49 protein-coding genes, 4 tRNA genes and 2 pseudogenes (2 of these 55 running past the window's edge) are annotated in these 57671 nt (G+C 34.5%); 21 read left to right on the forward strand and 34 right to left on the reverse strand.

Annotated elements, in window-relative coordinates:
- From J3U18_RS01095 to hinT, 6 genes and pseudogenes are all read right to left on the reverse strand, one after another.
- A protein-coding gene (locus J3U18_RS01095) for a glycosyltransferase family 9 protein (RefSeq protein WP_267352707.1) crosses the window boundary here: on the reverse strand, positions 1 to 1034 show its 5' portion. The gene continues 160 nt to the left of window position 1, outside the view; only the first 1034 of its 1194 coding nucleotides appear in the window; the start codon lies at positions 1032 to 1034; its stop codon lies beyond the left edge, outside the window.
- Between the two features lie 736 nt (positions 1035 to 1770).
- Complete coding sequence (locus J3U18_RS01100; RefSeq protein WP_267352708.1) at positions 1771 to 2739, reverse strand: glycosyltransferase family 9 protein; 969 nt, start codon at positions 2737 to 2739, stop codon at positions 1771 to 1773.
- A gap of 240 nt (positions 2740 to 2979) precedes the next feature.
- A pseudogene (locus J3U18_RS01105) lies at positions 2980 to 3909 on the reverse strand (sigma 54-interacting transcriptional regulator); the annotation flags it as partial.
- A 301-nt stretch (positions 3910 to 4210) separates the two neighbouring features.
- Complete coding sequence (gene nagZ, locus J3U18_RS01110) at positions 4211 to 5257, reverse strand: beta-N-acetylhexosaminidase (protein WP_267352710.1); 1047 nt, start codon at positions 5255 to 5257, stop codon at positions 4211 to 4213.
- Positions 5257 to 5862, reverse strand: a complete 606-nt coding sequence (locus J3U18_RS01115; RefSeq protein ID WP_267352711.1) for a penicillin-binding protein activator LpoB — start codon at positions 5860 to 5862, stop codon at positions 5257 to 5259. Before J3U18_RS01115 ends, nagZ begins: the two co-directional genes overlap by 1 nt.
- Before the next feature lie 5 nt (positions 5863 to 5867).
- A complete protein-coding gene (hinT, locus tag J3U18_RS01120; protein WP_267330180.1) occupies positions 5868 to 6215 on the reverse strand; it encodes a purine nucleoside phosphoramidase in 348 nt (115 codons plus the stop codon).
- Between the two features lie 358 nt (positions 6216 to 6573).
- Between hinT and rpsF the strand changes: the two genes are divergently transcribed.
- Genes rpsF through rplI form a run of 4 tightly spaced genes read left to right on the forward strand, consistent with a single transcriptional unit; the run spans position 6574 to position 7956 of the window.
- Positions 6574 to 6957, forward strand: coding sequence for a 30S ribosomal protein S6 (rpsF, locus tag J3U18_RS01125; RefSeq protein ID WP_034882519.1), 384 nt, complete (start codon positions 6574 to 6576; stop codon positions 6955 to 6957).
- Positions 6941 to 7252, forward strand: a complete 312-nt coding sequence (gene priB, locus J3U18_RS01130) for a primosomal replication protein N (RefSeq protein WP_065563076.1) — start codon at positions 6941 to 6943, stop codon at positions 7250 to 7252. The genes rpsF and priB overlap by 17 nt, the downstream gene beginning before the upstream one ends.
- Before the next feature lie 4 nt (positions 7253 to 7256).
- Positions 7257 to 7484 (forward strand): 30S ribosomal protein S18, encoded by a 228-nt coding sequence (gene rpsR / locus J3U18_RS01135; RefSeq protein WP_025314965.1) that lies wholly within the window; start codon positions 7257 to 7259, stop codon positions 7482 to 7484.
- A 22-nt stretch (positions 7485 to 7506) separates the two neighbouring features.
- A complete protein-coding gene (gene rplI / locus J3U18_RS01140) occupies positions 7507 to 7956 on the forward strand; it encodes a 50S ribosomal protein L9 (RefSeq protein ID WP_065563077.1) in 450 nt (149 codons plus the stop codon).
- A gap of 118 nt (positions 7957 to 8074) precedes the next feature.
- Here the strand turns inward: rplI and celB are convergent, their stop codons facing one another.
- The 11 genes and pseudogenes from celB to J3U18_RS01195 form a co-directional block, all read right to left on the reverse strand.
- The gene (gene celB, locus J3U18_RS01145) at positions 8075 to 9424 is read right to left on the reverse strand and encodes a PTS cellobiose transporter subunit IIC (protein ID WP_267337484.1); all 1350 of its coding nucleotides are present in this window, start codon (positions 9422 to 9424) and stop codon (positions 8075 to 8077) included.
- Between the two features lie 14 nt (positions 9425 to 9438).
- Positions 9439 to 9936, reverse strand: coding sequence for a 5-oxoproline transporter, DUF979 family subunit (locus J3U18_RS01150; RefSeq protein WP_267352712.1), 498 nt, complete (start codon positions 9934 to 9936; stop codon positions 9439 to 9441).
- A gap of 11 nt (positions 9937 to 9947) precedes the next feature.
- A complete protein-coding gene (locus tag J3U18_RS01155) occupies positions 9948 to 10289 on the reverse strand; it encodes a PTS cellobiose transporter subunit IIA (protein ID WP_065563080.1) in 342 nt (113 codons plus the stop codon).
- Between the two features lie 2 nt (positions 10290 to 10291).
- Complete coding sequence (locus J3U18_RS01160; protein ID WP_267352713.1) at positions 10292 to 12295, reverse strand: BglG family transcription antiterminator; 2004 nt, start codon at positions 12293 to 12295, stop codon at positions 10292 to 10294.
- A gap of 133 nt (positions 12296 to 12428) precedes the next feature.
- On the reverse strand, positions 12429 to 12746 hold the full coding sequence (locus tag J3U18_RS01165; protein ID WP_065563107.1) for a PTS cellobiose transporter subunit IIB: 318 nt from the start codon (positions 12744 to 12746) through the stop codon (positions 12429 to 12431).
- A 25-nt stretch (positions 12747 to 12771) separates the two neighbouring features.
- Positions 12772 to 14202: a 6-phospho-beta-glucosidase gene (locus tag J3U18_RS01170; RefSeq protein WP_267352714.1), complete on the reverse strand. Its 1431-nt coding sequence runs from the start codon at positions 14200 to 14202 to the stop codon at positions 12772 to 12774.
- A gap of 164 nt (positions 14203 to 14366) precedes the next feature.
- Positions 14367 to 14651, reverse strand: a pseudogene (locus J3U18_RS11865) (YciI family protein).
- A gap of 122 nt (positions 14652 to 14773) precedes the next feature.
- Complete coding sequence (locus J3U18_RS01180; protein ID WP_220224972.1) at positions 14774 to 15001, reverse strand: ChaB family protein; 228 nt, start codon at positions 14999 to 15001, stop codon at positions 14774 to 14776.
- Positions 15002 to 15421: 420 nt separating this feature from the next.
- Positions 15422 to 16417 (reverse strand): MDR family oxidoreductase, encoded by a 996-nt coding sequence (locus tag J3U18_RS01185; RefSeq protein ID WP_267352715.1) that lies wholly within the window; start codon positions 16415 to 16417, stop codon positions 15422 to 15424.
- A gap of 157 nt (positions 16418 to 16574) precedes the next feature.
- Positions 16575 to 17807: a serine/threonine transporter SstT gene (gene sstT / locus J3U18_RS01190; protein WP_065563085.1), complete on the reverse strand. Its 1233-nt coding sequence runs from the start codon at positions 17805 to 17807 to the stop codon at positions 16575 to 16577.
- Between the two features lie 204 nt (positions 17808 to 18011).
- Positions 18012 to 22418 carry an autotransporter outer membrane beta-barrel domain-containing protein gene (locus tag J3U18_RS01195; RefSeq protein ID WP_267352716.1) on the reverse strand — a complete coding sequence of 1469 codons (4407 nt, stop codon included), beginning with the start codon at positions 22416 to 22418 and terminating at the stop codon, positions 18012 to 18014.
- 593 nt (positions 22419 to 23011) lie between these two features.
- Here J3U18_RS01195 and J3U18_RS01200 point away from each other — a divergent pair.
- The 4 genes from J3U18_RS01200 to J3U18_RS01215 all read left to right on the forward strand — a co-directional run bounded on the left by J3U18_RS01200 (position 23012) and on the right by J3U18_RS01215 (position 30580).
- Positions 23012 to 26356, forward strand: coding sequence for a DUF6138 family protein (locus tag J3U18_RS01200; protein ID WP_267352717.1), 3345 nt, complete (start codon positions 23012 to 23014; stop codon positions 26354 to 26356).
- Positions 26357 to 26607: 251 nt separating this feature from the next.
- A complete protein-coding gene (locus tag J3U18_RS01205; protein WP_267330167.1) occupies positions 26608 to 27759 on the forward strand; it encodes a hypothetical protein in 1152 nt (383 codons plus the stop codon).
- Complete coding sequence (locus J3U18_RS01210; RefSeq protein WP_267352718.1) at positions 27759 to 29129, forward strand: DUF6384 family protein; 1371 nt, start codon at positions 27759 to 27761, stop codon at positions 29127 to 29129. The genes J3U18_RS01205 and J3U18_RS01210 overlap by 1 nt, the downstream gene beginning before the upstream one ends.
- On the forward strand, positions 29123 to 30580 hold the full coding sequence (locus J3U18_RS01215) for a hypothetical protein (RefSeq protein WP_267352719.1): 1458 nt from the start codon (positions 29123 to 29125) through the stop codon (positions 30578 to 30580). The genes J3U18_RS01210 and J3U18_RS01215 overlap by 7 nt, the downstream gene beginning before the upstream one ends.
- 62 nt (positions 30581 to 30642) lie before the next feature.
- Here the strand turns inward: J3U18_RS01215 and J3U18_RS01220 are convergent.
- The 4 genes from J3U18_RS01220 to J3U18_RS01235 form a co-directional block, all read right to left on the reverse strand.
- A tRNA-Gly gene (locus tag J3U18_RS01220) sits at positions 30643 to 30718 on the reverse strand.
- A gap of 71 nt (positions 30719 to 30789) precedes the next feature.
- On the reverse strand, positions 30790 to 31047 hold the full coding sequence (locus J3U18_RS01225; protein ID WP_065563094.1) for a DUF1145 domain-containing protein: 258 nt from the start codon (positions 31045 to 31047) through the stop codon (positions 30790 to 30792).
- Positions 31047 to 31604, reverse strand: a complete 558-nt coding sequence (gene rsmD / locus J3U18_RS01230; RefSeq protein WP_065563095.1) for a 16S rRNA (guanine(966)-N(2))-methyltransferase RsmD — start codon at positions 31602 to 31604, stop codon at positions 31047 to 31049. Before rsmD ends, J3U18_RS01225 begins: the two co-directional genes overlap by 1 nt.
- A gap of 13 nt (positions 31605 to 31617) precedes the next feature.
- On the reverse strand, positions 31618 to 34158 hold the full coding sequence (locus J3U18_RS01235; RefSeq protein WP_218058442.1) for a penicillin-binding protein 1A: 2541 nt from the start codon (positions 34156 to 34158) through the stop codon (positions 31618 to 31620).
- A 449-nt stretch (positions 34159 to 34607) separates the two neighbouring features.
- Here J3U18_RS01235 and J3U18_RS11870 point away from each other — a divergent pair, with 449 nt between their 5' ends.
- Positions 34608 to 35015 carry a protein YgfX gene (locus J3U18_RS11870; protein WP_065563096.1) on the forward strand — a complete coding sequence of 136 codons (408 nt, stop codon included), beginning with the start codon at positions 34608 to 34610 and terminating at the stop codon, positions 35013 to 35015.
- 28 nt (positions 35016 to 35043) lie between these two features.
- Here J3U18_RS11870 and tusA read toward each other — a convergent pair whose 3' ends face one another.
- The 6 genes from tusA to J3U18_RS01265 all read right to left on the reverse strand — a co-directional run bounded on the left by tusA (position 35044) and on the right by J3U18_RS01265 (position 39257).
- A complete protein-coding gene (gene tusA / locus J3U18_RS01240; RefSeq protein WP_065563097.1) occupies positions 35044 to 35274 on the reverse strand; it encodes a sulfurtransferase TusA in 231 nt (76 codons plus the stop codon).
- A gap of 10 nt (positions 35275 to 35284) precedes the next feature.
- Entirely contained in the window at positions 35285 to 36091 is an 807-nt protein-coding gene (locus J3U18_RS01245; RefSeq protein WP_065563098.1) for a Cof-type HAD-IIB family hydrolase, read from the reverse strand.
- Between the two features lie 116 nt (positions 36092 to 36207).
- On the reverse strand, positions 36208 to 37512 hold the full coding sequence (locus tag J3U18_RS01250; protein WP_267352720.1) for a secretin N-terminal domain-containing protein: 1305 nt from the start codon (positions 37510 to 37512) through the stop codon (positions 36208 to 36210).
- A gap of 29 nt (positions 37513 to 37541) precedes the next feature.
- Entirely contained in the window at positions 37542 to 37895 is a 354-nt protein-coding gene (locus tag J3U18_RS01255) for a hypothetical protein (protein ID WP_267352721.1), read from the reverse strand.
- Positions 37892 to 38365 carry a hypothetical protein gene (locus tag J3U18_RS01260; RefSeq protein ID WP_065734360.1) on the reverse strand — a complete coding sequence of 158 codons (474 nt, stop codon included), beginning with the start codon at positions 38363 to 38365 and terminating at the stop codon, positions 37892 to 37894. Before J3U18_RS01260 ends, J3U18_RS01255 begins: the two co-directional genes overlap by 4 nt.
- A complete protein-coding gene (locus J3U18_RS01265) occupies positions 38358 to 39257 on the reverse strand; it encodes a PilN domain-containing protein (protein WP_267352722.1) in 900 nt (299 codons plus the stop codon). The genes J3U18_RS01260 and J3U18_RS01265 overlap by 8 nt, the downstream gene beginning before the upstream one ends.
- A 194-nt stretch (positions 39258 to 39451) precedes the next feature.
- Here J3U18_RS01265 and J3U18_RS01270 point away from each other — a divergent pair.
- From J3U18_RS01270 to J3U18_RS01280, 3 genes are all read left to right on the forward strand, one after another.
- Positions 39452 to 39527: transfer RNA gene (locus tag J3U18_RS01270), tRNA-Val, on the forward strand.
- Between the two features lie 33 nt (positions 39528 to 39560).
- Positions 39561 to 39636: transfer RNA gene (locus tag J3U18_RS01275), tRNA-Val, on the forward strand.
- Positions 39637 to 39653: 17 nt separating this feature from the next.
- Positions 39654 to 39729: transfer RNA gene (locus J3U18_RS01280), tRNA-Lys, on the forward strand.
- Between the two features lie 221 nt (positions 39730 to 39950).
- On the opposite strand, the gene J3U18_RS01285 is transcribed toward J3U18_RS01280, so the two are convergent.
- Together J3U18_RS01285 and J3U18_RS01290 are read right to left on the reverse strand one after the other, a co-directional pair.
- On the reverse strand, positions 39951 to 40103 hold the full coding sequence (locus tag J3U18_RS01285) for a hypothetical protein (RefSeq protein WP_220224988.1): 153 nt from the start codon (positions 40101 to 40103) through the stop codon (positions 39951 to 39953).
- An 83-nt stretch (positions 40104 to 40186) separates the two neighbouring features.
- The gene (locus J3U18_RS01290) at positions 40187 to 40810 is read right to left on the reverse strand and encodes a LysE/ArgO family amino acid transporter (protein ID WP_416379869.1); all 624 of its coding nucleotides are present in this window, start codon (positions 40808 to 40810) and stop codon (positions 40187 to 40189) included.
- A gap of 146 nt (positions 40811 to 40956) precedes the next feature.
- On the opposite strand from J3U18_RS01290, the gene J3U18_RS01295 reads away from it, so the two are divergent.
- Positions 40957 to 41757: a sulfite exporter TauE/SafE family protein gene (locus tag J3U18_RS01295; RefSeq protein ID WP_220224990.1), complete on the forward strand. Its 801-nt coding sequence runs from the start codon at positions 40957 to 40959 to the stop codon at positions 41755 to 41757.
- A gap of 194 nt (positions 41758 to 41951) precedes the next feature.
- Here the strand turns inward: J3U18_RS01295 and J3U18_RS01300 are convergent, their stop codons facing one another.
- From J3U18_RS01300 to J3U18_RS01320, 5 genes are all read right to left on the reverse strand, one after another.
- Entirely contained in the window at positions 41952 to 43454 is a 1503-nt protein-coding gene (locus J3U18_RS01300) for a hypothetical protein (RefSeq protein ID WP_267352723.1), read from the reverse strand.
- Positions 43455 to 43725: 271 nt separating this feature from the next.
- A complete protein-coding gene (locus J3U18_RS01305; protein ID WP_267352724.1) occupies positions 43726 to 45234 on the reverse strand; it encodes a hypothetical protein in 1509 nt (502 codons plus the stop codon).
- A gap of 65 nt (positions 45235 to 45299) precedes the next feature.
- The gene (locus tag J3U18_RS01310) at positions 45300 to 46628 is read right to left on the reverse strand and encodes a hypothetical protein (protein WP_267352725.1); all 1329 of its coding nucleotides are present in this window, start codon (positions 46626 to 46628) and stop codon (positions 45300 to 45302) included.
- 741 nt (positions 46629 to 47369) lie between these two features.
- Positions 47370 to 48443 (reverse strand): lytic murein transglycosylase B, encoded by a 1074-nt coding sequence (gene mltB, locus J3U18_RS01315; protein ID WP_267336805.1) that lies wholly within the window; start codon positions 48441 to 48443, stop codon positions 47370 to 47372.
- 54 nt (positions 48444 to 48497) lie between these two features.
- The gene (locus J3U18_RS01320) at positions 48498 to 49499 is read right to left on the reverse strand and encodes a 2-hydroxyacid dehydrogenase (protein WP_065562123.1); all 1002 of its coding nucleotides are present in this window, start codon (positions 49497 to 49499) and stop codon (positions 48498 to 48500) included.
- 235 nt (positions 49500 to 49734) lie between these two features.
- Here J3U18_RS01320 and J3U18_RS01325 point away from each other — a divergent pair, with 235 nt between their 5' ends.
- From J3U18_RS01325 to ybeY, 8 genes are all read left to right on the forward strand, one after another.
- The gene (locus tag J3U18_RS01325) at positions 49735 to 51000 is read left to right on the forward strand and encodes an AmpG family muropeptide MFS transporter (protein WP_220224995.1); all 1266 of its coding nucleotides are present in this window, start codon (positions 49735 to 49737) and stop codon (positions 50998 to 51000) included.
- Positions 51001 to 51008: 8 nt separating this feature from the next.
- Positions 51009 to 51662: an NAD(P)H-dependent oxidoreductase gene (locus J3U18_RS01330; protein WP_065734349.1), complete on the forward strand. Its 654-nt coding sequence runs from the start codon at positions 51009 to 51011 to the stop codon at positions 51660 to 51662.
- A gap of 521 nt (positions 51663 to 52183) precedes the next feature.
- Positions 52184 to 53137, forward strand: coding sequence for a thioredoxin-disulfide reductase (gene trxB / locus J3U18_RS01335; RefSeq protein ID WP_220224997.1), 954 nt, complete (start codon positions 52184 to 52186; stop codon positions 53135 to 53137).
- Positions 53134 to 54867 (forward strand): heme ABC transporter permease/ATP-binding protein CydD, encoded by a 1734-nt coding sequence (cydD, locus tag J3U18_RS01340; RefSeq protein WP_267352726.1) that lies wholly within the window; start codon positions 53134 to 53136, stop codon positions 54865 to 54867. The genes trxB and cydD overlap by 4 nt, the downstream gene beginning before the upstream one ends.
- Positions 54861 to 56486, forward strand: a complete 1626-nt coding sequence (gene cydC / locus J3U18_RS01345) for a heme ABC transporter ATP-binding protein/permease CydC (RefSeq protein ID WP_267352727.1) — start codon at positions 54861 to 54863, stop codon at positions 56484 to 56486. The genes cydD and cydC overlap by 7 nt, the downstream gene beginning before the upstream one ends.
- Before the next feature lie 157 nt (positions 56487 to 56643).
- Positions 56644 to 56961 carry a ribosome silencing factor gene (rsfS, locus tag J3U18_RS01350; protein ID WP_065734345.1) on the forward strand — a complete coding sequence of 106 codons (318 nt, stop codon included), beginning with the start codon at positions 56644 to 56646 and terminating at the stop codon, positions 56959 to 56961.
- 4 nt (positions 56962 to 56965) lie between these two features.
- Positions 56966 to 57436 (forward strand): 23S rRNA (pseudouridine(1915)-N(3))-methyltransferase RlmH, encoded by a 471-nt coding sequence (rlmH, locus tag J3U18_RS01355; protein ID WP_220225000.1) that lies wholly within the window; start codon positions 56966 to 56968, stop codon positions 57434 to 57436.
- A 13-nt stretch (positions 57437 to 57449) separates the two neighbouring features.
- Positions 57450 to 57671, forward strand: partial view of an rRNA maturation RNase YbeY gene (ybeY, locus tag J3U18_RS01360; protein WP_065562131.1) — the 5' portion only. The gene runs 237 nt beyond the window's last position; only the first 222 of its 459 coding nucleotides appear in the window; the start codon lies at positions 57450 to 57452; its stop codon lies off the right edge, out of view.

The following is a 57671-nucleotide window of genomic DNA, read 5'->3' on the forward strand; positions in this document are numbered from 1 at the left end:
GCAATATTAATATTGTCAGCATATCCATAAAAATCGGCAGAGGTAGGCCCAAAAATCACGACAGATACCCCTCCATTTAAAGCCTTTCTTAAATGTACCATTCCCCCTTCACTATCAATATGTAGTACAGAATGCTTAAGTAATACTTTAAGGGCGTCTAATGATGTTTCGCCAACCAAGTTTATATCAACATTATCAATTAGTTGACATCGATCGGTTGATGCGCCTAATTGAACAATTTTATAATTTGGATAATTGATTTTAATAAGATTTACTAAAGCATTATAATTGTGTAAGCTCCACAGTTTAGTGGACTCAATCACATTACCTTGATTATCAACGCCCCTGTTGATAGTGATATATTTACCTGGCTTGAGCCTTAAATTGTTTAATATTCGGTTTTCGTGAAATATTTTAGGGGTATACTTAAAATTACGACCAATATTTAATAAATTAGCTATATCAGGTTGTTGTATTCTTTTATGTCCATTGATAAGCGAAAACTGATTAGTCATGCCGTCCATAAAAGGTAAATAATCAAAAAAACGGGTATTTTTCTTGTAAAAATCTTTATAAACATCAATAAGTTTAAGCAATTTTTTATTTTTGGAATGCTTTGAATAAATAAGATTATTTTCTAAAACTTGTGGGTATCTAACTAATCCTATTTTCAACAGATATTTATCATTTATTGGTTCTAAAACGGGAAAAATATTAAATTCAGCCCCACCATCTAAAGATTTCACCATACCAGCATTATTAACAAAAATATCGATAATAATATTGTTAGGCTTTAAATATTCTCGTAAATAACAAGCGTAATTAAAACCAATCAAAATATCACCAATACCTCCTGATAAAACCAGGGCTATTTTATTTAGATTTTTCTTAGATATTTTATCGTTACTGGTTTTTAAACTAATTATTTGAACAATGTTCCACCAAATTAATTTAAGCGCAATTTTCTTATTATTGACACTGTATTTTGTTTTATATTTATTAACTTTTTTCTGTAACTCTTTAAGATAACTCATAATTAATATTACCCCATGTATTAATTTGAATTTTTCCATCCATTACAATTCGTAATTTAATAAACGCTATCAATTAAATGGGTTGCTACATTTCATGTTTACATCAAAACACTAATAGCATTAACAATTTTCCGATTTCTATATTACGTACAATTTTGCGATTGAGTTGAAACATTCAATTATTCGTTTGGTAAAATTAGATAATACTTAGTTAACTGTTAGATATCTTTTAATCAAGTGTAAAAATTTATACAGATTGAAATCTAAAATCACTAATCAATACACAACAAAAATTTGAACTTTTCCGATGTTATTTAATCTATAACCAATTATTCAAAACAAAATGCTTATACTGCAAATTACTGTTTTTTATTTCAACATTATGTTTTTTGCTAATTTCAGAATACATACTCTTTTAGATTTAGAGTTTTTTTTGAATCATTACACGACAAAACAATTTTATTGACTCTTAATAGTCAAATTTTATTACAGTGTTATATGTAATTATTGATAACTGGACAACATTATTTTTATAAATAAGTTAACTAATATTTCCAAATTCAATTTGGATGGCGGTAAGTTTATACTATTAGTCACTGAATTGGGAATGAAAGTTGGTAAATATTGATTTTTGAAGTTCGTTTGTATAAACAATTGATTCATTTACTTAACAATTTCAACCAACATGACCTAAATTTAAACGATTATCGATAGCGTAAATTATCCTACGCTTAAATTACACCAAAGGTCTGAAACTTTTTAATGTTTCTTTAATCTGTTCGATAATCAATTGGATATCTAATTCAGCAATCGGATCACCTGCCTTTGTAATCTTGTTTTGTTGTGTAAATAAAAGTTTAGCGTTCGTGCCGATAGGTGCCCAAACTTTATTCAGATTAAAACCAGCATTAAAACGATTATTATAAACGGCTATCATTGGTTTATTAAAAGTTGATGCAACATGCACAACTGATGTATCCACACTGATGACTAAATGACATAGCGAAACAAGCGCTGATGCCACAATAAAAGATGGATTTCTATTGAGATGAATATTCGGTAATTCATCAATAGTACAAATTTGCCTCTGTTCCCCAACAATAATGGTAGTACAACTTTTTTGTTGTGATAGAAAAGCGTTAATTCTTTTTATTTGTTCATGTGAAAAACTTTTCGTTTCAGACGATCCAAACGGATTAAAGACAATAATAAATTTATCCGATCCATTACACACTTCGTCAATAAACTTTTTGGCTGTTAATAATTCATCATGATAAATATTGAGATGATATTGAACACAATTATAACTAATTTTCAGAAGATCTAGAATCTTACAGCTTCGTTGAGTGATATGAGCGTTCACCTCGTTAAAAACAATTGAAGTATCATATTGTAAGAATTTAGATTGATTAAACCCTATGGTATGCGTCGGGTCAAAAGATGAGATAAGTTCAACCCTTCTAAGACTATTATCACCTTCATCATAAAGATCAATGGCAAGATCTATCTTGATATTTTTTTCAGTTTTGCAAAATTTTTTTATCTCTTTTTTATTAAAAAAGTAAGCATTGTCGACTTCAATAAAACCATTAAATAAAAAGCTTAACCGTTCATCCACAACAACATTCACTTGATAATTTTTCTGTCTTAATTCATTAATAAGAAAAGAAGCAACGATTGCATCACCGATACCAAAATCGCACATGACAATTAATATTGAGTGATAATTATCCGCATCAAAAACAGTGTTTTTTAACTTTCGTTTATTAAGTTGATTTGTTTTAAAATTATTCTTAATTTTTTTAATTAAAAAATTTCTATATCGATTAAGTTGTTTGAAGGAATTAATCATTCTTTATTATCTCGTCAATTTTCCATAATAAATGTTTCAGCAATTTCATCTTATAAAACAAATCAATCATTATTCTTTTATTATTTTTATAAATTAATCATCTATTCGATTAATGCCATAATTCCGTAACTTATTGGCTATTGATGTGTGTGAAACGCCTAACCGTTTCGCGAGTTTGCGCGAACTCGGATAGTTATAATACAACTGTAACAAAATATTTTTTTCGAATTGTTTGGTCATTTCATCAAGTGTTTTATTTTCGATATCATTGATCCAAGAAACTTGGGTCGAAGTTATCGTAGGTAGAGCAATATCTTTTACTGTTAATTGTGATGATGTCAATTGAGATAATGCGGAATAAAGTACATTTTTAAGCTGTCTTACATTACCTGGCCAAGAGTATTGCGTTAAGTAAGGGATAACATCCTGACTCACTTTTGGCGGGGTAATACCTTGCTTATTAGCAAATTCATCAATGAAAATATGAGTAAGTGGTTCTATGTCATCCTTGCGCTCTTTTAGTGAAGGTAAATTTAAAGACAATACATTCAAGCGATAATAAAGATCTTTCCTAAACTTTCCTTGTTCCACCAACTCAGCTAAATCAACTTTAGTCGCACAGATGATTCTAACATCAACATAAACTTCGTTATCGTCACCTACTCTTCGAAAATATCCATCATTAATAAAACGTAATAATTTGGTTTGCATTTGGAATGACATCTCATCAATGCCATCAAGTAATACAGAACCACCATTTGCTTGCTCAAAAAAACCTTTTTTACTTTCAACGGCTCCGGGATAAGCGCCTGCTGCATGTCCATAAAGTTCACTTTCAACAACATCATCGGGCATTGCTGCACAATTTAAACCTAAAAAAGCTTTATCACCCCTAGGACTATATTGGTGACATGCGCTAGCTAATAAATCTTTACCAGTCCCAGTTTCACCAGTGATTAGTAATGGTTCTCGTTGCACCGAAAATGCTTTAGCTTGAGCAATCAACTTTTGCATAGCTTGACTTTGAACGGCGAAAATATCAAAAGCATGACTGCCAACAACATTGATTTTTGATAGTCGTCTTTTTAAATATTCAACCGGTTGTAAAACAAAAGTAATTTTGAATGATTCACGGACTTTTTGCAATAAAAAAAACTGCGAATTTAAAACAATAATAGCATCATCATGCTGAGCTAAATTGAACGCTGCATCCAAATTAAATACATTTTGATAATCAAATTTTTGATTTAAATTCAATAAATTAACAGAAAATAGCGCTTTTGCTACATTATTATAAGCCAACAGTTTTGAATTATTATCGATTTCAATGATGGCTGCTTGCATTATAATTTTCCCACTTTTCATTTAACTTCATTAAATTGTTATGACGAACTTGCCAATCATGGCTATTAATTAAGTCAACACAATTGATTTTAGTTGTCGTCAATAACTGTTTTGCTTTATCAGTTAGTAATGATTGTTTTTTATTTAAATTAGTCAACGCATCTAAAATAGCTAATGTGCCATTGCGGTTATTACATGCCAATAATAAATCACAACCAGCATTAAGTGCAGCTTCTGCTCGTTGAGCATGATTACCTAAAATCGCTGCACCTTCCATTGATAAATCATCCGAAAATATAATGCCATTAAAATGTAGTTGTTCACGTAATACAGTTTTAAGCCAAAATGCTGATCCGCTAGCTGGTTTATCATTAAATTCAGGATAAATGACGTGAGCAGGCATAATAGCGTCAAGTTTCTTTTCAGCAATCAATTTTGCAAAGATCTGCATATCATTTTCAATAAGTACTTTAGAGCGATGATCAACTGGCGTTTCTTTATGAGAATCAGCAATCACATGACCATGACCTGGAAAATGTTTACCCGTTGTTTTCATTCCTGCACTATGCATACCATCAATCATAGATGATGCAATTTGATAAGCAATATTGATATCTGAATGAAAGGATCGACTACCAATTGCTAAACACTCATGGCCTAAATCTAATACCGGCGCATAACTAAGATCGATGTCGTAGGCAATCAATTCTATAGCCAGCAACCAGCCAGCATCGAAGGCCAATGATTTAGCCTGTTCGATATCATTAAGCAATGCGAATGATTGAGCAGGAGGAATATGGGTAAAACCTTTTTTAAAGCGTTGAACTCGCCCCCCCTCATGATCGACCGAAATTAATAAACGCTCAGATGTGGTAGCACGAATCTGTTTAATCAGTTCAGTTAATTGTTCTGGATCTTCGTAATTACGACTAAATAAGATGATACCTGCAACCAACGGATTTTGTAGAAGCTTTACATCAGAATTAGTTAACGATGTTCCTTGCACATCAATCAATAAAGGCCCCATTACTCCGCAGCCCCTTGAACATTATTCGATGGCACATCTTTTGATGTTACCCGTTGTAAAATTTCACCAGTTTGCGTTGAAAGTAACTCCATAGAAAGGTTTGCATTATCATTTTCTGATGGAGATTTATAAAGTGTAGTAAAAAGCACATACCCAGCATTCATTGATTTTGCTAAACCTATCATTTTGCTTCGTGATACAAGTCTATCATCAGCCGAAATACCTAATGCTTGTTTGGCCCGGTTGATAGATTGCCTATCAGCGACAGTAAAAAGATTTTGTTTATTCATTAAGCTATGTAACGTTTCATCAACCTGATTTGTTGCTAAATAATCTCCACTGCGATTTTGAATATCACTAATCAACAAAACTTTATTGCCTTCAATTGAGGATGAAGATTGCATTATTTTATTTACAAGTGGTGATAAAATTGTATTCCAATCAATTGTCTTTGCAATCTGTGGAGGCGTATCTACTACACCTGGATCACTCGGTGTTTCAATTGGGGCTTTAACTTCAGTTTTTTGATTAGAACCTAAAAGTTGACAACCAGCCAAGCTTAAAGCCAGCATACTAATTACTGCGGTACGTTTAAACTGTTTCATATAAGTTAACCTATTAATCGCCCTAAATTTTTACCGCCCAATAAATGCATATGAATATGAAAGACTTCTTGTCCCGCATCCTTATTACAATTCATAATTAAACGGTAACCACTTTCATCAATACCTTCCTGCTTGGCAATTTTAGCCGCCACTACCACCATATGACCAAGCAAAGCTTCATCAGACGCTTCTATATGATTTATGGTTGGAATCAATTTATTGGGAATAATTAAGATATGTGTAGGAGCTTGAGGCGAAATATCTCGAAACGCAGTAACTTTATCATCTTGAAAGACAATATCAGAAGGAATTTCACGGCGAATAATCTTACTAAAAATGGTTTCTTCAGCCATATAAACACTCCCTAAAAAAATAGCTATTAATTTTAAATTTTTATTCTGTTAAGAATAGCATACTTTAATGACAAAAATGTATAGATATCGTTGCATTTTTATATTTACGCTTCATATTTTGATAAAAAAAGTTGAGGAGCGGGGTTTTTGAGGGAGCTAGTAGCCGTTTTTTGGATGATTAAGATTATATTTTGCTCGTAAATAGCCAAATCGTATTTTTATAACTTATTCATTTGTTAAAGAGATTAATTTGATATATAATGCGCCGTCGATTTCAACCGCTTAATTTTCATGTTCCTTGCTTTCAATGGGTTGCGGTTGCCCCGACAGAAAGCTGATTAATCCGTAGGGAGCGATAATGCGTCATTACGAAATTGTATTTATGGTTCACCCAGATCAAAGTGAACAAGTACCTGGTATGATTGAACGTTATACTGGTACATTAACCACTGATGGTGGAAAAATCCATCGTTTAGAAGATTGGGGTCGTCGTCAATTAGCCTATCCTATCGAAAAACTGCATAAAGCACACTATGTGTTAATGAATGTAGAAGCTACTCAAGAAGCAGTAAATGAACTTGAAGATAACTTCCGTTTCAATGATGCAGTAATTCGCAGTTTAATTATGCGCACAAAACACGCTGTAACTGAAACATCACCTATGCTAAAAGCTAAAGATGAACGTCGTAGTTCAGAAGAAGATTATAGCGATGTAAACATGGACGATGATTCAGAAGAATAATCGTTTAGTTTTGTCGGGCTTGGTCACCAAAACCCCGATAAAAAAAATGAGTCCCAGTGGGATTTTACACTGCCAGTTTTATTTAGAACACGTTTCTGAACAAATTGAAGCAGGATTCCCAAGACAAGCATGGTGCACAATGCCAGTTATTGTCAGTGGACAACAAGAGTTAAGTTACAGTATTAAAAAAGGCAGCAAAGTATTAGTAAGTGGCTTTATCAGCACACATACTAAACGAGATAAAACCAGTCAATTAGTTTTACATGCTGACCAAATTAAACTATTAGGAGAATAGCCAAATGGCACGTTATTTCCGTCGTCGCAAATTCTGCCGTTTTACAGCAGAAGGCGTTAAAGAAATTGATTATAAAGATGTTTCTTTATTAAAAAGCTATATCACAGAAAGTGGTAAAATTGTACCAAGCCGTATCACTGGTACTAGCGCAAAATATCAACGTCAATTAGCTCGCGCTATCAAACGCGCTCGTTACTTGGCATTATTACCATACACTGACAACCATCAGTAATTAGCAACAGAGGGAACATATAATGCAAATTATTCTACTCGATAAAGTTGCTAATTTAGGCAGCTTAGGTGATCAAGTTAATGTTAAAGCGGGTTATGCTCGTAACTTTTTAATTCCACAAGGTAAAGCAGTACCTGCGACTAAAAAGAATATTGAATTCTTTGAAGCGCGTCGTGCTGAATTAGAAGCAAAACTAGCTGAAACGTTAAAAGCCGCAGAAGAGCGCGTATCTGAAATCAATGCATTAGGTAAAGTAACTATTACTTCTAAAGCGGGTGATGAAGGTCGTCTATTCGGTTCAATTGGTACTCGTGATATCGCTGATGCAGTTAAAGCTCGTGGTATTCAAGTATCAAAAAGCGAAGTTCGCCTGCCAAATGGTGTATTACGTACTACTGGTGAACACGAAGTGTTATTCCAAGTACATAGCGAAGCTTTTGCTAAAATTATTGTTGAGATTATTCCTGAATAATCATCAGATAATAGCAATAAAAAAACCCGTTGACTATAACGGGTTTTTTATTATATCAATTTATTTTTTCTATCTATTACTACCTTAACAAGAATAATTCATTAAACGATTTTGTGACTTATTCTTCAGTTTGAACTTCTGTTTCTGATTTTACTTGTTCTTCTTTATAAAGTTTATTGTCGTACATTTTGACAAACGGCAAATAAATCACCAAAGCTAATATTGCTGAAAGTATCGCAACAAACATAGCACGATAATCACCACCGGTACCAATAAATGCCCCTAATCCCATTGGTGATGGCCACGGCACTAGCGCAATAATAGGATTCATAAAACCACTACTTATAGCAAAATAACCTAAAGTACCACAAGCCATTGGCGCTAATAAAAATGGTATGGCAAGATATGGGTTATAAACTATCGGCATACCAAAAATAATTGGCTCATTGATATTAAAGATTGCAGGAACTGCTGAGGCTCGACCTAAAATTTTCAATTGACTCGACTTAGCACAAAAAGCAATAAAGAATGTCATAAGAAGTGTAGAACCTGAACCACCTAAAATAACCAAAGAATTGTTAAACTCTCCCGCAAATGGAATATGAGCACCACCAACGTTTTCATTCATATTAGCCAGCATTATTGGTGTTATAAAAGCACCAATGATACTTGCACCATGAATACCTACAACCCAAAGCGCATGAATTAAAAATAAAATTACCATAATACCAAGCCAGCTTTTAGTCAAATTGGTTACAAAGGTAAATGGAACACCAATAATATCGAAAATATCAGTACCAAAGAAAATTAAAATACCGTTTAAAATAATAACTGTAAAAGCAATAACAAAGGTTGGAATTAGTGCAGTAAATGAGCGTGATACACCTAATGGAACGGTTTCAGGCATTTTAACCACCCAATTACGACGTACACAGAGGAAATAAAGTTGAGTTGCCACAATAGCCATTACTATTGCAATAAAAATACCCGAAGTACCTAATCGGAAAACAAATGGTTGTAATCGTAATCCATTGAAGACTTCACTTTGGTCACTAAGCAATACCATAGAACCATTTTGTAGAACTAATTCCGGTAAAGTCATAACAAAAGCAAATACTGATAACATAGCACCATTAAGCGCATTCACTTTTAAACCGGTTTCTTCTTCCTCAATTTTGGTTAATTCATAACCAACTACAATGTTAAAATAAAGCGCCAATATTCCCATTGTCGCAGTGTTCGCAATCATATAAAGATCGCTTACTTTGAAAATGGTATTTTGGAAAAGAGTTTCTAATCCAGTAAATGTCATTGGTAATGTATTAAATACTAAAAACATCGACCCAACGATACAAAAAGGAACTGATGCCATCCCCGCTGCCATTACTGCCCTTACAATCTTAAACTGCGATATTTTAGCCATCGGAGTCATTAGATATTTTTGTAGCAACACAAATCCGGTATTCATTTTGTTTTCCTCATTTAATTAATGATTTCTTGATAAGCTTGAATTCTTTTAAAATGTTTATCCTCATTACGTTCGATTTTTTTCAATTTTATTAATATAAGAATTGTAAAAACTAAACTTGTTAACATTATTCCCAATAGTATGTTTATAGCCTCTTGTGAATTTTTTAAGAATGGAAAGAAAAAGTGAAATAATGGAGTGAATATCGAAACAATTAACGCAATGATAAATATCAACATTATTTGATAAAATAAACTGGCATAGCGTAGATGGTTTTTATGATTTCGATAAAGTTTAATTTGCTCAAAACTGGTTAGCGTAGCAAGTATTATGAGCATAATAGGTAGCACGATAGCTATAGATAAACTTCCCATCAAAAAAACTGCCCAATAGAGATTTATAAACAAAAAAAATGCTGTAGCATAACGAACCGCTAAAAAGCGATTAAAATAGAGGTTAGTCAAACTAACTTTTTTATGTAATTTAAGTTGGCTTTCTAGTGGTGTATTCATCTCAAACCTCTTTATTGATTTGATAACTTATATGTTTGTTGATATAGATGGGACATCTCAATAGCAATTTCTCTCAATGTCATTGTCGTCATCAAATGATCTTGAGCATGAACCATAATGATTTCCATCTCAATTTTAGTGCCACTTGCATAAGATTGAAGCAATTCAGTTTGAGATTTATGTGCTTCTAAAATCTCATGATTGGCTTCTTCAAGTAACTGCGTTGCTTGTTCGAAATTAGCCTCTCTCATCGCTTTAAATGCAAGGTGGATTTTGGTTTTGGCATTACCACTATGCAAAATAATATTGAAAGCAGTAATTTGAATATCCTCCGAGCTCATTATGTCAGTCATTGCTACGCTCCTTTTTCAATTAATTGGATAAAGTAAGATTTGAATTGATTAAAATCGGTAATTTCTAACATTGCATCTTGCATAGCTAAATCATCAATTAAATTGACAATCGCCTTGGTCATCATAGCTAAGTTGGAATTTTGGTATATTGATGGAGAAATCATAAAAATAAACTTAACATCTTGATAATTTATATCCCAACTCACACCTTGAGGAATAACAGCAATCGCTATTTTGGCTATCTTACCTACTGGAATAGCTGGATGAGGAACCACTATGGTTGGACTAAAGATTATTTCACCTAACGCAATCCTTTTTTCCATCTGTTTTTTCATCTCTTGCTTAAAGTTCTTTGATTCATTGATAGATAATAAATCAAGCAAATGATCCAACAGGGCTTGTTTAGATGGTTTATTGGGACACAAATAAAAATAATCAGCAGCAATTTCATCAAATACTTGAGCTATATATTTTGAATGATTCTGTTTTTTATCATCAATTGGTAAGAAATTTTTGGGTAATGAATTGGGGGCTTGTCTATGAGAAAGATATCGACGAATTGCTTGAACATCTTCCTCACAAAAAAATACAGAGACATGAAATACTGGTACTTTAAATACTTTGGATGATAAATCGACAGAAGAAATAATAAAATCGATATCATTTAACATCTCTTGTTCTATTTCATAATAACCACGTGTTGCTATAATTTTTACTCGCTCATCAAATTCACTTTCTACTCGATTTTTAAGTAATTGTGCACTACCAAGCCCCGTTGCGCAGATAATTAATACTTTAGCTTTCTGTTCATTTTTTAATTTTTCCAGTGATGCCAGAAAATGAAGTGCTAAATACCCCCACTCATCATCAATAACATTATATTTATTTAAATTGGGTAATTGATTGAAGTAATGCTTAACTAACCCAAAAACTTCACCATATTGGCTTTTAATTTCATCTATTAGAGGATTTTCTAATTTTATATTCTGCGCTAAACGCACAAGCATTGGTTTTAAATGCTGAATTAACCCATTTTTCAACTGTTCATCATGCCAAAAAGGATAGCCTGTTTCTTGTTCAATTTTTAAAAGTAAATTAGTTAATAAAGAACCAAGTTCTTCATCAAGATCGTCTTGGATTAAATTTGATTTACTCATCAAATGTAGCGTAAGGTACATCTGCTCTTCTTTAGGAAAATGAAAACCAATTATTGATTCAATACGAGCGATGATTCGATTAGCAACTTGATATTCAATAGCTGAATCAGCTGAAACAAGTAAATCAAGATTTTGGATTGTAAGACCCGACTGCAAACGTTTAATACTTAACGACAAATGTAAGACTATATTTTGAATCATTACATCAGATAATTTGATATTCGCTTCACGACACTCATCTAAAATAATGATAGTTAAGGTATCAAAGCTAATTGCTTCACATGCTTGATTAAAATAGGATAAATGGTGTAAAAAATTGATTGAATCCTCATGAAAAAAGTAACTCATAATAAAATGACGTTTAGCTTTTTCTTCACCATCAACATAAATTAAAGAATGGCTTTTATTAAGCGTGAGTTCATAAGGTTGTAATTGGGACTTAATTTCCGCAATATCTTTATTCAATTGGGATGAGCTAATAAATAGCTGTTCAGATAATGCTTCAACATCAATTTTTTGGCTTTCAAGTAATAATAAATTAAGGATATAGTGCTTTCGTTCACTTGCCTCCCGGCATTGGGATTTCTCAATATTTTTATCTAATAAATGATATTCAATCAAAAATAAATTAAATACAGTTCGATCTAATATTTCAAGTTGAAAACCATAGCCTTGTTTACTAACTATATTACCGCCATTGCGTTCTATTAATGTTTTTAAATCTTTAAGATAGGTACGTACAGTACGATCTGATAACGATAATTCCTCCGCGAGTTCTTGACTACTTTTAAATCCATTTTTAGAACGAATCAATAAACTAATAAGTTCTCGTTGTTTTTGTTTTATCATTATCTACTATACCTTAACTATTAATGAGAATTATCCTAAAAGATCAAGTCATTAAAATATAAGCTACTTCTATGATGCGATTATTAAACTAAACAATCGCATCAAGAACGGTAGAACTCAGATTTGCCTAAAATTAATTAATATTGTCCTCAACTAATTTAGCTAGTTGTTCAATACCAGATTGAATTGGAATATAAGCCTGAAAAGGAATACTTACAACAGGTTTACCCACTTCATCACCTAATGCTTTTAATTTATCAAACATCATCATTGTTTGCGGACTAATTAAAAACAGTGAAAAATCACTATTTTTAATTTTATTACTACCTTCAGTTGCAGATACCGCATCAAGTTCAATAGGTACATTTTTACTAGCAAAAAATTCAGTTACCTTTTTGGCCATAAGCGATGATGACATACCAGCTGCACAAATAATTAACGCTTTTTTCATAACTTCTCCTAATGAATTTAAATCGTTATAAGGTTTCACCATTTGACTCAATGACTTTTTTATACCAAGTAAATGAATCTTTACGGCTACGTTTTAAGGTTCCATTACCTTTATTGTCTTTATCAACATAAATAAAGCCGTAACGTTTTTCCATTTCACCGGTTCCAGCTGACACTAAATCAATACAACCCCATGGAGTATATCCCATCAAATCTACACCATCTTCTTCAACCGCTAACTTCATTTGTTTAATATGTTCTCGAAGATATTCAATACGATAACTATCATGAATACTTCCATCAGCTTCAACTTTATCATATGCACCAAATCCATTTTCCACAATGAAAAGCGGTAAATGATACATATCAGTTAGCCAATTTAATGTATAGCGCAAACCTTCAGGATCGATCTGCCACCCCCAATCAGATTTTTTAACGTATTGATTACCAATTAAATCGGTTTTTTCATTATATTCATAGTTATCTGATTTTTTTCTAATCGCATTAGACATGTAATAACTAAAACCAATGTAATCGACTGTACCGTTTTCTAATACTTCGAGATCTTGGCTTGTCACGTCTAATTTAAAGCCTTTGCGTTGCCAGTATTTGATAATATGATTAGGATATTGACCATGAACATGAACATCAGTAAAGAAATACTTACGTTCCATGACTTTATGAGCCATTAAGATATCACCTGGTTTACAGGTTTCCGGATAGATTGGCACAACAGCAATCATACAACCAATTTGAAAATCAGGATTGATAGCATGACCTATTTGCACCGCTTTTGCGCTTGCAACTAATTCATAATGTGCAGCTTGATACATGATTTCTTCTCTGTTATCACCTGCTTTGTAATAAATACCTGAGTTAGTGAAAGGCGCAAAATCTTCATTAAAATTAGCTTGGTTATTGATCTCATTAAAGGTCATCCAATATTTCACTTTATTTTTATAACGATCAAAACAGACCTCAGCAAAGCGAACAAAGAAATCAATTAATTTACGATTACGGAAGCCACCATATTCGTTAACTAGATAATAAGGTAATTCAAAGTGCGAAAGGGTAACAACCGGCTCAATATTATATTTTAAACATTCATCGAAAAGATCATCATAAAACTTCAACCCTTCTTCATTTGGTGCAAGCTCATCACCTTTCGGGAAGATTCGAGTCCAAGCAATCGAAGTTCGAAAACATTTAAACCCCATTTCAGCGAAGAGTTTAATATCATCTTTATAATGATGATAAAAGTCGATAGCCTCGTGATTAGGATAATACTCACCAGGAATGATTCCTTCGGTAATTTTTCGATAACTTTTAGGCGATCCAACAGTCATCACATCGGCAACACTAGGCCCCTTACCACCAGCTTGCCAAGCACCCTCTAATTGATGAGCAGCAACCGCACCACCCCATAAAAAATCTTTTGGTAAACCTTTATTATTCATGATCAAATACCTGTATTAAATGAGAGATTAAATACAGTATAAAAGGAAAAAATTTGAATTACTAACCAACTTTTTCCGTATTGATCAGGAAAATATACGCAAAGAAAATAGATGTAAAAGCGTGATGATTAAAAAAATTAAATTGCGCTTACCGTGCTCATTAACTAAATAAATTGTTCAAAACCAGCGGCATATTTGGACGGTACAAATTCGATAATATCGTACTGGGCAATTTGCTGAATATAAAACGGATCTTTTTGCATTATAGTTAATGCTTGTTCTTTATTCTCAGCACGACAAAGTATCACACCGCCAGTACGTGGCACTTTTCGGCCTGAAGCAATAAAATGTCCCTATCGATAATTATCTTCAAGGTAATCGATATGCTGCTGTAAAAATTTTTCAACTTCACTAATGGGTTTAATATAAGTGAGGGTGAATATAAACATAATAATTCTCCATATAAAAAACCAGCTTAATAGCTAGTTTTTATTGACTATACATATTGATAATAAACCCATATCTATAATAACTTAGTTGTGGACTTGATAGCATTTATAGTATTGAGTTTTTACTTGCGTTCCCATTGACCATTTTCATTCTTGCGGTAAACCTTTTCTACAGCTGACCACGCCACTCTAAATGCGATTTGCTCTGGCGAACTTTTATCTCGTCTTTTTTTGGGATCTTGGTACTCTTTTATGGCATTGTTAAAAGATTCTTTAAAAATATCTTGAGCATGTTCGGGTAAAACATGGCGTACAGATTCGGGTAAATCATCTCGTGTTTGATATGGCATATAACATTTCCTCAATAAATTAGTCATACATGAATGAAAATTTAAAAACGGTAAAAGTTAAAGCTGCTACAAAATCAAAATACGTTTAAAATTTAGTCTCTTTTTGGCAAGAATACAAGTTTTAATTTGCTTTGATTAATCACCCTATTTTTTCTTTTATCAGCTAGCTCACCATTGCGGTATTTTGGCTAAAAATAAGATCCAAATAGCTAACCTTTAGTGTAATTAACAAAACTATCCAATTGAATAGTTGAAAACGGCTAACACATGCAAAGCAGCTAAATACTTGACAGTAAATAATTTAGCTACTTGCATAGGTGACGATTTTGCTAATCATAGAAAACAAAAAAATTTAAATAAAAAATAAATTGCGTTCAATAAAACAGCAAAAATCTGCATAAAATTCAATTTAAAATTATTTTATTTGTTCACATCTACCACAAAACGACCTTTTGTTTGGCCTACTATCATGTTCTGCGCAGTATCAACACACTCATCTAAGCGAATAGTATTGCCTATATGAGCCAAAATTTTATCATCTAAATGCCGAGCTAATAAGTTCCATGCGGCAATACGATTATCATAACTTGCCATTACGCTGTCGATACCTGCCAATGTTACCCCGCGCAAAATAAAAGGTGCGACAGTTGCCGGGAAATCCATTCCTTGTGCTAGCCCACAACAAGCTACAATGCCACCATACTGAGTTTGGGCACATACATTAGCTAAGGTATGAGAGCCAACCACATCAACAACGGCTGACCACTGTTCTTTTTGTAAAGGTTTACCAGCCTCTTTCAACTGTTTACTATCAATAATATTGCTTGCACCAAGTTTGTTTAAATATTCTTTGTCAGTTAATTTACCTGTTGATGCAGTAACTTGATAACCCAATTTGCTTAATAAAGCTACCGCAACTGAGCCAACTCCGCCACTCGCCCCTGTCACCAGTACTGTTCCGCTTTGTGGTTTTATCCCAAAATCAACAATACGTTTTACACACAATGCAGCAGTATATCCAGCGGTGCCAATAATCATCGATTGATAGGGTGTGATATTTTGGGGTAATGGAATTAACCAATCTGATTTTAAGTAAGCATATTGCGCCAGACACCCCCAATGGGTTTCACCACATCCCCAACCATTTAAAATAACAGTATCACCAGCTTGATAACGATCACTGCTTGATTCAATAACTGTACCGACACCATCAATACCCGGCACCATAGGCCATTGCCTAACAACAGGACTTTTATTAGTTAACGCTAATGCATCTTTATAATTGATGCTTGAATAGTGAATTTGAACTAGAGTATCACCCTGTTGTTGCAGCAACTGTTGTTTAGTGATGGTTTTTAATGAATGTGAAAACCCATTAATCTCATCTTTTTCTAAAATAATGGCGTTGAATGACATGATAATTCCTTAATACCTACAGCAATAAAATCATAATAAATAGTCAAATAACCAAATGCAATAATTTGATGAGTAAAAGCACTATTCAATTAATTTAAAAGCCTGATAGTTATCAGGCTTAATAATAAATATTGGTTAACTTAAGATTAAGATATCATTATCTAGTTTTTCCACGATTTACTTTTTCTGATACTGCACCAATAAATACAACATCACTTGATGAATTAAGCGCAGTTTCAACCGAATCTTGAATAACACCAATAGCTATACCGATACCAATGACTTTAGCTGAAATTTCGTTAGGTATTCCAAACATACTACAAGCGACAGGAATAAGCAGTAATGAACCACCTGCGATTCCTGATGCACCACAAGCGCATATACTCGTCACAATACAAAGTAATACTGCAGAAAGAATATCAACGTCTATATGCAAAGAATTTACGGTAGCTAACGTTAAAATAGTGATAGTAATTGCCGCTCCTGACATATTAATTGCTGCTCCCAGTGGTACAGCGACAGAATAAGTATCTTCATCCATTTTTAATTTTTTACAAATTTCGATATTAACTGGAATATTTGCTGCTGAGCTACGAGTAAAGAAAGCAGGAATAGCACTATCTTTTAATGAGGTAAAAACTAATGGATACGGATTTTTACGCATTACAATATAAGCTAATAATGGATTAATAATTAATGCCACAATTAACATACAAGACACTAATACAACTAATAGATGAGCATACTTAAGTAATTCACCAAATCCTGTTTCTGCAAGTGTTGAAGCAACCAAACCAAAAACCCCTAATGGAGCAAAACGAATAATGATTTTTACAATGAATGAAATTGCTAAAGAAAGATCGCTCATCATTGTTTTGGTTGTTTCACTTGAGTGTCTTAATGCAATCCCAATTCCGACTCCCCAAACAATGAGCCCAATATAGTTAGCATTAACAAGCGCATTAACTGGATTGTCTATCATTTTATTTAGCAGAGTTTTTAATACTTCAATAATACTACCTGGAGGTGTTAATTTACTCTGATCAGCAGCATCACCTAATGAAATATCAGAAGGGAAGATGAAACTAGCAATAGTTGCTAACAAAGCGGCCAACATCATTCCCGAAAAATATAGGGCAAAAAGTTTACCCATATTAGCGCGTTTACCACGTTGGTGATTAGATATTGACGCAATAACTAAAATAAGTACCAAAATTGGCGCGACTGATTTTAAGGCATTAATAAAAAGCGAGCCAATAAAAGACATATTTAACGCAACGTCTTTAGAAATTGCTGCTAATGTTATACCTAAGAGCAAACCCAAAACAATTTGAGGAATAAGCCCTACTTTAAAATAAAAACGCACCAAAGGATTGGTTGAATGAGTCATGGAACTTCCTTATATAACAAAACAATGCAAAAACATTACCATAAATAAATCTTAAAACTATAAAAAAATTATTATGATAACTATTTTTTATATGACTTAGATTAATTATTAAGATTAATTATTTTAAATGAATAAAGAAAAAAACCGATACTTTCTATTAAAAGTATCGGTCAGGAAGATAAACAACTTAGTTTATTACTCGTGTTACCAATTAGCTCTTATTCCTAAAGAGCCATTAATTGGCGACTTAACGTTTGCATCTCCACTATTGGACCAAGTATGACCAATCTCAGTATAAGCACTAACTTGATTATTAAATTCATAACTACCACCAATAGCCAATTCCGTACTTGTATAACCAGCACCACTATTAAATTTAGTTGAGGCTCTGGAACAATCAAATCTTATACGATCTGAACCATCGGGCGAATAGTATAAATTTAAACGAGTATAAGGGTGGAATGTTCCTAACTCTGACTGAAAATGATTTTCAAGTCTAGCACCCACTCGGAAAAGCCATGAATCATTATGACTTTGTTTGACGGTGGTATTACCACTTATATGACTATTATTAAGATTCATCCATTGGTGAATAATTTGAAACTGAGGTTCAATTCGCCAATCATAATAATTTAAATCAAATGCTTTACCGACTTCCGCAGAAGCACTTAACCCTATTCCTTTTTGTTTACTATTTTTATTATAATTTGGTTTAATGTCTACTTTATGACGCCCCCCTTGGAACACCAAATCTAAGTAAGCCCCATTCTCATCCATATAGTTGCCATAGAGACCTAAGAAATAACTATTTGAGCGATTTTTTCCTACATATCCTTTCATACTGCTGGCAAAACCATCAACATCTAAACTACCATGTAAATAACCGAAGTAACCACCTGCACGCCAATAGCTATCTTCTTTTTTCCAGATATCGCTACCTATTTGGAAACCAGTATAATTTCCTTTGCTATGTGTATCAGCTATACCATTTTGTTTTATATCTGTGCGCTCAGCGATTATTCGTCCCCAACTAATTTCTGAGTCTGGTAGTAAAGTATTACCAATACGTTGATGCATATTTGCTTGCATAATTAAATCAGCCTGACGTAATTGTGCCGCTACCCCAGCAAACATTGGTACTTCTTTACGATAAGCAACCTTATTCGGAGACACTGGATTAACAGGTTGCTCTGGGTTTGTTGGGTTTGTTGGGTTTGTTGGGTTTGTTGGGTTTGTTGGATTGGTTGGATTGGTTGGATTCGTCGGATTAGTTGGTTCAGTAGGTTTACTAGAACGTAAGTACCAGTTATTATTTTGTTGATTAATATCACCTTTATGTAAATAGTATTCATAAGCGCCCACATCTAAATGTGATCCTTCTAAATTAAATGCATCGTTCGAACTTACACCATTAACATTGACAATTTCAATACCATTCGTATTACCTGTATCTGCACCTAATCCACCAATATTGGTTATTTTAACCAATGTATTTCCGGAAGCATTCCCTCCAATAAACAACTTATCAGTTGAGCTACTACTATCTTGCAATACTGTATCAAGCAAAAGCTGACCATTATTACCAATATAATTACCGGTTATAGTTAGATGATCTCCAGTAAAATTATTATTCAGCGCAATAGTACCACTATTATAAACATCGCCACTTACCGAAGCTTGATGTATCCTTGGAACAAAATCTAAAATAGCATTTGAATTTAGAGTAAGCTTATCGGTATTTAAGTTACCAGTTAATGATAACCTTCCGTTTGAACCAACATTGATATTTTCCCAGTTAAGGATCGCTACATCACCACGAATACCTACTGAATCAGAAGATCCAACTAGATGGGTACTAAAATTAAGAACATCCATTTCATTCGATGAACTAGCTCGAATATTTTTACGTCCACCATCAATCATGGTTAAATCTGAAATATCAGAGCCTTGATTGATATTAAGCGTATCATCACCTGTTCCTAGCAATATTTTACCACTTACTTTAGAACCACTATTTAAATTAACAATAGAATTGGTCACATCATTTCTTATTGCAGTACCAAGAACAGAATAAACATTAGAACCATCATTAAGGTTAATATTAGTTGTTGTGTCTGATTTACCCGTTGTATAGATACCCGCATCTAAATTATTGTTTACATCGGTCCCATTCGCATAAACCGTATCATAGATATCAATAACCGTTGAGCCAGTACCGCTGTTATTGATTGTTATTCCATTATTTTTACCAAAAATTGTTCCAGAATTTTGTTTAACATTAACATCAGTGCTTGTACCTCGATTATTAATAACTATACCAGCTTGTTGTTCACCACTAACCGTTCCATAAGTAGTAATAGTTGTAGAACCAGATCCTGTATTCTCTAATTCTATGCCATTTCTTAAACCATTAAGGCTACTGGTTGCTAATTGTTGAACAGTCAAGTTAGTAGCATTATTTTCATTTATAGCATAAATAGCATCATCTTGATCAGCTTCAATGTTGCCATTTAAGAGAATTTTTGTTTCGCCATTTCCTTTATTTGTTAAATTGAGTCCTTTATTATGGCCCTTAACAAAACCTGAGTCGTTCAAAGAAACAATTAAGTTCTGTGCCGCAACATCATTAAGCACAAAAATGCCATCAGAATTATTACCAAAAACCTTACCTGCAATTTTTATTTCAGTCGTTCCACTTCCTTTATTGGTTACATTAAGTCCATTATAATTACCTGTAATCGTACCTCCAAATTGATCAATATTAAGATTATTGGCTGTACTATTATTTAAAACGAACAAACCATGTTGTTGAACACTCTCTAAATCGCCTGAAGTTTTGACACTTGTTGAACCGACACCATTGTTAACTAAATTAACCGCATTTAATAAACCTTTGATTTTTCCTGCTATCTGAATTAAATTTAAGTGACTTGATTGTGTACCATTTTGAACTACAACGCCTTCATTAATATCGCCTGTTACTGAGCCACTAAGATTAACATTTGTATTCCCTTTTCCATTATTGGTTAAATTAATGCCACGAAGTTTGCCAGCAATACTACCTGCTGATTGGATTATCGTTAAATCACTTGATGTATTACCGTTAGTAACCACAATACCATCATTTTGATCACCAATAATATTTTTAGCTGTTTGAATTGACGTATAGCCCTGTCCATTATTCGTTACATTTATGCCATTAAGATTTCCATGAATTGTGCCATTTGACTGAATAACGCTCATATTAGAGGTTGTCGAATTGTTATTGATTGCCCTAATTCCATCGTTTTGAGCACCTTCAACAACACCAGAAGTTGAAATGATCGTCGACTTTTTACCATTATTAGTGATATTTATGCCATTATTATGACCTTTAATCGTACCTGATATCTGATTTAATTTTATATTACTAGAACTAGTTCCATTTACAACTACAATACCATCTTGTTGATCACCCTGAATATTATTTTTAGTTGAGATAGTGGTATCACCATTACCATTATTCAATAAATTCACACCATTCACATGACCATAAATACTACCGCCTAACTGTCTCAAAGACATAGCAGTTGATGTATCTGAAAGATTTTTAGCAACAATACCATCAATTTGCTCACCTGTTACCGAACCAGAAATGATTAAATCACTAAATCCATTACCATTATTAAGAATATTAATACCGTTATTATGACCTTTAATTTGAGAATCAGCCATTTGCGTTAAAAAGACATCTGATGTTGTACTTGACGACTCTGAATAAATTGCATCATTATTACGACCTTCAACATAACCAGCAATGGTGATATCAGTTTGTTCCTTACCATTATTATAAGCGGCCAAACCATAACTTTGCCCACTAACCGTACTACCATCATATTGATTAATTGTAATATTCTTGCTATTAGTGCTATTTTTTACAAATATACCTTCACTACTCAATCCATTCACATTACCGGAAACAATGATTTCAGAGATACCATTACCTTGATTTTCAGCACTTATTCCACGATTATGCCCTTCAATACTGCCTCTTGATTGATTAATAGTTAAATCGGTAGATTGAGTCCCATTGAGCACTGATATACCGTTATCCTGATTACCAGAGATTATTCCAGCTGTATTAATAATGGTTAAACCTTTACCATTATTAGTAGCCTCTATGCCCGATTTACTCCCTCTCGTTTCACCACTCACTAATTGTGTTATTTTGATATCTTGTGAATTGCTACTATTTTGAGCATTAATTCCATCCCCTCCGTTACCAAAAACTTTCGCTAATGTATTGATGCTCAAAATACCATTGCCATGGTAATTAATTTCTACCCCATTTTTACTACCTGTAATGGATCCATCAGATTGGACAAATGAGAAAATATCAGAAGAATTTGTATTTTCATACCCATTACCGTTGGGATTATTTACATCACCGGTACAAGCCTGATTATTTGGATCGCTAGTAATACACTGAGCAAAGCTTGGATTTGTCATTGCTAAAGTTATGCTTGTTGTAGTAATAAATTTGATTAGAAATGCTTTACCTTTAAATTTTCCTTTCCTTGAATTACTAACAGCATATTGCGAATTCAAAATTAACTTATTTATTTTATTCATATTTTATCTCACTAAATCTTTTATTGGTTATAATCCAATTTTTAATTTAAAAACATGAAAAACTTAATTAATGAAACTCTTGAATAATGTGATCCTTACATTTCAAAATAAATACTGGATTTATTTTTTAAATAACTTGGATAACATGTTGATAGATAAAACAATTATTACTTTATTGAAAAACAAAGCTCAAAATCATTTTTAAATATTTAAGATGGAAAAAAGAAAAGTATTGATAGTTCAGAAATATTAAGGAATTAACCTTTCAAAAAAATGAACTATCAATTGCTAGTTGTACCATATACCATTAAAAACAACAATAAAATTATAAAAATTTACATATAATAATGTAAAGTTTCTTATAAAACTGCTAAGCAATATTCTAATTCGAAAGCAATTATAGAAAATTATTGTTAAAAATTAGTCAATAACATAATTTATAGTAATAAAATTATTCATCTCGGTTTTACTAAATCAACACACTCATAATGGTCGTTTTTATAATCAAAATTTTATAAACTAAAAAGTTATATTAATTACTTTTCAATTTATTTATAAGAACTGACATAGAATTATAATTAGGAATATAGGAAATGAAGTATTATCTGGAGTTTAAGGATACATTATCGAATAAATTTTGGTATATCACCCAACAAGACGAATCCCTAACAATCGTATTTGGTAAGATAGGAACAAAAGGACAAACACAAGTTAAAACGTTTTCATCGCCTGCCGATGCGGAAAAAGAAGCCAACAAACTGATCAGATCGAAAATCAAAAAAGGCTATCAGGAAAAAGCGATCCCACCAGCGCTTGAACAATCAACCTGTACAGAAAAAACAATCATCAAAATGCCCGATGCCCCAAAACCGAAAAACCACCCCAAACCCACACCACCCAAAGATGTGATCGATGATGGTAAAGAAAAACCGTGGTTTGACCTAGATGAATGGGCTGGTGAAGGTAAACCGAATCCATTTGATTTAGAAGAGTTACGTAAAGTACCTCCCGTTCAACAACTAACAAAAAATATTAATAACCCGATCAAAGAAGGCACTTTAACCAAAACACCACAAGAACAAGAATTTGATAACTTAAAAATATTGTTACAAAACTATATAAAGCAAGGTGAGCAATTCGATATCGAAGCGACATTTGAACAATTAAAAGCATTAAGTCCAAATGATCTTAAATTTCAAATTTTTATCAGAGAGATGCTTCAACTCATTTTTTCAAAACTTATGAAGAACATCTCACCTATGCATTTTGATTGCATTACTTATCTTTTGAAAATTAGAGATCCAGAAAATAAATTTGTAGGCATCTTTGCCCAAGGCGTGATGAAATATATTTATGACCACAACAAGACTCACGTCGAATCAATCCATCGTCTGGCTGAACAATATCTTACCGATTATCCGATACAAATGGTGGATAAAATAGTTAACGCATTACAGAGCATTTTTGATACTACTCAGGCAGAAGATGAAAAAAATATTCCAGCTAACAAATTCCCTGAAAATGTTTGTGGCTTTAATATCACCTTTGATTATAAAACGCTGGAAATATATGCTTTATTCAATGAACGAAATTCCAAACGCTATTATTCAGAAAGTATAAATGAGCTAGAATATAATGCGAGTATTTATGGTGTTGAGATAAATAATCAATATTTAGTTTCACTACTTACCGAAAAACTTCAAAAAATGCTGGATGATGGTTTTTTTGGTGATATGACTAGTAAATATTTCAGAATTAGTCTTTGTCAACCGGATAATATTCTTATCGAAACACCAATAGAACAAACCTACCGACAAACAAAGATACTTGAGCTTGAAAGCGACCTAAAATATCTGGAGCAATCAGAAGAATATCATGCAGATTTGCTAACTAACACGGTTGAGGAATATTTTGCCTTCAATGGCATTATTGATAATTATGATACCGATAGAATTTTAGCATTATTAAAAAAATATCTTTATTCGGGTGAAAAAGAGGCTGAATCGAAGGGACGTTCTTTGTTAAGGAAATACGAAGATTTTGATTATAACAAATGGCGTTTAGTTTATTTACAGTTTGAATGGGCAAATTTTGGATTTAAATATGCTGATATACATATTCAACCCTTAGTTGATAAAGGATATGAACCAGCAATTCTACAAAAACAAGCGTGGGATAAGCTGGGCATTATTGATAGTAAGTTAGGAAAAAAAGACAATTCAGACAATCAATCAGAAACCGAACGTTTTTATGATACTTTTACTGAAACTGATGTTTTTTGTGAAACTGACACCATTATCGCCAGAGCCATGCCTACGGGCGGTGAAATTTACTTACGCTTCAAACAAGAAAGTGAACAGGCATATTCGGATGCGCTTGATTATTTAAATGGCTTAATGGCAAAAGGTTATTCAAATATATTTGAGGGGCATTGGCTTCATATTTATTTTGTTGCCAAGCCTGAATACTATTCTGAATTCGCTAAATACGTTGAAGAATATGAAGACTTTGAAGAATTAGAGCTAGGGGCAGGAGGAATCGCTTGTTGTTCACATGTCTTTTTCCGCAAAGCAGCCATGTACGAAAGTTTACATGATAAAATTCGAGAGTTTGTTGACTTAACCATGTATGAATTTGATTATAGTTTTGATTTACAAGATGAATATAATTCAGTCGCCGGAGCATTTGCTGCTATTGCTCTGGCAATGACGGATGTAAAACATATGGATTTGGCTATTAAATTTGCACTTGAAACCGATGGTGACCATGAATATTTGGCAGGTAATTTTGGTATTGTTCTGGAAAAATATTGGGGTATTACGCCCGAAACTGCGGTTGCGATTGCGCTATTGCAATTAACTCAAGGTCAACATATGTCTGAATTATCCAGTCAATTTTATAAAATTCCGCAAAATTTAGCTAGTCTGACGGATTATTACAGAAGTAACGAGCCCAAAAACCCATATTGTAAATTGACTTATTTAGTAGAATATCTTTTTGGTGAACCTAATGATAGTCTTAAAAAGTTAAAAAAATTATTTAATAATGCGACTGATCCGCAAGAAAAACTGATATATGCAGATTTTCATGATTTAGCTTTAGAAGCTCTTAAGGATGAAGGAGAAGTTAGCAGTCAACCAATTTTTTATAACATCTCACCTAAACCAAAAAGCGATTCAGAACCGTTAATCATCGATGAGCAAGATTTTATTGAAAATCCACCTTGTGTCATTACACCATTGCAAGCTAAAAAACGCGGTTTTGATCTCGATGAATTATATACTTATGATTCCCCATGGAGAGCAATTATTTTTGCACCATTAACGATAACGAATCCCTACATTTTCGATGCTATTATCCAATTTTATAAAGTGCAGAATAAAATAAATCCCGACTCTACTATTATTTGGGGTGCAGAACAGGCGTATTGCTTTGGAAAAAAAATAGTGATTGATTTTAGTGGCACCCCCTATCAAGTGGGTATGGGAATTTATGGTAAAAACCAAGCTCAGCTAATTTACGGTGTAATGGATTTTTCTAAGATTGCTGTTGCAATGAACAAACAAGCGCCTGATAAAGAAAAATTACTCGCACTGCGAAAACAACACTATTACTTCGATAGTCCCAAAGGAAGCCCAAATATTGATAAATCCAAGCCCGGTATAATCTATTTGGATGAAGCTTTAAGAGCTGGGATTTATAAGGATGATAATTATCGGGCAATCAAACAGCTTGAAAAAATTACGTCGGATATGGGTGAAGTATATGATGCCTCACTACTGTTTATGGCATATATGCAGCAGAAAAAACTAGATTATGCCATGGAGAGACTGGAAAGAAAACTCGATACTACTGAACTAAAACAGGTGTACCAAACTGCACAAAAACGCCTGCCACAATATCAAGAATACTGGCAGGAAAAGTTAGCGAAATTATAAAAAAGATGCAAATAAAATTAAGATGGACCTCCTTCTAGACCTATAAAACTAGGAGGAAGTCAAATCTAGGTATATTTAATAATTTGGTTATTATTACCTTGTTCATCTTTAGCTTAGTTTTTTATCACAGTTTAATTAAAATTTATATTTCATAACTAATTAATCCTAAATTGTGATAACTTTTTTAGTGATATATAATCTTTTTAGTTTTCTTAATTAACTAAGGAACAATAGTTAAAGGAATATTAAACATGTCTAGTCAAATAGTTTCATATGTAGATAGAGCAGTACAGTTGTTGAATAAAATCGGCATCATGGTTAAACCTCAGGCTGATGCGCCAATTTTAAAGTTATTGGATAATGTTGCTGAAATTGATAAAAATCGTATTATCGCCATTGCTCACACTTTGCAACAACAAAGCGCATTTAATGAAGTAGTCCGGGAACAAATTGATGGCGTACATGTTTCTGATCGCTATTCTAATATTGTTAAGCATTTTGATAGTATTCGTACCGATATGGAAAAAATGCTTGGTTGGTTAGATGACGGAAAGTTAGATCTTTTGGAAAAAATTAAAATGGGTTGGATGACATTTCAACGTGGTTCTATTCCTGATCGTTTTAGTTTAATAAAAAAAACCTATTTAGATGTTTCAAAAGAAACAAGCAATCAAGTCGAGCGTGAACATATTATTTTAAACGCCTACCAAGATTTCCGTTTTGGACTAAAACAAGCTCAAATCGTTGCTGAAGAAGTACTGCAAATTGCGACAGATCGTCTTGAAGAACGCAAACAAAAATTAACCGACGCTATTGCTCAAGTTGATAATTTTACAGGTGATGATCATGTCGCTCGAGGACGATTAGAACTTGCTAGAGACGAAGCTCTACGCAATGTACAACAAGAAGATAGCCGTTATCAAATCATCTTAGATCTCGCCAATAATTTAACCGTTTCTTATAATTCTGCCGAAGCAGTATTTGCAAGATTGCAACAAACAACCTCCATAAAAGAGCGTGTCTACCAACAAAGTGTAAGCTTTTTTTCAACCAACGAAATTGTATTTACTGCATTAAGCGCTTCTATAACTTCATTGACAGGTTTGAGTGAAAGCACTAAAACACTAGAAGCAATGAAAGATGGTATGAATAAAGGCATTGAAAGTATTGCTACTTCAGCTAATAAGCAACTTGAAGAAGGTTTAAGAGCTGGTTATGGTTCGACGATTAAAGCTGATTCTTTACGTGCATTAGTTGAAGCCATTGTCAATTATCAAGAATCAAGCCAACAATTAATTACAGAGCTAAGAAATGAATCGATTGATAATGCTAAAGAAATCGATCGTATAGTGGAAGATGGAAAACAGCGCTTTAATAATATTATCTTGAAGGTTGATGGTTAATGCAGGATGTTAAACTTAGTGACCAACTAGGTGCAATGGCAATAATTGATGAATTATATCAAAAACAACAATTACTACTTGAGCACCTTGACCGCGAAGGATTACGAGCTAATTTAAAAGAAAACATTAAAACCTTCTATGAAGCCAAAGGTCAAATTGTGGACGATAAAATCGTTGATGAAGGAATAGATCTTTGGTTTGATAATCGGTTACGGTTTGTTGCACCTAAACGTCCTTGGTTTCAACATTTTCTAGTTCGTTGTTATATCAAAAGAAAGTTAATATTTAGCCTTTTTAGCATATTCTTATTTATTTTAGCCTTAATCTTTTTTAATAATTTAATCTATACAAGAGACGTTAGACAAGAAATTGATAGTTACTATAGTCAAATATTAGCGTCGGAAGATTCATTAACAGAATTACGCAACGAGTTTAAGCAAATTGATAAAACTTCTGTTCATTATGCGCAGATTCCAGTAAAAAATTTAAAGACCTCAATTTCTAATCTACTTAGCCAGAAAATTATTCCTACAGTCACCAAGCCAACCATTAACGGGGCTTTTATTACAGATGATGAAAATAGTTTAGTTAAACAATTTAAGCAAATTAATGACTCAGTAACCACTAAATTGTCGGATATTAGAACTCAATTAAATATATTAAAAAAATTATTGGAAGATGATAAGCGGCTAGCTAATTTAATAGATGATGATGAGTTTATAAAAACAAGCAAAGAGTATCACGTACTACAAAATGCAGTCGATACCGTTCTTGATAATCTTAATCAAGGACAAAGAGTTATCGATTTCAATCAAATTGAAACACTTTACAATTCCACTGAACGAGCAAAAACCATTATAAATAAAATTCAGATTGATAATCAGAAATTATTAGCCCTAAAAGTTCCGAAGTCGGATATGGTACCTGTTATTGCTTTACAAAGTGATTTACTAGCTGACCTAAAAAATCTCAACTTTGATAACTTTGAAAATTATCAACAAATGATGTCTTATTATTTCAATCTAGCTCAAACTAATTTGACACTCACTATTGTCGACAAACCTAATTATAAATCTGGAGTTGAGCGCACCCACGAAAAAACAAACGGTAAATCTTGGTATGTGATTGTCACACCAACAACATCATCCGGAATAGCAACACCGCTATGGGTAACCAGTATTGAAACAGGTGAAACGAAACTCGTAGATATGTTTGGTCAGCAGGTTTCTCAAAAAGAATTTAATAAGGTTAAAAGAGATAAAATTGCCGATGGGCATATTGATGAAAATAAATTATGTAAAAAACCAATTGGTCGTCTAGAATTTAACTGTCCTAATACAGTTAAAACAGGTAGGATTTTAGAGTGGTAAATATGCAATCTAGCAATATTGAACGAAGTATTGAAATAAAACTTCAGGAAATCTTTAGTGCAATCGAGAAAACTAATAACGAGGTGCAAAACTCTCGTCAAAAAATCCTTGATTTGACAAATAAACAAGTAGAGATTTATCAAAAGATAGCGACTATTTATCTATTAGAATCTCCCCAAAATAACGATTTGGAAATTCAGAAAATCATTAAACAGTTAAAGGATTTAAACTGTAATTTAAAAAATAAATCCAGTAATTTAGATCATTTTATTGCTGATTCCCAACAAAAAATGGATGAAACATTATTAAAATTAGATGAATTAACCGCGGAAAAGATTCGACAACTTGAAAGTGATGCAGATTATCTATCACTATTAAATAATTATAACATTACTAAAGACGAGCTAACCAAAGAAACAAAAAACTTCAAAAGTTCACAACAAGAATTTTCAACCAAGTTGAAACAATATCAACAAAATTACTATTACAATTATTTAATTAATCGTCGCTTTGGAGAGAAAAATTATAAAGCCTTCAAAATATTTCGTTATTTAGACTCATGGGTAGCAAGGTTTATCAATTTTTCAGAAAATTTCAAAAATCATAAAATGCTTAAAGATTTATATAAAGAATCTCAGTTACGGTTTAATAATAAAAAACGAGCATATGAGCAAGCATTAAAAGCAAAAGAGCGGAAAGAGCGCGAGGTTGATACTAACCTAAATTTATCTAAATTGAAAAAAACAATAGCGCTAACTGAGCAAGATTTAGCACATTATAAAAAACAGAAACAAGATACAGAAAATACCTTACAAGAACTTCAAAAAGGCAATAATTCACAGTTTAAACTAATTTCAAATCAATTAGTTAAACTCTTACAAAAACAATCTCTAAGTCAACTTAATGATTTAACTTTACAAACTAAATCAACAGAAGATGATAAATTATTAGAAAGAATTGTCACGATAAATAAACAAATACTTGATATTGATGCATATCTGGCCACATTATTAAAAACGCTTAACGAATTAGACAATGTTTATAATCGTTTTGAACAAACATTCTATTTATTTAGGGAAAACAATATTCCTAGCTCAATTTATGAATATAACATACCACCGTTCAAGCTTAATGATTTATTAGACCAGCTATTTAGCAATCAAATTTTTCCAGAAACAGTTGTTCAAACCCTTTTTGGGTATAGAGCAATAAGGAGAGAATTAAAATCATCTAATCATAATTCAGGATGGTCGCGAGACGATTCATCATCAAGGAGATCTTCTTCTTTCTCTTCATCCTCATCACGCTCATCATCATCATCTTCCTATTCGAGCTCATCTTCCTCTTCGAGTTCTTCCTCCTCGTCATCTTATAGTTCATCAAGTGACAGTGGGTTTTCATCCAGCTCATCAACAGGTGGCGGAGGTTTTAAAACGACTGATAGTTTCTAATCAGGACAAAAATAATCGTGTTGGAACTAAGTTAACAGCTAAACTTTGTATAGAGATGAAATTGGAGCGGGAAACGAGGTTCGAACTCGCGACCTCAACCTTGGCAAGGTTGCGCTCTACCAACTGAGCTATTCCCGCATATTGAACGCTTCGAAAGAAGTGGTGAGCATTATACAAAAATATTTATATCTGACAACCTATTTTATTCTTTATTTTTTGTTTTTCCAGCTAAGTGCTTCAAAAACACCAAAAATAAAAAATCTAAGTGCTTTAAATTTATCCTGTTCTTTTTCTTGATTAACCATTGTTGATTGTAATATCCATGCTTGTAATCCATGAATAAGTGTAAAAGCAACCAATCCAATATAAGCAAGAATATTTGCTGGTTTAGGAAACGGATGAACAAGATTAAATAATAAAAATAACCATATAAATAAATAGACTAGTTTACCCAAAAGTATGAACATTATCTCTCTTCTCGTATAAATAAATAGCTATGAACTTGCCCTGCTGTCTTCTCTCGATGCAAATACCAATTTGATGGAATATTAAAATCATGCCCCAGCTCAGATTCAATATAAATATAAGCAGATGGGCTTAGCCAATGGTTATTCTCAAGAAGCTCTAGTGTTTTCTCGATTAAAGAATAATGAAAAGGCGGATCGATAAATACAATATCAAATTGTCTTTGGGCTGGTCTATCAAGCCATTGAAAAGTATCTGTCGAATAAATTTCGACATTATCACATGCAATCAACTGCTTATTTTTCTTAAGCTGATTGGCAACTTGTTTATCTTTCTCTAATAATGTGACATTTTGAGCACCGCGTGATGCGGCTTCAAAACCTAATGATCCACTACCAGAAAAACAATCCAAACAAACACTATTTTGTATAACTGGCATTAGCCAGTTATACAAAGTCTCTTTTACTCTATCTGTGGTTGGTCGCAAGCCTTGTTTATCAAGTACTGACAACTTTCTTCCGCGCCATTTTCCACCAATAATTCTTATAGAACCATTCATATAAAAACCTTACTTAGAATAGTTCTTGCGTATTACCTTGTGAATCCTTCACGCTGGTACCAACTTCTTGCGATCCATAGGTAGTTGGCTCGGTTCCCTTGATAAAGTATTCTGACATCGTTCTCGCTCCAGAACCTGGTAACATACCGGTTCGCTGATCGATAGTAACAGAAATAACATTATCCGGTTTTACATCTTGTTTTTCAGGTATATCTTTAAGAGCAACTTTCATATAGTCAACCCAAATAGGGTTAGCGGTAACTGCACCGGCTTCAGCGCGGAAAGTTCGACCTAAAGCACGTCGGTGGTCATCAAACCCCATCCAGACCGAGGTAACAATGTTACCGCCGAAACCAGAAAACCAAACGTCTTTCGATTGGTTAGTTGTACCCGTTTTACCACCAACATCCTTACGACCTAATGCTTTTACACGCCAAGCAGTACCTTGCCAATCCGAACCGCCAAAAACAATTGTTCTTAGTCCATCTTTCATAATATATGCAATACCACTATCAACGGTGTGTGGTGCATATTTAGGTGTCACATCAGTGGTTTTATTGTCTTTATTAATATTAGGTAAGATTAAATTATCTTCTGTTTTAAGATTTGCCTCTTCAGGCTCTTCACTACCCGTCTCATTTGATTCGTTTTCAACGTTATCTAACGATACTGAAACAGAATCAAATTTTACCACTTCATCTTTACAGTTATGACAAGCAATCAATGGTTGATGCTGATAAATTACGCCACTATCATTGTCATATTCAATTTTTTCGATTAAGTAAGGCGTAATTAAATACCCACCATTAACAATAACGGAATAAGCACGTGCAACCTGCAATGGCGTAAATGAAGCTGAACCTAAAGCAAGTGATTCATTATGTGAAATATTCTCTTTTGGGAATCCAAAACGTTCTAAATACGTGGCAGCATAATCGATACCGATTGCGCGTAATGCACGTACCATCATCACATTTTTAGACATCCCTAAACCAATTCGCATTCTTAATGGACCAGCATAAGTAGGCGGTGAATTTTTTGGACGCCAAGTCACACTACCTGTTGTACGAACGATCGGCGCATCATTAAGTAGCGTCGCCATCGTTAGCCCTTTCTCTAACGTAGCCGTATACACAAATGGTTTTATATTAGAACCTAGTTGACGTAAAGCTTGTGTTGCACGATTAAATTTACTTAAATTGAAATCATAACCACCAACAATCGCCTTAATTGCACCATTATCAGAATCAAGAGAAACAAGTGCAGCGTTAACTGCTGGAATTTGCGCTAATGCCCAATTCTCACCAGATTTTTTAACCCAAATCAGCTGACCTGGTTTTAAAGTATCATTAACCTTTCTCGGCGAGGCACCTTGTTGATTATCACTGATAAATTTTCGCGCCCATTTCATATCTTGAAAGGCAATAGTAATATTACTTTTATCGGATAATACTGCTTTTGCTTCCTTATCAGATGATTCTAGAACCACGGCTGGGCACATCCCGCTATAGCAAATATATTTATGTAAAGCTTCTTGAATTTTTTCGTCACTTAGTGCCGGCTCATTATTTTGCCATAACACTTTTTCAGGTCCACGATAGCCATGTCGCATATCATAATCAATAATATGCTTTTGTATTGATTCTGTTGCTGCCACCTGGTCTGTCTTAGATATGGTGGTATAAACTTTATAACCATCGGTATAAGCGTTCTCACCAAATTTATCGAACATAAACTGTCTTGCCATTTCAGCAACATATGGCGCAGAAAATTCAATTTTTGGCGTATGATAACTTGCATTTAAAGGCTTCTTAGTCGCTTCATCATATTGCGCTTGAGTAATATAATTTTGATCTAGCATACGACCTAAAACCCAATTACGTCTTGTTAATGCTTTTTCTGGGTGGGAAATTGGATTATAGGCAGAAGGCGCATTTGGTAAACCAGCTAGTAGTGCCGCTTCATCGATAGTTAACTGATCTGGCGTTTTACCAAAGAAAGTATATGAAGCAGCAGCTACACCATAAGCACGCGAACCAAAGTTGATCATATTAAGATATAACGCCATTATCTCGTCTTTAGATAATTCTCGCTCCATACGAATTGCAATAATCATCTCTTTTACTTTACGAGAAATACTTTTTTCTGGTGTTAAAAAGAAGTTTTTCGCCACTTGTTGGGTGATAGTACTACCACCTTGTGAAAAGCTCTTATCCTTCAACCCGATATACATAGCACGCACAATACCGATAGGATCAATCCCAAAATGCTCATGGAAACGTGCATCTTCGGTAGCTATAACAGCATTAACGACAATCGGTGGGATTTCATCATATTTTAGAGGAATTCGGCGACGTTCACCAAAAATAGCGATTAGTTCACCATCTTTACTTAATACTTGCATTGGGGTTTGCAAGCGAACATCTTTTAAAGTCGCTACATCTGGCAGATCTTTAGAATAATAACTGTAGCCAGCGATACCTATCACTAAGCCACAAAGTACTAAACCGATTATAAGTTTAAGGCAAAATTTTAATATTTTTAATATTATCACAAATCATTCCTATCCAATTGATTTTAAATCAAAGAAAGATAATAAAACTGTATTAATTGATCTCAATCCATTTTAGCCGATGAGTATACTACTTACTCGAAAAGACTCAAAATAAAAAGCGACGCTAACCCATGCTTAAAAAATTGTTTAAATCCATTAAACAATTATTAACATATTAAATTAAAAAAAGAAATTTACCTTTAATATATTTTCACTTTCATATTCCATTACTTATTAGTTTATAACTTAATTTTTTAGCAGAACTTAATAGATCAGATATTAAATACCACATAGGTTTGCTACAGGTTAAACAACTAATTGATAGGTTCTCAAAAGTTAGTAAATTTTCAAATTATTTTGTGTATTATCTCACAATATTTTTATATTTTTAAATAAAACTGATAAAACGAATAGATAATTGTGATTTTATCAATTTAAACAATATTAATATGTGGAGCACAAAACTTACCCCTTCGTTATTACAATTTTTGAGTGCAACCTGCTTTTATCTTATTTTGATTATTCTTTGCTTATTGCAATTAGCGCAGACTTCATTAAATAGTTATACTTTTATTTTAATATTAATCTTAATAATCGAATGGTGGCGTAGTATTTGCTATTTCAAAACTATAAAAGGTGAATTTGCTCTATTTGAATATATACACCAAATTTATTGGTACAAACAGCGTTGGTATTTAACGCGAAAACCACTACTACTACGTTATATAATCATTATTAATTTAAAATCACGGCGAAATGGTAAAAGAAGAACTCTTTTTTTAATGATTGATAACCTTGCGCCTAATGACTGGCGCACACTTCGTTATCATTTCAAAAAAATTGATTTATCAAAATAGGTAATAAAAAATAGCTTAACACACTATATTAATGAGATTTTTTAATCCAATATTCAAATGGTATGGATTCAACTTGTGAGTTAACTAATTGGTGATCCATATGCCGGCAAAAGCTCGGGATATCACGTGTTGTGGCCAAATCATCAGCAACAACGTGCAGTATTTGACCAACAGCTAATTCCCTAATCGCTTTACGCACTAGCATAATCGGCTCAGGACAACGCAAACCTAATGTATTTAATTCTTTATCAATAATCATAATTAATAGATTAAAGTAAAAGATTAGCTAAATAATGGGGAACAGCATCATCAGCATTAGATCCAATGACTTCCAACTCAGGAAGCAGTGCTTTAAGTTCAGGACTCGCATCTTGCATAATACAGCCCTTACCTGCCATTTTTAACATCTCATAATCATTCATACCATCACCAAAAGCGATGCTGTCTTTAAGTTGATAGCCTAAGCTTTCAACCACTAACTTTAATGCACTGCCTTTAGTCACATTTTCCGCCATAACTTCAAGACAGTTTGGCGTTGAAAACGCGATGCTAACTTTATTACCATATTGCTTTTCAATTTTGTCCTTCAACTCCACCAAATAATGGTTATGGCTAATATCAGAGGTCGTAAAATAAATTTTGGCAATATCACTGGTATCAAAATTAGTTGGATCAAAAAATTGATATTTAAATTTTGTATCAACAAAAAAGCTAAGCGAATAGGCATCAGGTTTATTAATCAGCCAATCATCGCCACGGTAAACATGAGTATAAATATATGGACTGTCTTTACAAATTACCGCCAACTCTTTAGCTAAATTAGGATCAAAACTACGGCTAAAAACTAAATTACCATTACTATCGTGAACTCTTGCCCCATTTGATGTAATCATAAAAGCATCGATTTCCATATTTTCACGCATTTGAGTAACATCAATATGGTGTCGGCCTGTCGCAAAAGCAAAATGAATACCCATTTCCCGTAATGCCTGAAGAATTTTTTTTGTAAACGGCGATAAACTATGTTCGGTATTTAACAAAGTACCATCTAGATCAGAAGCAACAAAATGAAACATGATATTCTCAACTTTTATAATAATTGGTGATTAGAATAACGACACTTTGCAGAGAATCAACTAACTCAATACAAAGTCATAAATTATGGTAGAGTATGATACAACTCCATCGCTATTTACTCAACTAATTGCGGAGTAATAAAAATCACTAATTCCCTTTTTTGATTTTTTTTAGCATTATATTTAAAGGCATTCCCAATAATTGGCACTTGAGCAAGACCAGGTACTTTCTTTTTCCCATTACTATTAACTTGCTGAAAAATTCCACCCAAAACCACGGTTTCACCATCTTTAACTTTCACTTGAGTTTTAATTTCTTGCGTTTCAATGGCTAAAGCTTCTCCCCCATCACGGCGCTTAATCGAACGACCCGTAGTATTTTGTGTGATATATAAATCCAAAATCATTTGTTTATCAGCAACAATTTTAGGCGTAACTTCTAAACCTAATACCGCTTGTTTAAATTCAATGGATGTCGAACCATTCCCCCCCGTTGACACTTCGTACGGAATCTCTGTTCCCTGCTTAATCGATGCCATATTTTGATTTGCAGTTAATAAATTCGGACTAGCAATAATTTCTAACTGATTTTCTGATTCTAATGCTGAAAGTTCCAAATTCAACAAACTACCAGAAAGTTTCGCTAAATTAAAACCCACAGAAGAAGAAGGATTAACGACCCCAAGGTCAACATCCAGCTGATTAAAAAATTGTGAAGATTTACCCAAATATCCCCATTTAATCCCTAACTCCTCCATACTCTCATCACTCATAGTGACAATATGGGCCGAGATATGGACTTGTGGAATGGGTTGATCCAAAGCCTTAACTAACTTCTTAATATCCGCAAATTGTTTGGTCATATCAGTAATAAGCACTGAATTGGTTCGCTTATCAACTATCGCCTTTCCGCGTTCAGATAATAATCCTTGTTGCTGGATGGTCTCTACTAAATTATTAGGATCGCCATGTTTAATCGGAATAGTTAACAAGGTTAACGGCTGATTTAATTCCTGTTCCTTCTGCTCTAATAACTCTCTTTGCGCAAGCACCTCCGGCTCAATAGATTTTGAGACAAACAAAATATTGTCCTCAATTTCGGCCTGTAAATTTGCTGAATTTAACACCACTTTTAAAGCTTTTTGCCAATCAACATTCTTAAGTTTGATGGTTTGTTTAGTTGATATATCATCTATCATCACTAAATTCATCTGCTTATTATCAGCCAGCGCTTGCAAAATAATTGCGACATCCGTTTGATAAAAATTCATTGAAATAAGATCATTTGATTCTTTCTTTGCTGAAATGGAAGGCTCTGCCAAACATGGAATTGATAAAAGCATAAGCAAAATCGTCAATAGCCTTAAATTCTTTGCTAATTGACTAACTAATTGACTAAATAGTTGGCTGGCTTGATTCATTAATTACAACCTCAAATATCGATCTCATCTTATTTAGTTAACGGCATTGTCCAAAGCACTTTATCGTTACAATACACAGGTAAACTTGCTTGCCATAAAATTTTATCGCTTAACACAGCTTCAATTTCCCACGGAAACAAAACATGTGGAACATTATTATCAGTGATAGCTAACCAATCATTATCTGACGAAAGCCATAATTGCTGATAATTAACGCGTTGAATAGATCCTCTAAATTGCCAAGCCTGAATCTGCATATTTAAAAGATCAGTTTGTTCTTGGCAACCTAGCTCGATCTTTTGCAAAAAAGGATCGCGATGACCATCAGCATTCACTATGAAACAACACATCATCAATGCAAAAACAAATAAATAGCGACTCATTGCATACCCTTCTTAAACAACAAACTAAATCTAATCCGCAAATAATTATCTTGCTTACCGATTGATAACTGTTGAAAGTTCAAATAGTAGAAATTCTCGTTAAAATCGCCAATAAATTTCATAAAATCAGAAAATTGCCCATTTAATTCAACATCCCAATAAGTTGCTGAATCATTTTGTTCCAGTTTGAACGACATCAACTTCAAATGATGACGATCAATAGCGTTAGCAAGTTCATGCTCGGTTATCAAAGTTAGCGAACTATTTTTAGCGGCATGATAACGTTCAATTCTTGCTTGAAGCATTTCAATTTCAACTTGCTTTTCTTGATACAACGCCATTTGCTGATCAGCTTGTTGCTTTAAGTCCTGAATAAAAAATTGATAACCAATAAAAAACAGTGTTAACGGTAATAAAATACAAACTAAGTATTGTTGCCAAATCGGCCTCTCTAGAAAGTCATTATTCATTCAACTCAATATCCATTTGAAACAATAAACTATCCTGACTTTTCTCGATATTTTTTACCTGACTTTTCGTTACATTTGCAGAAAGTTGCTGATTAAAATTGATAATATCCACATAATTGACACTACGACCGGTAATTTTAATTTTCTCAGGCTCATATTCGTACAGATTCAACCAAATCGTTGCTGGTAGTTTGTTAGAAAACATTTGTAGCGACTGTTGGATCTGTTTTTGACTTGGTGAAGGATTAGGAATATAAGATTCAGCCAACAACTCTTGTTGCAACACTTGTTGAGCAGATAGTTGTTGAGAATAGTGTTCGATGTCTGACTGCGTGTTCATCAAAAGATAAAAAAAATAACAGGTCAACACCCCGATAAAATTAACAACAAAAAGAAGTAACTTAAATTGGTGCTGTTTTGCCTTTTGTTTTCGCCATGGTAGAAAGTTAAATGAACTATTTTCAAAATGACTACCGACAAATGTTACTCCATATTTTTGGAACAAATCTAACCAGTCATTAACCGTTTTACGCTCACAAATAGCAATCATTAAAGTTTTAGGTGAAATGGATACATAATCAAAAAAAAGCTGATTGCCAGATTGTTGGAAAAGTTTATAGAGGGATGCTTCAACATAACTAGTCAATTCGCTTACCGTCAGTTTAACATCGGGATAAGTGGTTTTCTGGTACTGTACAAAATCATCACTTAAATTTAATTCAATTGACGTTAATCTTGGTAGTTTTAGATTATGCATAAACTGATCGACATCAGCCAAATCTTGATAAACGATAAAATCCTCATTCACCTTACCGCTTGATTCGACTAACTGATAGTGCAGTTTTGTGGGTTCGATATAAATTACTACGCGACTTTTGTTAAAAACCATCATACTAAATAGATTGAAAAACAATATCGTCCAATCTTAATCACAATTATCTAGATTCAAACCTACAAAATCCATTTTTGCGAAGTATCATCCAAAAAATGACTAAAATTACACCGAACAGGGCTAAATTTTAGGAAAAGTAAAAAAAAAGGTTGACTGAAATAAGACACGCCTTATAATGCACATCCACACGGTAAGGGTGATTAGCTCAGTTGGGAGAGCACCTCCCTTACAAGGAGGGGGTCACTGGTTCGAACCCGGTATCACCCACCAATTCTTACCGTGAAGTTTTCGAAAGAAACATTGGGGTGATTAGCTCAGTTGGGAGAGCACCTCCCTTACAAGGAGGGGGTCACTGGTTCGAACCCGGTATCACCCACCACTTACTACTTATTTTATGGGTTGTTAGCTCAGTCGGTAGAGCAGCGGACTTTTAATCCGTTTGTCGAGCGTTCGAATCGCTCACGACCCACCATTTTTTCTCTCTTGTCAAAACATCATTAATTAAACGCATCATTCAATATATTTATTATTTACCTCAAAAAATTTCGCTGAAGCGTCCCTTCAAAAGAAAAATAAAAGAAATAAGTGAGAACTCTTAATTAAAGATAAAATCGATAGAGAAAATGATGTAACGCAAAACAGCTATTGCCCTTAGGCAATAGCATAGAATAAAACGACATTTAAAAGGAGCGACTAACGGGTTACTCCATAACCTAACGGATAGAGCGCCTTCATATCGTTTGGTAAATCAGAAGATTGTTTGATAACACTATCCATTGAATCTGGTAATGCAATTGGCAATTTAGCATTATAAGGTTTGCTATCAAATAAACGTTTAAATAGCACCTCATCTTTAACACCAAAATTTGCTACAATAGCAATGAGAAAAAACAAACAGATTAAAAAAGTGTAACGCCAAAAGCGTCACATTATTGACCACAAATCACATAAACAATAAGTCGATAAGCAATATAAAACATCACCAGCCCAACAACCGAATCCAATATAACCCACATCCTTTTTTGCCTAAATAGAGGCGTAAGCAACCTAGCGCCATACCCAATACCAAAAAACCAAATAAATGACACACAAACTGCACCAATTAAAAACGCCCATTTTTGCTCAGTAGAAAACGTACCGGCAATCCCACCAACTATTACCACTGTATCCAAATAAACATGAGGATTAAGTAAAGTCACCGCAATTGTCGACAAAATCACTTTTGTTAAAGAACTCTTTCGTTGCTCGGCAGAATCAACCTGCATACTGCTATCACCTCTCACTGCGCTTTTAAATGCATTAAATCCATACCAAAGCAAAAACAATGCACCAAAGATGGCTAATGAATTAGTAATTATAGGATAACGACTAATAAAAGCCCCCACGCCCCATATACCAATAGTCATCAAAGCGAAATCACAAAAAAAACAGATGGCAGCAACAAAAAAGATATGATTTTTTAACAACCCTTGCTTAAGCACAAACAAATTTTGCGCGCCAATAGCAATAATTAAACTCGCTGAAATCATCGCGCCACGTAAAATATCGGTCAGCATTAAACCTAAAATCCTTAATCAACGAAAAGTAAGCATTATACAAAAACAATAAAGAATTTTGTATCAAAACCAAGAATTATTACGCACTTATAAAAAACAGTTATAATTATCCTCCTGAATAAAAAAATAAAAAAGTACAAGAAATGGTTGTCGAATTTATAATCTTCTTAATGATAGGCGCATTTGCGGGATTGCTAGCAGGTATATTTGGCGTGGGTGGTGGATCGTTAATTGTACCTGCATTAATTATAGTACTTAATCACTTTAATCATGGTGGAGAATGGATAAACCACATCGCCGTCGCCTCATCGCTTGCCACAATTATTGGCACCAGCTTATCATCAAGTTGGGTTCAGAATAAAAATCATAATATCCAATGGTCGATTCTAAAAAAGATGGTGCTAGGATGCATGATTGGCACGATGGGCGGATCGTATATGACACCTTATATTCCCGGTGTTTGGTTAAAATGGATTTTTATCGTTTTTCTTATCTACACCGGAAGTAAATTTATTCTCAAAAGCACCAATGTCGCCCAAAATCGAAACGCTGTATCATTTCATGACACGATTTATATCATTATTGGTGGACTAATTGGCGTGTTTGCAGCCCTAGTTGGTGTCGGTGGGGGTGTATTGGTGGTTCCTTTCTTAAAAAAATGCGGGGTAGATATACGTAAAGCGATTGGCACCTCTGCAGCATTTACCTTACCGGTAGCGCTTGGCGGAACGATTGGCTACATTATTGCAGGATGGAATATTGAAGAATTACCAGAATATAGTTTAGGCTTTGTCTATCTACCAGCAGTAATATCCATTATGATCACCAGTATACCCATGGCAAAAATGGGTGTTCAAATTGCACAACGATTATCGATAAATAAATTGATAAAATACTTTGGTATCTTTTTATTGCTAATAGCTATAAAGCTTATAATTTCGTGATTTGAAGCTTCAAAAACCCCGCTCCTCAACTTTTTTTTAAAATAAGGCAAAAATAAACCCGCCTAAGCGGGTGATTCAAGCGTCGATAAGCCACAAAATCCTTTTTATCGCATTGGTTGTGACTTCAAGTCTGCTATCAATTAATAACCTTTTTTCTATTCCAATTCCCTTAAAAATTAGGATGTAAAAAATAGTTAAGGTACAACACAAAGCATACCAGCTTTTGTATCATACATTCGCGCCACTTTTGCAAGACCTGTGCCTAAATGCACTACAATCGAATTGCTACCTAACTTATTACGAGTCACATACCAATCGTTGTAGAAATTGGCTCCAGAGTATAGGTACACAGTGCCCCACTCTGACAAGAGCCCTGCACCAATTCGTCGCTGAAAATGATTACCTGATGATGATGGGGTAGCACCTAAGCCATCAAAATTTGCATTAGTTAAATCACTTACCGTCACAACTTTATAACCTCCTATTTTTTTACACAACGCACTTAATTCATCCAGTTTATTAACCCCATCACCGTTATTAACAAACCACTTATTTAACACAAAACCATACTTAACAACTTCGTTACCTCGACTGTCACGACCAATTAACTCGAAGGTCTGGGGTAGAGTCGGCTTAGCTATACGATTAGGATTCTTAGAATGCCATTGAGATGGCGGAATTACTGGACCGGTTAATGTAACGCGTAGAGTGGTATTGTTTAAATAGTACATATTCGCGGTTATACCCTCTCGTGAAACAGGCGCCCATGACAGCGGACCCACACCACCAATATCCAAATCAAAGTACAAACCATGAGCACCCGTTGTAGGAAAATTTAAGTTATAAGATGATGGGGATGTTGACTGAATCCGAAAACCTTTATTACTGTCCCACAACCAATCTGGACCATTGTACTCTCTTCTCTCATGAACCACATTTGGCTTAACAAAACAAATCGCTGGCGGTAAATTAGGTTTAACATAATATGTTACATTTCCAGCACCATAGAAACGGCTATTCGGAACACCATAACGTGAACTCAATGTACTGAATGTATTACTTAATACAATTCGGTAGGGCGCATTACAAATATCCAGTACAGTATAACGTGAAACAGGTTGGTCGTTTTTATCAAAAATAGATAAATTTAAACTGCCTGTCGCAGAAATATCACCATCACCATCATCATCGCCCCAATAATTATATGGCCAACCGATAACGGTACTGAGCGCAACTGAATTGGTATTAGTTGGCACAAACATACTGATATCTGCAAAACTTTGCCCAACTATCGGTAGCACTATTGGAAAATTTGATGAGCTATTCGTTGACGGGGTATATCTCATTCCATTTGATAAAGTTATCCCTAGCAAACCGTCGGTATTAATTGCACGTGTGCGACCGCCATCAAATGTTAAATACGGAACATTACCATTAACAACATTTGATGTTTTAGATGTTAATGCATGGCCAGGAAAAGGATGAAAAGTAACCACTATTAACACTAAGAAGATTTGCCGGGATAATTTGGAACCACGAAAGAAGCATTGAAAAGCACTTCGCAATGAACAACGAAGCGCTCTTAAATTTTCGTGGATGAATAAACTGAAATGGAAAAATAAGCGTTGAATGCTTAAATTAAATGAATTTAAATGATAAATTGGCCTGTTTTGTCCATGTTTGAAATTATAATGCATAACTGCCATCCTTGCTGATTAATATTTTGATTTATATATCGTTTTACTCTTAACTGTTAAGTTTTATTCGTTTATCTAAAACAACTTAAAATGAGTTGGTACTGTAAAAATACGGCTCATTAAAAATAAATCAGCCTCTATTTATGCACTCCACAACATCACTTTTTTGACATATTTTTCACTCTTTGAGTTAACTATCCTTTTAACGAGTTAATATTATTTTTACTATCTCTAACACCCGCTCACTAAATTAAAAGCGAAGGTTTAAGAACTAATCTGAAATGCAAAGACCTTTAATTTCATTTCCATCACGAGCAGGAAGAAGGGTTAAACTTCCTTGAGCCGCGTACACGGAAACATTGGCACTATCATAAACGTCACTAGTCCAATAAAAATTATTGCTGAAATTAGCTCCAGTGTAGTAGCTCATCATCCCCCACTCGCTAAAGAATCCTGCAGCAACTCGTCGCTGATAATAATCTCCTGATGATGGAGGTGAAGCACTAGCCACTATCACATCTGAACGAACAGCATTAGTTAAATCTCTGACAAGGGGAATTCGATAACCGAGACTATTACACCAAGAGACTGTATTAGAATAAGAGTAATTATCAGTGCCACGGTTGACAAACCACTTCCTTAATGTAAATTCATATTTGGCAACTTCGTTACCTCGACTGTCACGAGCTACTAACTTAAATTCTTGCGGCAAAACAGGTTTAGCAATACGCCCAGGGTTATCAGAATTCCATTGAGATGATGTTGCAACTGGACCTGTTAATCTAACAACAGCTTCATCAATTGATAAACCGCTTATAGTAGCCGTAATACCACTATGCGAAACAGGTGCCCAAGACAATACTTCACTACTACCTTCAATATTTAGTTTAAAGGACAAATTATTAGCGCCAGTTGTAGGAAAATTTATAGCATTGACTCTAGCTGTTCGAGTAAAAAAACCTTTTTTAGGATCCCATAAAGAAGCAGGACCAGCATATTTATTTGTACCATTTCTCAAGTTAGGAGTAACTAAACAAATCTCTGGCGTTCTCTTAGGAGTTATATAATATGTCACATTACTAGCATTAAAATTACGACTGCGAGGAACACCATAATTTGTAGCCAATGTACCGTCTGTATTGCTTAGTTCAACCTTATAAGGTGCGTTACATATCGTTAATATAGTTTTACGAGATATAGGATTATTGTTTTTATCAAAAATAGATAAACTTATATTACCGGCTGCTGTAATATCATCATCACCATCATCATCACCCCAATAATTATAAGGGGGTTTGATCAGCGTACTTAAAGTGATTGAATAAGTATTAGTTGGTACAAACATACTAATATCGGCAAAACTTTGACCCACAACTGGTAGCTCAATTGGCGTTGTTGATGAATTATTAATTGAAGGTGTGTATTTAACTCCATTAGACAAAGATATCCCGAGCAAACCATCAGCGTTTACAATACGTGTACGCCCAGCATCTAAGGTTAAAAATGGAGAGTTACCATAGATAACATTCGATGTTGTAGATGTTAACGCATGGCCAGGAAAAGGATGAAAAGTAACCACCATTAACACTAAAAAGATTTGCCGGGATAATTTGGAACCACGAAATAAGCATTGAAAAGCACTTCGCAATGAGCGGCAAAGCGTTCTTAAATTTTCGCGGATGAATAAACTGATATGGAAAAATAAGCGTTGAATGCTTAAATTAAATAAATTTAAATAATAAATTGACCTGTGTTGTCCATGCTTGAAATTATAGTGCATAGCTGGCATCCTTGCTGATTAATATTCTAATTTATATATTTTTCTATGCTTACTCATTAACGTAACTAAGGTGAAACACAAATACCTGTGCCTCCAGCATTCGAATTAACAACCATGCCATCGACAGCGCTCACGACAAAAAATACAGATTGTTTACTACTATCATAGAGGTCACTAGTCCCGTACCAATGATTGATGAAATTAGCGCTGGCGTAAGTGGTCGTATCGCCCCATTCCGTAAACAGCCCGGCACCAATTCGACGCTGATAATGATTATTCAGTGACGGAGGCGTCGCACCAACTACCCCTTGACACAAATTGGGAGAAGAATCCGCACCCTGACAAGATGCATTAGTTAAATCTTTAACCTTAGGCATCCGATAACTAAGGCTATTACACCAAGATAATGTATTTGAATAATCGTAATAGCTGGTACCTCGATTGACGAACCACTGTTTTAACTCAAATCCATACTTAACGACTTCATTACCTTGACTGTCTCGTCCAATTAACTCGAAAATCTGAGGTAAAGTAGGTATAGCAATACTACCAGGGGAATTAGATGCCCATTGGGATGAACTGGCAACAGGACCGGTTAAGGTAACGCGCACGCTTGTACGTTTGGAATTGGTCATCGTCGCGGTAATACCACCATGCGAAACCGGTGCCCAGGACAATGCCTCATTAATACCACGAATATTTAAATCAAAGTACAGATTATTAGCACCGGTTGTAGGGAAATTTAAACCATAAGATGACGACTCAAAAGACTGAGGGAGGAAACCTTTATTAGGGTTCCATATCGAAGCTGGGCCGGCATATTCATCAAAACCATCATCCAATTCAGGTTTTGCAAAGCAGACCACCGGTACCGCCTTAGGGCTTACATAATAAGTGACTTTACTTTCACTAAAAGTACGACTTTGAGGAACGCCATAACGTGTAGTTAATGTGCCTTTTGTACTGCTTAATTTAACCTGATAAGGCGCATTACAAATCGTTAACACCGTGTCACGTGATACAGCTTGTTTGTTTCTATCCACGATAGATAAATGTAGACTACCCGTAGCTGTAATATCATCATCACCATCATCATCACCCCAATAATTATAAGGGAATTCAATGAGCTTACTCAATGTTATTGAATCAGTATTAGGTGGCACTAACATATTAATATCAGTAAAACTCTGACCTACATCAGGTAACTCTATTGGCGTTTTGGATGAAGTATTCGTTGATGGTGTATATTGCGTTCCATCTGATAAGGATATCCCTAGTAAATCGTCAGTGTTAACTACGCGTGTACGACCTCCATCGAAGGTTAAATACGGTTCACTGCCATGAATAATATTAGTTGTTTTAGAGGTTAATGCATGACTTGAAAAAGGGATCAAAAAAAACACCCCTAAAAAGATCGGCTGCGATAAATTGAATTGATAAAAGGATCGTTGAAATGATCCTAAAAAGGATCGCGCGAAAATTTTGGAAATTTCGCTGAATCTGGCGAAAAAATGAACTTTTGTGAAAAAAGAAGATTGAGTGCTTAACTTTAGCGAATTTAAATTAGAGGTTGGCCAAGTTGCCTGTTGCCTGTTGCCTGTTGAAAATTATAGAACATCTGCGACAATCCTGTCAAGTATATTTATGATTTATTTACTATTTTTCTAATTATTGTTTTAGCTATCCCGCTAAAATTATGTAAAAAGTATAGTGACTGAAAAAAACAGGTGCAATACTTTTTTTACTTTAGATCGTTAACTTTCGTAAAGATAATCATGAAAAAACATGATTAAAAAATAACTAACCATTGTTTTAATTAAAAATATAGCATTTACAAAACTTTAATAATTATAATTATTGATCCTGAAAAATTTTATCTTAGCATTTAGAATTAATGATGTTGATCATTAAATAGTTCTGAAGTGGAATTTAGAAGATCAAAAACCCTGTTGCTCAACTTTTTTTACGATAAAATACTTAAAAATAAACCCTGCCAAGTTATGGGATAAGCTGTTTATGTTGAACTGTAAAGCGAGATTTAGAACCCCAAAAACCCCGCTCCTCAACTTTTTAGATAGTTTATTAGGATTAATAAAAAAGGTCGCAACTGCGACCTTTTGCTTTTAAGGTTAATTTTATCTAGCTTGTTTAACGGCTAATCCCAATTGCCATACAGCCATTGCATAATGTGTGCTATGGTTGTAACGAGTGATGACGTAGAAGTTAGGTAGTCCATACCAAAATTGGTAATTATCACCCATGTCTAAACGTAATAAGCTGACTTCTTTATGACCGTCGATTGAGCTTTTTGGTTTTAATCCTGCTTTAGCTAGATGTTCAATTGTATATTTGGTGCTAAAGCCTGTATCGAGGTCGAGTGCTTGACCATCAGCAACCACTGCAACTTTTTTGTTTCGTTGCCAGCCGTGAGCTTTGAAATAGTTTGCTACACTTCCGATTGCATCAACTGGATCCCATAAGTCGGTATGACCGTCATGGTTGAAGTCGATAGCATGATTTCTAAAGGCTGATGGCATAAATTGTCCGTAGCCCATGGCTCCTGCAAATGATCCATTTAAATCAAACGGATCAACACCTTCATCACGACACATAATTAAGAAGTCTTCAAGTTCCTTAGCAAAGTATTGTGATCGTCTTGGGTAATAAAATGCTAGGGTTGATAATGCGTCGATAATTTTGGTTTTGCCCATTACTCTTCCCCACCCGGTTTCAACGCCTATAATTCCGACGATAATTTCAGGTGGTACACCGTACTCTTTGTAAGCACGTTGTAGATCTTTGTCATATTTATTCCAAAATTCGACACCTTTAGGTAAGTTACCTGGGGTGATAAATTTATTTTTATAACGAATCCATGCGCCATTAGGTACGTTTGACGTTCCTGATTTTGGCGCTTGTTTGTCCATTAAACCAATAACCCAATCAAGTTTGTTGGTTTGTTCTAAAACATTGCGAAGTTGTTGGCGATTAAAGCCATGTTTATTTACCATCATTGTGATAAATTTTTCTTTATCGACCGATAAAGGAGCACTATTGGCTTTTGGTTCTTCGTGCTGTTTTTCTAGATAAACGCCACCCTTTACATTCGAATGTCCTCGATGTTGCTGCATTGGCGATTTCGATGATCCCCCACTCGAACAAGCAGTGAGCCATAAAACCATCATGACACAAATAACGATACGTTGCATAAATCATCCATATTCATTTAGTTAAAAAACGGCGACATATTAAATTATTTATTGTTATTTAACAATATTTTGACACTCTTTCCCTGCTGCTATTTGCGCTATATTATTTAAGGTTGTGTCAGAGATATTTAATAGTGCTTCTTGGGTTAAAAACGCTTGATGACCAGTAAAAATCACGTTATGGCAGGCTGATAATCGACGGAATACGTCATCTAATATGACATCATTAGATTTATCTTCGAAAAATAGGTCTCGTTCGTTTTCATAAACATCCATACCTAGTGCACCGATTTTGGTCTGTTTTAACGCTTCAATTGCAGCGGTTGCATCCAATAAACCACCTCGGCTTGTGTTGATAATCATCACACCATTTTTCATTTTGTTGAATGACTCTTTATTTAGTAGATGATAATTTTCAGGAGACATTGGGCAATGTAAGGTGATAACATCTGATTTGGCATAGAGTTCGTCTAATTGAACATATTGTGCACCTAATTCAACAGCGATATCATTTGGATAAGGATCATAAGCAAGGATATTCATGCCAAATCCTTTTAAGATGCGGATCACTGCTTGACCAATTTTACCCGTTCCAATCACACCTGCTGTACGATTATGCATGTTAAAACCGGTTAAGCCGTCTAACGAGAAGTTAGCGTCGCGAGTACGTTGGTAAGCTTTGTGGGTTCTGCGGTTTAGTGTCATCATCAATGCAACCGCATGTTCAGCCACCGCTTCAGGAGAATAAGCTGGCACACGAACAACGGTGATCCCTAATTTTTTTGCTTCATCGAGATCAACATTATCAAAACCCGCACAGCGTAATGCTAAGATTTTAATACCATAATGGGCTAATTTTTGTAGAACTAATTTATCAACTTCGTCGTTAACAAATACACAAACAGCATCATAACCTTGCGCGGTGACAACCGTTTTATGGCTTAATTTATGCTCATAATATTCGATATCAAAACCAAAGTGTTTGTTGGCGATTTCGAGATGTTCTTTGTCGTAATGCTTACTGCTAAAAACAGCGACTTTGACTGTTTCTTTCATACTGCAATCCCCCTTATAGGCGTTTAATTAATGCATCTTTTAAGTTTTAGTGATGATTGAAACGCATTGTTTACTTGATATTTTTTGGCGAATGTTGATTAAATGCTTACTTTTGAAAGTTGAGTTAAAAATTAACCTGTATAGTAAAACGCTTTATGTTAGCTTTAGCAATTATTTTTTTTATTAATATGCTATGATAGCACTTTGCTATATAACTGACCGATAATGTTAACTAATGAATAAAAAACAAGTTTCTCTTCTTAGGACTATCTTTTCCACTAAAATGCTTATTTGTATTTTTACTGGTTTGGCTTCCGGTCTTCCTTTTTATTTGTTAATTCAACTTTTACCTGCTTGGTTAACCAGTGAAGGGCTGAATATAAAAGCTATTGGTGCATTTTCATTAACTCAACTGCCCTATATTTTTAAATTTGTTTGGGCGCCATTTATGGACAATATTTCACTGTTTGGGATGGGGCGTCGACGGGGATGGATGTTTCTGTCGCAAATAATATTGCTCTTTTTTATTGCAATATTGGGGTGCTTTTCACCGACTCTGAATATTTGGATTATTGCTACACTCTGTTTCATTATTGCGCTGTTTTCAGCCACGCAAGATATCGCTTTAGATGCATTTCGCCAAGAAATTCTTTCTGATACTGAACTTGGATTAGGGAACAGTATTCATATTAACGTTTATCGTCTTGCCAGTTTGGTGCCCGGTTCATTATCGCTAATCTTATCTCATTTTTTACCTTGGAGTAGCGTTTTTATGGTCACGGCGCTATTTATGTTGCCCGTGATAATTATTACCTTGTTGATAAAAGAGCCAATTAATAAACCAATACCAAAATCCCATAATTTTGAAGATATTATTATCAATCCTTTTTTAGAATTTATTAAAAGAAAAGGCGTTAAATCCGCGATGATCATTTTGGCCTTTATATTTTTATATAAGTTAGGCGATAGCATGGCGACATCGTTAGCGACTACTTTTTATATGAAAATGGGATTCAGCCTACCAGACATTGGTTTGATCGCTAAAAATGCGCAATTATGGCCAGGGATATTAGGCGGAATTATGGGCGGCATTTTGATGATAAAAATAGGGATTAATCGGGCTTTATGGTACTTTGGTTTTGTTCAAGTCTTTTCTATTTTAGGTTTTGCCTGGTTATCAATTGAAGGCCCTTTTAATGATATTGGTGTCAGTGAAAAAATAATGTTAGCGATAGTGATCAGTGTTGAATCCTTGGGGGTTGGTCTTGGTTCGGCAGCTTTTGTTGCTTTTATAGCCAAAACCACGAATCCATTATATACTGCAACACAGTTTGCGTTATTTAGCAGTATCGCTTCTATTCCTCGAACATTGATTAATTCAACAACAGGAATTATGGTTGAATATTTAGGATGGACCAACTTTTTTGGTTTATGTACGCTATTAGCAATACCCGGCATGGTGTTACTGTTGAAAGTGGCACCATGGAATAAGAAATCTTAGGAGACATTATGGACAAACTATCGTTAGCTTTGGAGTTTAGACATGCTTGTAAACGGTTTGATGAATCAAAAAAGATTAGTCATAGCGATGTTGAAATTATTTTAGACGCGGGTCGTTTATCGCCTTCTTCGTTTGGTTTTGAGCCTTGGCATTTTGTCGTTGTCGATAATGCAGATATCAAAGCTGAATTGCGTGCTGCTTGTTATGACCAAGAACAAGTTACTAGCTGTTCACATTTTGTGATTTTACTTTACCGTAAAGCGAATAATTTTACTTTGCAAAGTCCATATTTACGTCAAGCTATAGGAAGAACATTGCCAGATCAGAACGATCAAACGGCAATTGATAAAGCTAGCCAAGATTTTCTTAACTATATTGCTTATGGTTTACGAGAAGGTTTAAATGCTGATAGCTGGTCAGAAATGCAAGGTTATATTGCTGCTGCAAATATGATGACTACAGCGGCTTATCATGGCATAGATTCTTGTGCGCTTGGCGGATTCCAATATGATAAGGTAATTAATATTTTAGAAAAACATATTCCAACATTTAGTCGTGAGGTATTTGGTGTTGGGCTGTGTTTAGCGTTTGGTTATCGTATTGATGAGCAACCACCTCATATTCGTTGGTCACTTGAAGATGTCACCACTTTCTTATCTTAATTGCTATTAGTTTTATGTCGCCAACTGGCGGCATTAACTCTTTTTTTAACAATTATTCAGACGTGTTATTAAGCGTTTGCGCATCTGCTAATAGTGAATCTAAAATAAATTCAACACCCAATAATATATTTGCGATTTTTGGATCGTTAATATTCTGCTGAGTTGAGTTTAAAATTTCTTTTACCCACGTAATTTTAGCTGATTACATTTCCATTTTTTTGAATGGTGGCTTGTCGTATTTCGAGTGAAAGCGTTATCGCCTAATGATTAAAACAGTAATAATTAATTATTAAAACTTATGAAAACTTTAGATAAATAAAATCAATTTGTTAAAAACATAAGTTAATTTAACAATTTGAAAATATAAGGAAAAGTAACGTTACTCCGTGTTATTTATCACCTTCACCTATTGCTGTAATAAACATTTTTTTTACAAGAAAATAGTTGATAATGTTAGACTTATCATCTATAAATTGCGCTAATCATATTTTATTTAGCCAGAATAATAGGAAGGATACAAAATGAAAACCAAACATGCCCGTTTATTAATTTTAGGGTCAGGCCCTGCTGGCTATACCGCAGCGGTTTATGCCGCGCGAGCAAATCTCTCTCCAGTATTAATAACTGGCACTCAACAAGGTGGACAACTTACCACCACGACCGAGATCGAAAACTGGCCAGCGGCAAATCCAGAATTAACGGGTCCTGAACTTATGGTGAAAATGCAACAACATGCCGAACGATTTGATACCGAAATTATTATCGATCATATCGATAGCGTTGATTTTAGCCAAAAGCCATTCAAACTATTTGGTAGCGATACGGAATATAGTTGTGATGCGTTAATCATTGCAACTGGTGCCTCCGCACAATATCTCGGGTTGCCTTCTGAAGAAGCTTTTAAAAGTAAAGGTGTGTCAGCCTGTGCTACATGTGACGGTTTCTTTTATCGTAATCAGAAAGTGGCTGTTGTTGGTGGCGGTAATACTGCGATTGAAGAGACCCTTTACTTGGCTAATATTGCCAGTGAAGTCCATTTAATCCACCGTCGCGATAGTTTTAGGGCTGAAAAAATCTTAATGAATCGTTTAGCTGAAAAAGTGCAAGAAGGTAAAGTCATTTTGCATACTCATCAAATCGTCGATGAAATTCTTGGCGATAATATGGGCGTAACCGGTGTAAGATTACGAAGTACTATCGATTCTGATCTAACCGAAGAGTTATCAGTAATGGGGGTATTTATTGCTATTGGTCATAAACCCAATACCGCAATTTTTGAAGGCCAACTTGAACTTGATAATGGTTATATCAAGGTGAAATCAGGTACTGAAGGTAATGCAACACAAACTAGCGTAGAAGGAATTTTTGCTGCGGGCGATGTTATGGATCATATTTATCGACAAGCCATTACCTCGGCAGGAACAGGCTGTATGGCTGCGTTAGATGCTGAACATTATTTAGATAAATTAAAATGACACTAGATAAAAAACGTCAAAATTATTTACTTAGCTGGTTAAAACAGCACACAAAAATGCATAAACCAGATTTGCGTACTTCAGTTTTATTCGGTTTTTTGTTGAGTCTATTAATGATCGGCCAAGCTGCTTTATTGGCGATTATTTTGCAGAAGTTGATCATCGATCAGACTCCTTTTACCACCGTTTTCCCTTATTTTTTATCTTTAGTTGTCATCCTATTGGCGCGTGGCTTGCTTATTTACTTCCGTGAAAAGATTAATTTTGCTTTAGGCCAAAAAATCCGCCAACAAATTCGGCAAAAAATTATCGATCAGTTTGAATTGTTCGGCCCTGCATATTTAAGTCAAAGTACTACAGGAGCTTGGAGTACCTTAGTTATTGAGCAGGTTGATAATTTGCATGATTTTTTTGCTCGCTATTTACCGCAAATGCGCCTGGCAAGTATGGTGCCGATATTAATTTGTATTGCTATTTTCCCTTTTAACTGGGCCGCGGCCGTTATTTTGCTTTGTACTGCTCCGCTGATCCCTATTTTTATGATTTTAGTGGGAATGGGAGCCGCGGATATTAATCGTCGTCATTTTAAAGCACTCTCTTATTTAAGTGGGCACTTTTTAGATCGCCTTAAAGGGCTGAGTACTATTCGCTTATTTAATCAAGGCAAACAGCAAACCGAGCAAATTGCCAAGGCGTCTGAAGATTTTCGAATTAAAACGATGCAAGTATTAAAGATGGCGTTTTTGTCATCAGCGGTTTTGGAATTTTTTACGTCGATTTCGATTGCAATTGTGGCGGTCTATTTTGGTTTTTCGTATTTAGGGGAGTTTGATTTTGGTGCTTATAATGGCACAGTCACGTTATTTGCTGGTTTTTTTGCCTTGATTTTAGCACCTGAATATTTTCAACCGCTACGTGATTTGGGCGTCTATTATCATGCCAAAGCAGAAGCCATTGCCGCAGCTGATAATATTGAAACTTTTTTAAATAAAAAATTGCCACTTGATAGCGTTCAGAAAAAAAACGAGTCTAATCAATCAGCATCAACCATTCCTTCTGAAATAAATGTTTTAAAAACAATTGAAGCGAAAGATCTTATCGTGTTATCTAACGAAGGTCTGCCTATCGTTGGCCCGCTTAGCTTTTCATTACAAGCGCCATTTAAATTAGCGTTAATTGGTACTAGTGGTGAAGGTAAAAGTTCTATTATGCAAGTATTGCTTGGCTTTTTACCTTATCAGGGTTCACTAAAAATTAATGGGATTGAATTTAATCAGCTTGATTTAGTAAGTTGGCAACATCAAATCAGTTGGATTGGGCAAAATCCTTATTTGATTAATGGTTCGATTCGTGAAAATATTCTACTGGGTAAACCCATAGCGAGCGCCAATGAAATTGACGAGGTTATTGCAAAAGCGCAATTATCTGATGTTATCGATCAATTACCAGAAGGCGTCGATACCCAAGTTGGTGAAGATGCGGTTAGATTATCAGTTGGACAAGCTCAGCGCATCGCCCTTGCTAGAGCAATGCTGAAACCTTGCCAATTACTGATACTTGATGAACCGACCGCAAGTTTAGATAAGCAGACAGTTCAGCAGTTGGCACCCTATGATATTGCGACAAATAGTATCACTATCACTCATCAACATGATGATATGCATGAATTTGACCAAGTATGGAAATTGTCGAAAGGTCAACTTAACGCCATCAAGGAGAGCTTATGCTAGCGCTATTACGTCCCTATATTGCACTTTATAAGCACTACTTTTGGCAAATTGTTATTGGATTAGGTTTAGCTATTCTTACATTATTTGCCAGTGTTTTTTTACTTTCTTTATCTGGATGGTTTTTAGCTTCTACCGCGGTAGTCGGTGTGGCGGGTTTATATACGTTTAATTATATGTTACCTGCTGCGGGCGTAAGAGCGGCTGCCATTATGCGAACGGCATCCCGTTATGCTGAGCGCTTGGTTGATCACAATACCACCTTTAAAATATTAGCGTATTTAAGAACATTAGCATTTAAGAAGATTCTTCCTTTAAGCGCTAACCAATTATCCCAATATCAAAAAGCCGATCTTCTTAATCGTTTTATTGTGGATATTGATGCCCTTGATCATCTCTATCTAAAACTCTTTTCACCTATTGTAACGGCACTGGTAATTATTATGCTCTTGTTTGTCGGATTAAGTTATATCAACTTTCCTATTGCATTAATTATCAGCATGGTACTAACTACTACTCTACTTGCTATACCGGTGATCTTTTATTATGCAGGTAAACAATTAGGCGAAATACTGGCTAAACAGCAAAGTGAGTATCGCGCATTGTTGGTTAATTATCTACAAGGCCAAGCTGAACTGACTTTATTTAATGCGCAAGATCGTTATCGCTCAAAACTCGACAAACTTGAATCAGATTGGCTTTATCATCAACAAAAGCAGTCTACTTTAATGGCTCTCTCGAGCGCTCTTGTGGTATTAATTGCTGGCTTTTTGACTTTGTTAGTGCTTTGGCTTATCACTCAATATACATTATCGCCTTTAGTTGCCCTATTTGTGTTTGTCTGCCTTGCTAGTAGTGAAATTTTAGCACCAATCCCTACTGCATTTATCTTTTTAGGGCAAGTATTAGCGTCAGCCAAACGAACAACCGCTTTATTTGATCAAACACCAGATATCCAGTTTGTCGAGCAAGGCAGATCGATAGATTTGACTACCGCAAAACTGCGGTTTGAAGATGTTTGCTTTAGCTACCCAAATCAACCTTTTGCAGTTTTAAGCCATTTTTCATTAACAGTTGAAGCCGGTAAACATATTGGCTTAATTGGTAAAACCGGTTGTGGCAAATCCACATTACTTAATTTAGTCACGCGCGCGTGGGAACCCACTTCAGGTAATATCTTTATCAACGATATACCGATTAATCAACTTGACGAGCCAACTTTACGTCAGGCGATTGCTGTGGTTCCTCAAGTGATTACTATTTTTAGTGACTCGCTTAGACAAAATTTGTTAATCGGTAATCCAAACGCTTCTGATCAACAGTTAATGGATATTTTACATCAAGTTGGGCTTTCCAAATTGATCTCAACCGGTCAGGGTTTAGATTTGCCATTAGGGCAAGGAGGACGATCATTATCAGGTGGTGAAACTCGACGTATCGGTATTGCTCGGGCATTACTACATAATTCACCATTAATGTTGATGGATGAGCCTACCGAAAGTCTTGACCAACAAACTGAACTGCAGATAATTGAACTTATCAAAAACTACGATAAAACTTTGCTGATGGTTACACATAGATTAACGGATAATCCATTGTTTGATCAGGTGGTTGAGTTGTAAGATTTGGGGTGTCAAAAACCCCGTTCCTCAACTTTTTTTATTTTAAAAAGTGCGCTCCTCACTTTTTTTGATTTGTACTGGTTCAGATGTGCTATTTTCAAGGCGATTTTGAAAAAATATGCTATACTAGCGCTTTATGTATATTAGTAGAGAGTATATTTTGCAACAATCATTACAAGACTTTATTATTGATAAAATTGATGATTTAAAAGGCAAGGATATTGTTACCCTTGATGTGCGTGGTAAGTCAAGTATCACCGACTATATGATTATTTGTACTGGAACTTCAAATCGTCATGTTTCGTCAATTGCAGGGCATCTACTTGATGAAGCTAAAAAGCAAGGACATGTGGTATTAGGCAGTGAAGGCCAAAATGATGCGGATTGGGTAGTCGTTGATATGGATTCGGTGATCGTTCATATAATGCAAGAAGAGAGCCGACAATTATACGAACTCGAGAAGCTTTGGAGTTAGTTACGTGAAACTACAGCTTATTGCTGTTGGCAACAAGATGCCAAATTGGGTAACCACCGCTTTTGATGATTACCAATCTCGATTCCCCAAAGATATGCCTTTAGAACTCATTGAAATCCCCGCAGGAAAACGGACTAAAAATGCCGATATTGCGCGTATTTTAGATAAAGAAGGTGAGCAGATGCTGGCTTCTTGTAGTAAAGGTAATCGCATCGTGACGCTAGATATTCCCGGTAAACCTTATACCACTCATGATTTAGCTAAGCAACTTGAACGTTGGAAAGCAGATGGGCGTGATGTTAGTTTGTTAATTGGTGGACCTGAGGGGCTGTCTCCCGCTTGTAAGGCTGCTGCTGAGCAAAGTTGGTCGCTATCACCTTTAACGCTACCACATCCACTAGTTAGAGTGATTGTATCTGAAAGCCTTTACCGTGCTTGGAGTTTAACGGCTAATCATCCTTATCATCGTGAATAGGTTGGGTATTTGAATGAATATTTTAGATTTGCAAATTGCCACCGAGCAGCAAGATAATCTGCCAAGTGAGCAACAAATTATGCAGTGGTTAGAGGTAATTTTACCGCAGTTTGTGGAGAATGCTGAAATCACTATTCGGATTGTCGATAAGGAAGAGAGTCAACACCTTAATCATACTTATCGCAATAAAGATAAGCCAACCAATGTTTTATCGTTTCCGTTTGAATCGCCGGTT

This window comes from Gilliamella sp. B3482 (assembly GCF_026536805.1).
Lineage (GTDB): Bacteria > Pseudomonadota > Gammaproteobacteria > Enterobacterales > Orbaceae > Gilliamella > Gilliamella apicola_E.

What these genes read in the sequence shown, in the direction of transcription:
- J3U18_RS01100 (WP_267352708.1), bottom strand. Translation starts at nt 2,739, where the DNA reads ATGTGCGATTTTGGTATCGGTGATGCAATCGTTGCTTCTTTTCTTATT.
- nagZ (WP_267352710.1), bottom strand. Translation starts at nt 5,257, where the DNA reads ATGGGGCCTTTATTGATTGATGTGCAAGGAACATCGTTAACTAATTCT.
- J3U18_RS01115 (WP_267352711.1), bottom strand. Translation starts at nt 5,862, where the DNA reads ATGAAACAGTTTAAACGTACCGCAGTAATTAGTATGCTGGCTTTAAGC.
- hinT (WP_267330180.1), bottom strand. Translation starts at nt 6,215, where the DNA reads ATGGCTGAAGAAACCATTTTTAGTAAGATTATTCGCCGTGAAATTCCT.
- rpsF (WP_034882519.1), top strand. Translation starts at nt 6,574, where the DNA reads ATGCGTCATTACGAAATTGTATTTATGGTTCACCCAGATCAAAGTGAA.
- priB (WP_065563076.1), top strand. Translation starts at nt 6,941, where the DNA reads ATGATTCAGAAGAATAATCGTTTAGTTTTGTCGGGCTTGGTCACCAAA.
- rpsR (WP_025314965.1), top strand. Translation starts at nt 7,257, where the DNA reads ATGGCACGTTATTTCCGTCGTCGCAAATTCTGCCGTTTTACAGCAGAA.
- rplI (WP_065563077.1), top strand. Translation starts at nt 7,507, where the DNA reads ATGCAAATTATTCTACTCGATAAAGTTGCTAATTTAGGCAGCTTAGGT.
- celB (WP_267337484.1), bottom strand. Translation starts at nt 9,424, where the DNA reads ATGAATACCGGATTTGTGTTGCTACAAAAATATCTAATGACTCCGATG.
- J3U18_RS01150 (WP_267352712.1), bottom strand. Translation starts at nt 9,936, where the DNA reads ATGAATACACCACTAGAAAGCCAACTTAAATTACATAAAAAAGTTAGT.
- J3U18_RS01155 (WP_065563080.1), bottom strand. Translation starts at nt 10,289, where the DNA reads ATGACTGACATAATGAGCTCGGAGGATATTCAAATTACTGCTTTCAAT.
- J3U18_RS01160 (WP_267352713.1), bottom strand. Translation starts at nt 12,295, where the DNA reads ATGATAAAACAAAAACAACGAGAACTTATTAGTTTATTGATTCGTTCT.
- J3U18_RS01165 (WP_065563107.1), bottom strand. Translation starts at nt 12,746, where the DNA reads ATGAAAAAAGCGTTAATTATTTGTGCAGCTGGTATGTCATCATCGCTT.
- J3U18_RS01170 (WP_267352714.1), bottom strand. Translation starts at nt 14,202, where the DNA reads ATGAATAATAAAGGTTTACCAAAAGATTTTTTATGGGGTGGTGCGGTT.
- J3U18_RS01180 (WP_220224972.1), bottom strand. Translation starts at nt 15,001, where the DNA reads ATGCCATATCAAACACGAGATGATTTACCCGAATCTGTACGCCATGTT.
- J3U18_RS01185 (WP_267352715.1), bottom strand. Translation starts at nt 16,417, where the DNA reads ATGTCATTCAACGCCATTATTTTAGAAAAAGATGAGATTAATGGGTTT.
- sstT (WP_065563085.1), bottom strand. Translation starts at nt 17,807, where the DNA reads ATGACTCATTCAACCAATCCTTTGGTGCGTTTTTATTTTAAAGTAGGG.
- J3U18_RS01195 (WP_267352716.1), bottom strand. Translation starts at nt 22,418, where the DNA reads ATGAATAAAATAAATAAGTTAATTTTGAATTCGCAATATGCTGTTAGT.
- J3U18_RS01200 (WP_267352717.1), top strand. Translation starts at nt 23,012, where the DNA reads ATGAAGTATTATCTGGAGTTTAAGGATACATTATCGAATAAATTTTGG.
- J3U18_RS01205 (WP_267330167.1), top strand. Translation starts at nt 26,608, where the DNA reads ATGTCTAGTCAAATAGTTTCATATGTAGATAGAGCAGTACAGTTGTTG.
- J3U18_RS01210 (WP_267352718.1), top strand. Translation starts at nt 27,759, where the DNA reads ATGCAGGATGTTAAACTTAGTGACCAACTAGGTGCAATGGCAATAATT.
- J3U18_RS01225 (WP_065563094.1), bottom strand. Translation starts at nt 31,047, where the DNA reads ATGTTCATACTTTTGGGTAAACTAGTCTATTTATTTATATGGTTATTT.
- rsmD (WP_065563095.1), bottom strand. Translation starts at nt 31,604, where the DNA reads ATGAATGGTTCTATAAGAATTATTGGTGGAAAATGGCGCGGAAGAAAG.
- J3U18_RS11870 (WP_065563096.1), top strand. Translation starts at nt 34,608, where the DNA reads ATGTGGAGCACAAAACTTACCCCTTCGTTATTACAATTTTTGAGTGCA.
- tusA (WP_065563097.1), bottom strand. Translation starts at nt 35,274, where the DNA reads ATGATTATTGATAAAGAATTAAATACATTAGGTTTGCGTTGTCCTGAG.
- J3U18_RS01245 (WP_065563098.1), bottom strand. Translation starts at nt 36,091, where the DNA reads ATGTTTCATTTTGTTGCTTCTGATCTAGATGGTACTTTGTTAAATACC.
- J3U18_RS01250 (WP_267352720.1), bottom strand. Translation starts at nt 37,512, where the DNA reads ATGAATCAAGCCAGCCAACTATTTAGTCAATTAGTTAGTCAATTAGCA.
- J3U18_RS01255 (WP_267352721.1), bottom strand. Translation starts at nt 37,895, where the DNA reads ATGAGTCGCTATTTATTTGTTTTTGCATTGATGATGTGTTGTTTCATA.
- J3U18_RS01260 (WP_065734360.1), bottom strand. Translation starts at nt 38,365, where the DNA reads ATGAATAATGACTTTCTAGAGAGGCCGATTTGGCAACAATACTTAGTT.
- J3U18_RS01265 (WP_267352722.1), bottom strand. Translation starts at nt 39,257, where the DNA reads ATGATGGTTTTTAACAAAAGTCGCGTAGTAATTTATATCGAACCCACA.
- J3U18_RS01295 (WP_220224990.1), top strand. Translation starts at nt 40,957, where the DNA reads ATGGTTGTCGAATTTATAATCTTCTTAATGATAGGCGCATTTGCGGGA.
- J3U18_RS01300 (WP_267352723.1), bottom strand. Translation starts at nt 43,454, where the DNA reads ATGCATTATAATTTCAAACATGGACAAAACAGGCCAATTTATCATTTA.
- J3U18_RS01305 (WP_267352724.1), bottom strand. Translation starts at nt 45,234, where the DNA reads ATGCACTATAATTTCAAGCATGGACAACACAGGTCAATTTATTATTTA.
- mltB (WP_267336805.1), bottom strand. Translation starts at nt 48,443, where the DNA reads ATGCAACGTATCGTTATTTGTGTCATGATGGTTTTATGGCTCACTGCT.
- J3U18_RS01320 (WP_065562123.1), bottom strand. Translation starts at nt 49,499, where the DNA reads ATGAAAGAAACAGTCAAAGTCGCTGTTTTTAGCAGTAAGCATTACGAC.
- J3U18_RS01325 (WP_220224995.1), top strand. Translation starts at nt 49,735, where the DNA reads ATGAATAAAAAACAAGTTTCTCTTCTTAGGACTATCTTTTCCACTAAA.
- J3U18_RS01330 (WP_065734349.1), top strand. Translation starts at nt 51,009, where the DNA reads ATGGACAAACTATCGTTAGCTTTGGAGTTTAGACATGCTTGTAAACGG.
- trxB (WP_220224997.1), top strand. Translation starts at nt 52,184, where the DNA reads ATGAAAACCAAACATGCCCGTTTATTAATTTTAGGGTCAGGCCCTGCT.
- cydD (WP_267352726.1), top strand. Translation starts at nt 53,134, where the DNA reads ATGACACTAGATAAAAAACGTCAAAATTATTTACTTAGCTGGTTAAAA.
- cydC (WP_267352727.1), top strand. Translation starts at nt 54,861, where the DNA reads ATGCTAGCGCTATTACGTCCCTATATTGCACTTTATAAGCACTACTTT.